The 57,671-nt window shown below is 38.4% G+C and carries 50 protein-coding genes, 2 tRNA genes, 1 other RNA gene, 1 pseudogene and 1 other annotated feature (1 of these 55 running past the window's edge); of the genes and pseudogenes, 40 read left to right on the top strand and 14 right to left on the bottom strand.

The genetic code is table 11. From position 1 onward, the window contains the following. A protein-coding gene (locus SPI61_RS07045; protein WP_321137417.1) for a ZIP family metal transporter crosses the window boundary here: on the bottom strand, positions 1-507 show its 5' portion. It extends 267 nt beyond the left edge of the window; the window shows 507 of its 774 coding nt (coding positions 1-507); its start codon is at positions 505-507; its stop codon lies off the left edge, out of view. Between the two features lie 127 nt (positions 508-634). Between SPI61_RS07045 and SPI61_RS07040 the strand changes: the two genes are divergently transcribed. From SPI61_RS07040 to SPI61_RS07005, 8 genes are all read left to right on the top strand, one after another. Next, positions 635-1,780, top strand: coding sequence for a double-cubane-cluster-containing anaerobic reductase (locus SPI61_RS07040; protein ID WP_321137416.1), 1,146 nt, complete (start codon positions 635-637; stop codon positions 1,778-1,780). 174 nt (positions 1,781-1,954) lie between these two features. Continuing rightward, positions 1,955-2,338 (top strand): helix-turn-helix transcriptional regulator, encoded by a 384-nt coding sequence (locus SPI61_RS07035; protein WP_321137415.1) that lies wholly within the window; start codon positions 1,955-1,957, stop codon positions 2,336-2,338. After that, positions 2,339-2,914, top strand: coding sequence for an ImmA/IrrE family metallo-endopeptidase (locus SPI61_RS07030; RefSeq protein ID WP_321137414.1), 576 nt, complete (start codon positions 2,339-2,341; stop codon positions 2,912-2,914). A gap of 185 nt (positions 2,915-3,099) precedes the next feature. Then, on the top strand, positions 3,100-4,332 hold the full coding sequence (locus SPI61_RS07025; RefSeq protein WP_321137413.1) for a putative DNA modification/repair radical SAM protein: 1,233 nt from the start codon (positions 3,100-3,102) through the stop codon (positions 4,330-4,332). After that, positions 4,310-5,047, top strand: coding sequence for a TIGR03915 family putative DNA repair protein (locus SPI61_RS07020; RefSeq protein WP_321137412.1), 738 nt, complete (start codon positions 4,310-4,312; stop codon positions 5,045-5,047). Before SPI61_RS07025 ends, SPI61_RS07020 begins: the two co-directional genes overlap by 23 nt. 52 nt (positions 5,048-5,099) lie before the next feature. After that, positions 5,100-5,717, top strand: coding sequence for a copper amine oxidase N-terminal domain-containing protein (locus SPI61_RS07015; RefSeq protein WP_321137411.1), 618 nt, complete (start codon positions 5,100-5,102; stop codon positions 5,715-5,717). Between the two features lie 43 nt (positions 5,718-5,760). Then, a complete protein-coding gene (locus tag SPI61_RS07010; protein WP_321137410.1) occupies positions 5,761-6,006 on the top strand; it encodes a hypothetical protein in 246 nt (81 codons plus the stop codon). 76 nt (positions 6,007-6,082) lie between these two features. Then, entirely contained in the window at positions 6,083-6,520 is a 438-nt protein-coding gene (locus SPI61_RS07005) for a hypothetical protein (RefSeq protein WP_321137409.1), read from the top strand. A gap of 1,137 nt (positions 6,521-7,657) precedes the next feature. Here SPI61_RS07005 and SPI61_RS07000 read toward each other — a convergent pair. Beyond that, on the bottom strand, positions 7,658-8,503 hold the full coding sequence (locus tag SPI61_RS07000; protein WP_321137408.1) for a DNA-3-methyladenine glycosylase family protein: 846 nt from the start codon (positions 8,501-8,503) through the stop codon (positions 7,658-7,660). Between the two features lie 6 nt (positions 8,504-8,509). Further along, the gene (locus SPI61_RS06995; protein WP_321137407.1) at positions 8,510-9,181 is read right to left on the bottom strand and encodes a redox-sensing transcriptional repressor Rex; all 672 of its coding nucleotides are present in this window, start codon (positions 9,179-9,181) and stop codon (positions 8,510-8,512) included. A gap of 110 nt (positions 9,182-9,291) precedes the next feature. Here SPI61_RS06995 and abc-f point away from each other — a divergent pair, with 110 nt between their 5' ends. The 6 genes from abc-f (at position 9,292) to SPI61_RS06965 (ending at position 23,617) form a co-directional block, all read left to right on the top strand. Further along, positions 9,292-11,181: a ribosomal protection-like ABC-F family protein gene (gene abc-f / locus SPI61_RS06990; RefSeq protein ID WP_321137406.1), complete on the top strand. Its 1,890-nt coding sequence runs from the start codon at positions 9,292-9,294 to the stop codon at positions 11,179-11,181. Position 11,182: 1 nt separating this feature from the next. Further along, positions 11,183-11,851 carry a cytochrome c biogenesis CcdA family protein gene (locus tag SPI61_RS06985; protein WP_321137405.1) on the top strand — a complete coding sequence of 223 codons (669 nt, stop codon included), beginning with the start codon at positions 11,183-11,185 and terminating at the stop codon, positions 11,849-11,851. A 9-nt stretch (positions 11,852-11,860) separates the two neighbouring features. Then, the gene (locus SPI61_RS06980; protein WP_321137404.1) at positions 11,861-12,469 is read left to right on the top strand and encodes a TlpA disulfide reductase family protein; all 609 of its coding nucleotides are present in this window, start codon (positions 11,861-11,863) and stop codon (positions 12,467-12,469) included. A 622-nt stretch (positions 12,470-13,091) separates the two neighbouring features. Continuing rightward, positions 13,092-14,507: a CAMP factor family pore-forming toxin gene (locus SPI61_RS06975; protein ID WP_321137403.1), complete on the top strand. Its 1,416-nt coding sequence runs from the start codon at positions 13,092-13,094 to the stop codon at positions 14,505-14,507. A 49-nt stretch (positions 14,508-14,556) separates the two neighbouring features. Next, entirely contained in the window at positions 14,557-15,960 is a 1,404-nt protein-coding gene (locus tag SPI61_RS06970; protein ID WP_321137402.1) for a CAMP factor family pore-forming toxin, read from the top strand. Next, entirely contained in the window at positions 15,953-23,617 is a 7,665-nt protein-coding gene (locus SPI61_RS06965; RefSeq protein ID WP_321137401.1) for a lectin like domain-containing protein, read from the top strand. The genes SPI61_RS06970 and SPI61_RS06965 overlap by 8 nt, the downstream gene beginning before the upstream one ends. A gap of 127 nt (positions 23,618-23,744) precedes the next feature. Here the strand turns inward: SPI61_RS06965 and SPI61_RS06960 are convergent. After that, positions 23,745-23,821 (bottom strand) — tRNA-Val (locus tag SPI61_RS06960). A gap of 134 nt (positions 23,822-23,955) precedes the next feature. Between SPI61_RS06960 and SPI61_RS06955 the strand changes: the two genes are divergently transcribed. Both SPI61_RS06955 and SPI61_RS06950 read left to right on the top strand, forming a co-directional pair. Then, positions 23,956-24,363: a hypothetical protein gene (locus tag SPI61_RS06955; RefSeq protein WP_321137400.1), complete on the top strand. Its 408-nt coding sequence runs from the start codon at positions 23,956-23,958 to the stop codon at positions 24,361-24,363. A gap of 12 nt (positions 24,364-24,375) precedes the next feature. Continuing rightward, the gene (locus SPI61_RS06950; RefSeq protein ID WP_321137399.1) at positions 24,376-25,533 is read left to right on the top strand and encodes a C39 family peptidase; all 1,158 of its coding nucleotides are present in this window, start codon (positions 24,376-24,378) and stop codon (positions 25,531-25,533) included. Positions 25,534-25,588: 55 nt separating this feature from the next. Here the strand turns inward: SPI61_RS06950 and SPI61_RS06945 are convergent, their stop codons facing one another. Continuing rightward, positions 25,589-26,494: a DUF4300 family protein gene (locus tag SPI61_RS06945; RefSeq protein WP_321137398.1), complete on the bottom strand. Its 906-nt coding sequence runs from the start codon at positions 26,492-26,494 to the stop codon at positions 25,589-25,591. 224 nt (positions 26,495-26,718) lie between these two features. Between SPI61_RS06945 and yedE the strand changes: the two are divergent. The 9 genes and pseudogenes from yedE to SPI61_RS06900 all read left to right on the top strand — a co-directional run bounded on the left by yedE (position 26,719) and on the right by SPI61_RS06900 (position 33,319). Continuing rightward, positions 26,719-27,770, top strand: a pseudogene (gene yedE / locus SPI61_RS06940) (YedE family putative selenium transporter). Beyond that, complete coding sequence (locus tag SPI61_RS06935) at positions 27,770-27,970, top strand: sulfurtransferase TusA family protein (RefSeq protein ID WP_321137397.1); 201 nt, start codon at positions 27,770-27,772, stop codon at positions 27,968-27,970. Before yedE ends, SPI61_RS06935 begins: the two are co-directional and overlap by 1 nt. Before the next feature lie 113 nt (positions 27,971-28,083). Beyond that, complete coding sequence (locus SPI61_RS06930) at positions 28,084-28,317, top strand: DUF3343 domain-containing protein (protein WP_321137396.1); 234 nt, start codon at positions 28,084-28,086, stop codon at positions 28,315-28,317. 112 nt (positions 28,318-28,429) lie between these two features. Then, positions 28,430-29,251 (top strand): hypothetical protein, encoded by an 822-nt coding sequence (locus tag SPI61_RS06925; protein WP_321137395.1) that lies wholly within the window; start codon positions 28,430-28,432, stop codon positions 29,249-29,251. A gap of 12 nt (positions 29,252-29,263) precedes the next feature. Beyond that, on the top strand, positions 29,264-30,484 hold the full coding sequence (locus SPI61_RS06920; RefSeq protein WP_321137394.1) for an aminopeptidase: 1,221 nt from the start codon (positions 29,264-29,266) through the stop codon (positions 30,482-30,484). 8 nt (positions 30,485-30,492) lie between these two features. Beyond that, entirely contained in the window at positions 30,493-31,479 is a 987-nt protein-coding gene (locus SPI61_RS06915; RefSeq protein WP_321137393.1) for a hypothetical protein, read from the top strand. Next, a complete protein-coding gene (locus SPI61_RS06910) occupies positions 31,479-32,567 on the top strand; it encodes a cation diffusion facilitator family transporter (protein WP_321137392.1) in 1,089 nt (362 codons plus the stop codon). Before SPI61_RS06915 ends, SPI61_RS06910 begins: the two co-directional genes overlap by 1 nt. Continuing rightward, on the top strand, positions 32,534-33,076 hold the full coding sequence (locus SPI61_RS06905; RefSeq protein ID WP_321137391.1) for a dihydrofolate reductase: 543 nt from the start codon (positions 32,534-32,536) through the stop codon (positions 33,074-33,076). The genes SPI61_RS06910 and SPI61_RS06905 overlap by 34 nt, the downstream gene beginning before the upstream one ends. A gap of 18 nt (positions 33,077-33,094) precedes the next feature. Then, complete coding sequence (locus tag SPI61_RS06900) at positions 33,095-33,319, top strand: hypothetical protein (RefSeq protein ID WP_321137390.1); 225 nt, start codon at positions 33,095-33,097, stop codon at positions 33,317-33,319. A 650-nt stretch (positions 33,320-33,969) separates the two neighbouring features. On the opposite strand, the gene SPI61_RS06895 is transcribed toward SPI61_RS06900, so the two are convergent. The 3 genes from SPI61_RS06895 to SPI61_RS06885 are packed head-to-tail and all read right to left on the bottom strand — an operon-like array spanning position 33,970 to position 35,601. Beyond that, the gene (locus SPI61_RS06895; RefSeq protein ID WP_321137389.1) at positions 33,970-34,206 is read right to left on the bottom strand and encodes a glutathione S-transferase N-terminal domain-containing protein; all 237 of its coding nucleotides are present in this window, start codon (positions 34,204-34,206) and stop codon (positions 33,970-33,972) included. Positions 34,207-34,216: 10 nt separating this feature from the next. Then, positions 34,217-35,008, bottom strand: coding sequence for a TPM domain-containing protein (locus SPI61_RS06890; protein WP_321137388.1), 792 nt, complete (start codon positions 35,006-35,008; stop codon positions 34,217-34,219). Positions 35,009-35,043: 35 nt separating this feature from the next. Beyond that, entirely contained in the window at positions 35,044-35,601 is a 558-nt protein-coding gene (locus SPI61_RS06885; RefSeq protein ID WP_321137387.1) for a LemA family protein, read from the bottom strand. 104 nt (positions 35,602-35,705) lie between these two features. On the opposite strand from SPI61_RS06885, the gene ssrS reads away from it, so the two are divergent. From ssrS to SPI61_RS06820, 13 genes are all read left to right on the top strand, one after another. Continuing rightward, positions 35,706-35,885: non-coding RNA, 6S RNA (gene ssrS, locus SPI61_RS06880), on the top strand. Between the two features lie 143 nt (positions 35,886-36,028). Beyond that, positions 36,029-36,105 (top strand) — tRNA-Pro (locus SPI61_RS06875). A 33-nt stretch (positions 36,106-36,138) separates the two neighbouring features. Then, positions 36,139-36,957, top strand: a complete 819-nt coding sequence (locus SPI61_RS06870; protein ID WP_321137386.1) for a GDSL-type esterase/lipase family protein — start codon at positions 36,139-36,141, stop codon at positions 36,955-36,957. 8 nt (positions 36,958-36,965) lie between these two features. After that, entirely contained in the window at positions 36,966-37,448 is a 483-nt protein-coding gene (locus SPI61_RS06865; RefSeq protein ID WP_321137385.1) for a DUF4358 domain-containing protein, read from the top strand. A 55-nt stretch (positions 37,449-37,503) separates the two neighbouring features. Then, positions 37,504-38,865 (top strand): MBOAT family O-acyltransferase, encoded by a 1,362-nt coding sequence (locus SPI61_RS06860; protein WP_321137384.1) that lies wholly within the window; start codon positions 37,504-37,506, stop codon positions 38,863-38,865. Positions 38,866-38,873: 8 nt separating this feature from the next. Further along, positions 38,874-39,860, top strand: a complete 987-nt coding sequence (locus SPI61_RS06855) for a hypothetical protein (protein WP_321137383.1) — start codon at positions 38,874-38,876, stop codon at positions 39,858-39,860. A gap of 69 nt (positions 39,861-39,929) precedes the next feature. Next, positions 39,930-40,064, top strand: a sequence feature (ribosomal protein L10 leader region). Positions 40,065-40,077: 13 nt separating this feature from the next. Then, the gene (gene rplJ, locus SPI61_RS06850; RefSeq protein ID WP_321137382.1) at positions 40,078-40,605 is read left to right on the top strand and encodes a 50S ribosomal protein L10; all 528 of its coding nucleotides are present in this window, start codon (positions 40,078-40,080) and stop codon (positions 40,603-40,605) included. Positions 40,606-40,631: 26 nt separating this feature from the next. Further along, positions 40,632-41,015 carry a 50S ribosomal protein L7/L12 gene (gene rplL / locus SPI61_RS06845; protein WP_321137381.1) on the top strand — a complete coding sequence of 128 codons (384 nt, stop codon included), beginning with the start codon at positions 40,632-40,634 and terminating at the stop codon, positions 41,013-41,015. 1,500 nt (positions 41,016-42,515) lie between these two features. Continuing rightward, positions 42,516-44,078, top strand: coding sequence for an ABC transporter substrate-binding protein (locus SPI61_RS06840; protein WP_321137380.1), 1,563 nt, complete (start codon positions 42,516-42,518; stop codon positions 44,076-44,078). A 67-nt stretch (positions 44,079-44,145) separates the two neighbouring features. Continuing rightward, positions 44,146-45,075: an ABC transporter permease gene (locus tag SPI61_RS06835; RefSeq protein ID WP_249238902.1), complete on the top strand. Its 930-nt coding sequence runs from the start codon at positions 44,146-44,148 to the stop codon at positions 45,073-45,075. Positions 45,076-45,084: 9 nt separating this feature from the next. Beyond that, complete coding sequence (locus SPI61_RS06830; RefSeq protein ID WP_321137379.1) at positions 45,085-45,972, top strand: ABC transporter permease; 888 nt, start codon at positions 45,085-45,087, stop codon at positions 45,970-45,972. A 9-nt stretch (positions 45,973-45,981) separates the two neighbouring features. Further along, positions 45,982-46,983 carry an ABC transporter ATP-binding protein gene (locus SPI61_RS06825; protein ID WP_321137378.1) on the top strand — a complete coding sequence of 334 codons (1,002 nt, stop codon included), beginning with the start codon at positions 45,982-45,984 and terminating at the stop codon, positions 46,981-46,983. A gap of 12 nt (positions 46,984-46,995) precedes the next feature. Next, the gene (locus SPI61_RS06820; protein ID WP_321137377.1) at positions 46,996-47,952 is read left to right on the top strand and encodes an ABC transporter ATP-binding protein; all 957 of its coding nucleotides are present in this window, start codon (positions 46,996-46,998) and stop codon (positions 47,950-47,952) included. A 29-nt stretch (positions 47,953-47,981) separates the two neighbouring features. On the opposite strand, the gene SPI61_RS06815 is transcribed toward SPI61_RS06820, so the two are convergent. From SPI61_RS06815 to SPI61_RS06800, 4 genes are all read right to left on the bottom strand, one after another. Continuing rightward, entirely contained in the window at positions 47,982-48,509 is a 528-nt protein-coding gene (locus SPI61_RS06815) for a hypothetical protein (protein ID WP_321137376.1), read from the bottom strand. Between the two features lie 65 nt (positions 48,510-48,574). Then, positions 48,575-49,330 carry an ABC transporter ATP-binding protein gene (locus SPI61_RS06810; RefSeq protein ID WP_321137375.1) on the bottom strand — a complete coding sequence of 252 codons (756 nt, stop codon included), beginning with the start codon at positions 49,328-49,330 and terminating at the stop codon, positions 48,575-48,577. Continuing rightward, entirely contained in the window at positions 49,327-50,352 is a 1,026-nt protein-coding gene (locus SPI61_RS06805) for an iron ABC transporter permease (RefSeq protein WP_321137374.1), read from the bottom strand. The genes SPI61_RS06810 and SPI61_RS06805 overlap by 4 nt, the downstream gene beginning before the upstream one ends. Then, positions 50,352-51,554, bottom strand: coding sequence for a helical backbone metal receptor (locus tag SPI61_RS06800; RefSeq protein WP_321137373.1), 1,203 nt, complete (start codon positions 51,552-51,554; stop codon positions 50,352-50,354). The genes SPI61_RS06805 and SPI61_RS06800 overlap by 1 nt, the downstream gene beginning before the upstream one ends. Before the next feature lie 283 nt (positions 51,555-51,837). Here SPI61_RS06800 and SPI61_RS06795 point away from each other — a divergent pair, with 283 nt between their 5' ends. After that, a complete protein-coding gene (locus tag SPI61_RS06795) occupies positions 51,838-52,425 on the top strand; it encodes a hypothetical protein (RefSeq protein ID WP_321137372.1) in 588 nt (195 codons plus the stop codon). 266 nt (positions 52,426-52,691) lie between these two features. Continuing rightward, positions 52,692-53,528, top strand: coding sequence for a carboxymuconolactone decarboxylase family protein (locus tag SPI61_RS06790; RefSeq protein WP_321137371.1), 837 nt, complete (start codon positions 52,692-52,694; stop codon positions 53,526-53,528). A 417-nt stretch (positions 53,529-53,945) separates the two neighbouring features. Here the strand turns inward: SPI61_RS06790 and SPI61_RS06785 are convergent, their stop codons facing one another. Further along, complete coding sequence (locus SPI61_RS06785) at positions 53,946-56,987, bottom strand: type I restriction endonuclease subunit R, EcoR124 family (RefSeq protein WP_321137370.1); 3,042 nt, start codon at positions 56,985-56,987, stop codon at positions 53,946-53,948. 9 nt (positions 56,988-56,996) lie between these two features. After that, the coding region (locus SPI61_RS06780; RefSeq protein ID WP_321137369.1) for a restriction endonuclease subunit S at positions 56,997-57,671 on the bottom strand (675 nt) is incomplete at its 5' end.

Genomic DNA, 57,671 nt, shown 5'->3' with positions numbered 1-57,671 from the left:
GCGCGCAAGTGCCAGCGCGACGGCAAGACCTTCCGGCATGTTTTGAATACCGATGCCGAGGGCGAGTGTGAGTCCGTCGGCGATGTTGTTTGTGCCGAAGCCGACACCCGTTGCCATTCCTTCCGGGAAGTTGTGGATGGTTATTGCGATTACGAACAGCCAAATTTGTTTAAGCGATTTAGAGCTTCCGCCTTCGCGCCTCTTGTCGATCAAGTGTTCGTGCGGAGAGAATTTGTCGATAAGGTCAATTAAAATCGCACCGAAAAGTATGCCGCCTGATGTGACCATGACGGCTTTAAAGTCTCCACCGCCGTATTCGATGGACGGCATTATTAATGAAAATGCGGTCGCCGCAAGCATTATGCCCGCTGCAAATCCAAGCATTACGTCAAGCAGTTTTTGCGAAACGTTTTTTGTAAGAAATATCGGAAGCGCACCGATCCCTGTCATAATTCCGGGAAGAATGAGTCCCAATATCAATATAATATCTTTATCTATTCCAAACATAATATACCTCTCTGTCAATTATAATATAGGGAAATCCTATTGTCAAACGATTGTTTGGTTGATATATAAATTGCAAATTGTTATAATATATGTAAATTAATTTATAAAAAATATAAGAGGTGTTTAGATGATAGATTTAAAAAAGAATTTGCCTGAAATTTTTGAAGATTTCAGCGAAAAGAGAAGGGCAGCTTTTTTGGAAGTAAAGAAGATTAAGGACGAAAATATTCCGGTTGTCGGAGTTTTCTGTACATTTTTCCCGCAAGAACTCGCTCTTGCTGTCGGCGGAACATGCGTTTCGCTCTGCTCGACGAGCGACGAAACGATTGGAGACGCGGAAAGAGATTTGCCGAAGAATTTATGTCCATTAATCAAGTCGAGCTACGGCTTTGCTATAACAAACAAATGCCCGTTCTTTTATTTTTCGGACATTGTAATCGGCGAAACCACTTGCGACGGTAAAAAGAAGATGTACGAACTTTTGGGTCGCCACAAACCGGTTCATGTTATGGAACTTCCTAACAGAAATTCCGAAATGGGCATGAAGATGTGGAAAGAAGAAATTCTAAAATGTAAAGAAGTGCTCGAAGAAATGTTTGACCACAAAATTACCGACGAAGAGATCAGACATGCCATCAAGGTTAAAAACGCCGAAAGAAGTGCAGCAAAAGATTTTTATGAAATAATGAAAGCGGATGAGCTTCCTATGATGGGTCTCGACATGTGGCACGTGCTCCACGGACTCACATTCAGCTTCGACAAAGAAGCAATTCCGGGCGAAATAAAAGCTTTGAAGGAAAAAGTTTTGAGCGAAAACAAACACATAACCGGAAGAAAGAGAATTTTGATTACGGGCTGTCCGATTGGCGGCGCAACTGAAAAGGTCATCGAATCCGTTGAAAACAACGGCGGAATTGCGGTTGCATTTGAAAACTGCGGCGGTGCAAAAGCGATTGACGAAAACGTCGACGAAACAAATCCGGACCCATATGATGCGCTCGCAAGAAAATATCTAAACATCGGATGCGCATGCATAACGCCGAACACAAATCGTATAAATCTTTTGGACAGAATGATCGACGAATACAAAGTCGACGGAGTCATCGACATGCATCTTCAAACTTGCACGCCGTACCAAGTCGAAGGCACGACTATCAGAGATTTCTGCAAAGAGCAAAAAAATGTTCCGTACATCGCAGTTGAAACAGATTACGGTCAAAGCGACAAGGGACAACTTAACACAAGAATTGCAGCATTTATCGAAATGCTTTAGAATTTTTAGCCGAAGGGAAACCTTCGGTTTTTTATTTTAAAAATTTATGAACTTTAAAATTTCTTTTTTGCAATATATTGCATTTTTAATTCAACCATGTTATAATATACGTAGTTGAATTGCCGAAAATTATTATATAAATTCATATATAATAAAATCATAAGGAGGAATTTTATGTTTAGCGAAAAAGTAAGAAGACTTAGAGAAGAGTTGGGTTGGACACAACAAAAGCTCGCTGACGAGCTTGGCTGCTCACTGAGAACGATTTCGTCCTACGAAAGAGAAAACAAAAGACCAAGACACAGAAGAACCTATTCAAAGCTCGCCGAAATTTTCGGAGTTGATGTGAACTATCTTTTGACCGACGAAGACGAATTTGTTTTGCGCGCAACCCAAGAGTTCGGCGCTGAAGGAAGACAAGAAGCAAATGCGCTTATAAGAAGCGTTATTGGACTTTTTGCCGGCGGCGCGATGTCTCTTGAAGACAAAAAAGCTGCACTTGATGCGATTGAAGAAGCATATTATATGGCAAAATCTGAAATGGACAAAGAAAAATAGATGCAAAAAAGTAGGATGATTTATGAGGACGTGAATGCTCTCATAGAACAAGAAGGCACCCGCGATCCTCATGACATCTTGATTTCAAGAAAAGTTACAGTGTTGCCGTTTCGAATGGACACAAATATTCTCGGCATGTACACCGACGTGGTCGGGAAGAAATTTGTTTTCTACAACAGACGTCTCGACGAAACGATGAAGCGCATGGTGCTTGCGCACGAGCTCGGGCACAACTTCTACCACTACGACTATGCGGACCTTTCGACCGCCGAGAGCATGTCGAAAAAAAGCAACGAAGAGCTTGAAGCGAACATCTTTGCGGCACATCTTCTGATAAAAACCGAGGACATTTTGTCGCTTTATGAGGAGGGCTACGACGTGAATGAAATCGCAAGCTTTCTTTATGTGAGACCTGAGCTTTGCAATATTAAACTGAATGAACTTCAAAAAATGGGCTACAAAATTGCCGGAAATTTTTCGATTCAATCAGATTTTTTCAAGAACATCAAGGGAATGGACGAAGAGAATTGGGACAGCGAGTTTGTGCATGAGGACCCGGATTTTTTCGATTTCTAAATTAAATATGATATAAAAATAAGCCGCCTGTATACATATTCATTGTGTATGGGCTTTTTGTGGAGGAGAAAATGGAGAGAAAAGTTTTAGGATAGATGAGGAAATTGACATACAAATTTTAGAAAATCGATTTTATAGATTACATATATACAATTGATTTTTAAAATCGAGCAGGAGGTGGTCGTATGGATGTGATGGAGAAGCTGAAGATTTTAACGGATTCGGCGAAGTATGATGTTTCGTGTTCGTCTTCGAATTCGAGGAGAAAAAATACAAAAGACGGTATCGGCAATGCTTCCGTTGCCGGCGTTTGTCACAGCTGGAGCGAGGATGGGAGATGTATTTCGCTTTTGAAGATTCTTCTGTCGAACAAGTGTGTTTACGACTGCGAGTATTGCATCAACAGGCGCACCTCCGATGTGCCGCGTGCGGAGTTTACACCGCAGGAAGTGGCGGATTTAACGATAAATTTTTACAGGCGAAATTATATAGAGGGGCTTTTTCTTTCGTCGGCGGTCACTATTAGTCCCGACCATACGATGGAGATGCTTATTCGAACGGCGGAGATTTTGCGAAATGATTATAAGTTTAACGGCTATATTCACATGAAGGCGATTCCGGGGGCGTCGGACGAGCTTGTAAGACGTCTCGGGCTTTTGATTGACCGTGTGAGCGTTAATATTGAGCTTCCGACGGAGAAAGGACTGAGCGTTTTGGCGCCGTCAAAGACTTATCATTCGATTTATCTTCCGATGAATGATATAAAGACGGGGATTCTTGAAAATCGCGAGGACAGAAAGAAGTTTAAGAAGGCACCGGTGTTTGCACCGGCGGGTCAGACGACCCAGATGATTATCGGGGCGTTAAATGAGTCGGACAGGACGATTATGAAACGCGCGACGGGGCTCTACAAGTCGTTTGGGCTCAAACGTGTGTATTATTCGGGGTATGTGCCGGTTGTAAAGAGCAAGTTCACGGAGGGTATTACGAAGCCGCCGCTTTTGAGAGAGCATCGGCTTTATCAGGCGGATTTTTTGATGCGGTTTTACAAGTTTACCGACGATGAGATTTTGTCCGAAACGAATCCGAATTTAAGTTTGACGATTGATCCGAAGGCGAATTGGGCGATAAATAATATTTCGCTTTTTCCGCTCGAGATAAATCGTGCGAGTTATGAGGAGCTTCTGCGAGTTCCGGGCTTCGGTCCCGTTTATGCAAAGCGAATTATTAACGCAAGGCGTTTTTCGAGACTAACTTTCGACAGTTTGGAGACCATGAAGATTTCCATTAAACGTGCGAAGTATTTTATTACAGCAAACGGCGTTTACAAGGGCGGAAAAATCAGTTCGACGGAGTATTTGAGATATCTTCTCGAGGATAAAAAGGAAGAAAAGTATGAGCAGCTCAGTTTATTTTAAGTATGACGGCACTTTCGAGGGGCTGATGACTGCGATTTTTGAGAGGTACGGTGAGCTCGAGCGTATTCATATTGTGTGCGAAAAAGAGCAGATGAATTTTTTAATGACCGAAAATTTTATAAAGACCGACGAAGAAAAAGCGGAGAGAGTTTTGAGGGGGCTAAAGAATAATTTCGGAGCGGATTTTATAAGGCGTGTTATGTATGTTTTTTCAACGCCTTTTGAGACTAAGGAAGATGTGATTGCGAAAACTGTGAAGGGTATGTTTCTTTACGGCAAGGGTTTTCTTTTCAGCGACAACGAGATACCGACGGAGTTCAGGAGGCTTTCAAAAAGAGTCGGAAGCGAAAATCATTCGTACAAGGGCCTTCTTCGATTTCGTGAGCTTGAGGGCGGAATTTTGTTTTCGGAGTTTAAACCCGAAAATGATATTTTGATGTTTCTTGCGCCGCATTTTATAAGACGCCTTCCGAAAGAAAAGTTTGTCATTGCGGACACTGCACGAAAAAAATGTGTATTTTATTCGGACGGACAGGCGGAACTTATGGAAATCGAGTCGCTTTCTTTGAAAGATTCGGATGCGGAGGAATTTTTCAAAGAGGCATGGAAAAAATTTTATAAATCTGTCGCAATTGATGAGAGAAGAAATGAAAAGCTTATGATTTCAAATATGCCGAAGCGCTATTGGGAGTTTCTTCCGGAGAGGGAAGAGTAATTTGACAGTTTTTTCAAATTTTTATATAATGTAAATGAATAGGAGGGAAAATATGAAATTTTATAGATTATTAACTCTATTTTTGATAGTTATGGCGCCAATCACGGCGTTTGCACACGGCGGAGATGAGCCGATTATAAATGAAGAAAATCATTCCGACCATGACGATGATACTCATTCGGGACATGTGGTGGAGGAAGATTTGAAACCTGAGGAAGGACACGACCCGTTTGCAGATTTTAAAGAACATCAACTTATTCATGTTTTTGCGATTTTTAAAATCGGAGAACCGGGATACAAGATGGTTAGAGCGGGCATGGAATCCGTATATGAATCGGACACCGTTCCATATATAAAAAATGACAGGACAATGCTTCCTCTAAGAACTGTTGCGGAAGTGCTTGATATGGAAGTGACATTCGACAATTCGACAAGGACTGCTAAGTTTGTAAAACCTGAGGAATACGAAATCGACGTAAACATCGACACAGGAGATGTCAAAGTTGACGGGAAAGAAGCCGAAAATATTAAAGATTTCATTGACAACAAAGACGGAAGACTCTACATTTCCATCACAAAAATCAATGATTTTATAAAAGAAACAAGTGAAGAACCGCTCAAGATTGAGTGGGATAATGAAACGAAAGAGGTTTATGTCCATCTTTCATAAAACCGTCGATTGACGGTTTTTATTTTGCGAGAGGAGTGTGACTATGGAAAAACTTGTTAAAGTTTGTGAATTTATGAAGGACGACCCATCGCACTATGACTATGCGGAATATCTGGGAGAATTAGACGGTTATAGTGTTTATATGCCTGTTTTCAACGACAGAGATGCGCACATCGGATTTCCGAGATATATTTTTATGAATGACGATGAAATAAGATGGGCGGAAAATGAAGAAATCGAAGAAGTTATTATTACTTTTATTGACACGGAAGATGAGGATGAAGATTAATGCTTAGAGTTGACAGTTTGTATTATAATTTGCTGTTTTTGAACAGATACTTGTAAAGTTGCCGGGGGAGGTTAGTATGGATTTAGAAGATGTATTAGGTGGTAAAATCGTAATTTTGGACAAAAGCGTGCTCACGGCTCCGGGCATCGATGAATTTATCGACAAAACTAGAGAGGATATGGTCGAGCTCGACCAAAAATATTATATAACTCGTGAAACTTACAAAGAACTCGAAAGTGAGGAACTTTCGGGCGACCCGGATGCGGGAGATGCGATAAACTTGGTTGAAGACCTCTTGAATCAAAATATGATCGAGGTCATAATTCCGAAAAACAAAGAGGGCGTCGTGAAACTCACGGAAATCAGCCAGATACGCCCGGTCCTCTTTGTCTCTCTCGACAAAAAAACCGCACTAAATCTTGAAATGGTGAACCGTATGAAATCCTATACGGGCAAACCGATTCAGGTTATGGGGATTAATAAAAAGGGAGAGTTTTTAAACTACGGAAAATAAAATTAATTTGCGGTTATTTTCGCGATAAACACTTGATTCAATATTTTAGTCGTTGCGACGTATTTATCAATACGCCTCACTCCTAAAATATTTCGCACGGAATTATTCTTGCTAAAATGGCGACTAACTTGCTTTTCAGAAGTTCCCAACCTGCGACGTATTTACCAATACGCCTCGGTTGGTCGCTTCTTCCAAAGCGGCGTTATTCATCCATTTTAGCGAAGAATGTGGTGTGACAAAATACCTTGGGAACAATGCGTCTCCAAGGTATTTTTTTATAGATGTGAGTGCGCTCTGTTGTAACGGCGCATTATATTGCGCCGCCCATTTTTGTGTTTCCGGAATATGTATTATCACCAACAACGCTGTGCAAATGAAATATAAAACCAAAAACCGTTTATAATTTCATCCATTCTTATGTGTTCCAAAAACATCTCCGCTCATTCTCCATCTTGGCGGCGATACACCTTTTTATCTCATCTCACGACGAAATCAAAGATTTCTGTTCGATGGATAAAAAAACCGGTCGCCGCTACGTATTGTGTATACGTATTTCTACAAAGATTATTAAAATTACATTCATAACGATGTTTTTGTTTTCGCAATTGTATATGCATGTGTACGCTTTTGTAGCGGGATGGCATACGTTGTGACGTAAGGAACAACGATGTCCTGCCGCCCATTTTTGTGTTTACGGAATATGTATTATCACCAACAACGTTGTGTTTATAAAATATCGAAACAAAAATTATTATAATTTATAAAATCACATATCAATGTGTGTTTTCAAAATTTTTTCTATACGTCTTCCATCTTGGCGGCGATACACCTTTTTATCTCATCTCACGACGAAATCAAAGATTTCTGTTCGATGGATAAAAAACCGGTCGCCGCTACGTACGGCGCATGCATATTTGCATATTAATTATCACCTTAACATTCATATAATTATTCTATTATACAATTTTATGTGTATATGTGCGTATCTGTAGCACTCAGTTATGCCGTGCGTTGAATTTGGAACCCCACCAACAACGCTGATGATATAAAATATAGAGCCCACACCCCAAATTCAAATCTCCACCTCAATCCCCGCCGCAAATATTCCCACAAAAAAACCACCCTCACGGGGTGGCTCTATTTATCTTTTCGTCTTATATGGTAGAAGTAGAGCTGTTGTGCAAGGCCGGCGAGTTCTCCGAATTCTTCGGCGCCTTTTGTTGCCATGCGCACGCGATTTTTTTCGTTTTTGTCGAATCGTTCGTGAAAAACTTTTTCCATCCATGTGTCGAGCGGAAAAACATCGCGCTTGTTAAAACCGAAGAGGAGTATGCAGTCCGCAACTTTCGGACCCACTCCTTTAAGTGTGAGGAGTTTTTTTCGGGCGAGCGGGGTTTCGAGTTCCGCAACTTCTCTGAGAAAGTTCGGATTTTCACTCAAAAAATTTGACGTGTGGTAGAGATAGCTGTCTCTGTAGCCGGCGCCCATTTCTTTGAAGTCTTCACTCGAAAGCGTGCTTATCGCTTTTGCGTTTGGAAATGCAAAGTATTCTCCATATTCGTCAAGGTGTTTCTCCCCGACGCGTTCGGTCAAGGCTCTTGTAATTTTCTTTATTCGTTTTATGTTGTTGTTTTGGCTTATTATGAATGTGAATATGATTTCTTCGGCATCTTGGTTCAAAATTCTTATGCCATTTGAAAAAGAGAGCACATCTTCAGGAAATCCAAGTTCATAAAGTTTTTTGAAGTCCTCTTCGTAGTTGTGGGAAAGGTCGAAATAATTTTTGAATATTTCGAGGCTCTCCTCGTCGGGGACTCTAAAAAGAATTTTATTTTCACTCGGCAGTTCTTTTACAAATGCTCTCTTTCCTTTTGTGATGATTAAAAAACCATCCTCATATTCACTGTACATAAAAGCCTGACCGCTGTCCAGGATGTCACTCAAGTTGAAGTGTATCGGGCGGTCGACTTTATATTCGTTCATATTCTTTTATTCGTTGTCTTCCGTTTCGTCTTCGCTATATTCCGAGTCGGAGTTCATATCCTTAAGGAAATATCCAAGCGTGTAAAGACTTTCGTTAAGCCACATATTTTCAACTACAACGTTGTTCGGAACTCTCAGCTTTTTCGGTGCAAAGTTCCAGAAGCCGTGTACGCCGTTTTCAACACAGATATTTGTGTATCTTTGTGCGACGTCTTTGTGGATTGTCAAAACTGCAATATCGACTTTATTTTGTGAAAGGAATTCTTCGAGTTCTTGAATATCGCGAACTTCAATTCCTCCTATTTCACGACCGATTTTCGATTCGTCTCTGTCAAATGCAGAGATTATGTGGAATCCTTTTTCACTGAAGTCGGTGTATCTCATAATAGCTTTTCCGAGATTGCCGGCTCCAATAACTATCATTGTTTTTTCTTCGTTTAAACCGAGAATTTTTTCCAAATTTTCCTTTAGATTTTTTACGTTATAACCGTAACCTTGTTGGCCGAAACCTCCGAAACTGTTCAAATCCTGTCTGATTTGACTTGGATTGAAACCTGTGAGCTTACCAAGTTCTTGACTTGAAACACGTGAAATTGTAATTTCAGAGAGTTCGCAGATTGCTCTGTAATATTTAGGTAGTCTTCTAATTATTGCAGGGCTTCTATGTTTCTTTTCCATATAATCACCTCTTAATTAAAGTTTACTACAAAACGAACAATATGTCAAGTCTTTTATCAATATTGCTTGACGAAATCATAAAGAAAGTATAAAATATAATTGGTGATATTATGATTTTAGAGACAAAAAATTTATCCTTTGCATATAATGTTGATGAAGTCTTTAAAGATGTAAATTTTATAGTCAATGAAGGAGACAAAATCGGTCTTATCGGAAACAACGGCTCCGGCAAGTCGACGCTTGTGAAGTGTTTGACGGGGGAGCTCACTCCGAGCGGAAAGGTTATAAAGAAGGATGGAGTTAAAATCTCGATTTTAAAGCAACAGATAACAATCGACAGGAGCATTTCGGTCATGGATATCTGTCTTGAAAAGTACGCCGACGTTATTTCTATGGAGAAGAGGATGCGCGAACTCGAGGGCGATATGACGAAGTATTCGGGCGACGATGAGAAGCTTTCCGAAATTTATAAGGAATACGGCGAGATTCAAGAGAGGTTTGACGAGAAAAACGGCTACGGTTTTATGTCGGAGATAAAGGGTTATCTTTCGATGGTCGGAATCGACGAGGCGTTTTATGATCGCGACGTCATGACTATGAGCGGCGGCGAGAAGGCAAGGCTTGAACTTGCGCTAACTTTTATGGAAAAGGCGGACCTTTTGATTCTCGACGAGCCGACAAACCATATGGACACGCTCATGATTGAGTATCTCGAAAAGTTTATGAAGGATTTCAGGGGTTCAATTATTTTTATTTCGCACGACAGGCTTCTTTTGGAAAATGTTGCGAACAGAATTTTTGAAATTGAAAACGGTGAAGTCCGAGTTTACAATATGCTTTATGACGATTACAGACGCGTTCGAAAGAATGAGCGCGAGGAAGCTATGAGGCATTTTTTGAATTACAAAAAAGAGGAAGAGCGCCAAAAAGAAATTATCAGGCGTTTTAGGAGTTATGCGACAGAAAAGTATCACCGTCTCGCAGACTCGAGAGAGAAGATGTTGAAGCGCTTAAAGGAGGAGAAGGCTCCTATCACCGAGGAAAAGTTTTCTTTCAATTTTAAAGAGCCGTTAAGGACGGGAAACGATGTTTTGACAGTGCTTGATCTCGGAAAGAGTTTCGACGACAGGACTCTTTTTTCAAATTTGAATTTTGAGGTGAAGCTTGGAGACCGCCTTGCGATTATGGGTCCGAACGGAAGCGGAAAGACCACTCTTTTTCGCATGCTTATGGGAAAAGAGGAAGGCGAAGGCGAGTTTCTTTTCGGAACTGGAGTTAAAATCGGCTATTTTAACCAGGAGCTCATTGTAAACGACGAAGAAAACACTCTCGTCGATGAAATTTCCGAGGATTATCCGAAAATGACCATCACGGAGATTCGAACGAAGCTCGGGGCATTTTTGTTTAGAGGCGACGATGTGTTTAAAGAGATGGGCGACCTCTCCGGCGGTGAAAGGGCAAGAGTTTCGCTTTTAAAGCTGATTTTAAGCGGAGCAAATGTGCTTTTCTTGGACGAACCGACAAACCATTTGGACATCGATTCAAAGGAAGTGTTGGAGTCGGCGCTTGACGAGTTTAAGGGCACAATAATTTTTATTTCGCACGACAGATTTTTCATAAGAAAACTTGCGACAAAGGTGCTCGATTTGACACACGGAAAGCAAAAGTTCTTCGACGGGGACTACGACTATTATATTTCACGTGTCACGGATATCGGCGAAAAAAAGCCTGAAGAAGTGAATAAAACGCGCGAGAAAAAAGAGCAAAAGAAGGAAAGGGAAAAAATTCGCGAAAGCCAAAAGCTTAAACGCGATATAAATAATATAGAAAAGAAAATTGACGAGCTCGAACTCGAAATCGAGGAAATCGACAAAATTCTATCCGACCCGAAGATATATGATGAGCCGGACAAGGCGATTTCTCTCGGGCAAAAGAGGACGGACTTGAAGGAAAAGGTCGATCGCTTGATGGAAGAGTGGGAAGAGCTTCACGAGGTGTAGTATGGAAGATGTAAATTTACTCACGGGCTTCACGGCGGGCCTTTTATCTTTTTTGACGCCGTGCGTGTTGCCGATGGTGCCGGTATATCTTATGTATCTTACCGGCTCGTTTAAAATGGACAATCTTAAAGAAGACAGATGGAAAACTTTTTCAAGAAGTCTTTCGTTTGTCTTAGGATTTACGATTGTATTCGTGCTTTTAGGACTTTCGGCGACGGCGCTTGGAAAATTTTTGATAAAGAATAAAGCGCTTTTAAGAAAAATCGGTGCAGTTATGGTTGTGGTCTTCGGACTTATAATGACCAAAATCATAAGTTTTAAAAAATTAAAGAGGAGAAACTATCTGAAGCTCCAAGACGGATTTTTCGGCTTGGTGCTTATGGGAATGGCGTTTTCAATAGGTTGGAGCCCGTGCTTCGGTCCGGTTGTCGGAATGATTCTTTCTATTGCGGCACAAAAGGACACGCTTCTAAAAGGGGCGGCGCTTTTGTTTGCGTATTCGCTCGGACTCGGCATCCCGTTTATCATTTCGGGATTTTTCGCCGGCGCAATCAGAAACTATTTCAACAAACACACGCTTAATATGGATTTGATAAATAAAATCACGGGATATGTGATGATAATTTTCGGAATACTCATGTATTTTGATTTGTTTAGATATTTAAGATAAGGAGAAAGTATGAAAAAAAGATTATTATTAATAGCGCTCATTGCATCTTTTATGCTCGGGTGCAAAAATGACGTTAAAAAAGTTGAGGACAATAAAAATGAAGTCGCGACTGAAGCGGAGTCGGAGGAATTTGATGAGCATATAAAAATGACAGATGCAATTCTTTCGGAAAAACACGAAGAGAGAACATTCGGTGATGAACTCAAAAAAGGTGCGCCGGCAGTCGACATAAAGGTTGTGGACTTAAACGGAAACGAGGCGACACTAAACGATATTTTAAGCGGCGACGAACTAACGCAGATCGATTTTTTTCAAACGACTTGCAAATTTTGCATTCAAGCAATGCCGGACCTTGTCGAACTCGACAAAAGGGACGACGTTCGAGTGGTCCTCGTTGACGTCGGCGAATCGGTTGAAACCGTAAAAGAGTTTATGAAAAAACAAGAAATCGCACTCCCGGTTGTTGTTGACGAGTCGGGCGAAATCGCGCAAAAATATTTTATAAGCGGTTTTCCGACGTCTGTATTTATCGACAAAGACGGCATTTTAAAGGGCGGCGTTGTCGGGTACAGAGCTATGGACGATATGATTGAAGTTATTGAGGATATGAATAAATAGAATTTTCACGCAAATAATTTGATTCTTTTTTAGATTTAAAATTTAATATTGAATCTTATTTATTTTAAAAATTTTATATTTTTTATTTTATAAAAGTATTTTTTGTTGTACAAAAGTTTTTAAATATAAGTTACTGATTATGGTCAAGTTATTATCTCGTTTGTATGTATTGATTAATAATATATAATTCGAGCAAACAGCTTGACTTTTTTTATTGTCTACAATAAATGTTTAGCAAGCTATAAAACTCTTATATAATTGATATTAAAAAAGATTGAAATAAAAATTATTTAATTTTAATGAATTTGAATAATTTTGAAACTTTTAAAAATAATTACATTTTATATCATTTGACAGACAATATATCAAAGATAAAAATATAATAAAAAAATAGTTAAAAAATATTTAAAATATTAAGAAAAAATTTACAAAAAGTGTTGACTTTAGTTTAAAATGATTTTATAATACATAGTAAGGAAATGTATACATTTCCAAAGGAGTATTTGAAATCGTTTAAACTTTAGGCTTAATATATGGATTTCGAATATTTAGAAGGCAACTTAAGATTTACTCGCGCCCCAGGAAAAGATTTTAGGGTTGCCGATTTTTTAGGAGGTATTTTATGAAAATCAAAAAATCAGTTGCTTTGTTGCTAGCTTTTTTGATGGTATTTGCTTATGTACCGTCTTTAGTAAACGTTAAAGCAGCAAGCGAATCAGAACTAATTGAAAGCGATTACAATCCTTACACAAAACTCTCCGAAGCTGAAGCTTTAAAGGGCGGGATTGAAGTAAACAGACCGGGAAAACCGCTCGGAATGAAAAATGTTCCGTTGATGTCAGCAGCTCATTCAGATTTTAAAGAATTGGCTCAACTAAACGAATATGATATGCCGGGTGGAGCACTAAGATTCAACGAACAAACAATTTATGACTTGGATTCAATCGTTCCAAGAATTAAATTGATCGGCGTTGTTATCAACTTCATTCACAGATGCAGCACAGAATTGATTTACAGAAATCAATACACACACCAAACTGCAGCAAGAGAAGCCGGAATGGCAATTTTAGTAGCTTTAAATCCGTTCAACTCAGTTGACGACGTTGAAGTTGCATGCCAAAGAATAATTGATTTGTTCGAACAAATGAAGAACGATTTAGCAACTTATCCTGAATTAACAGCAGACGATAATGCTACAGTTCACATTAAGAGAATTTTCAACAAAGACGTTAGAGAAGCTAGAATTTTACAAAACAATTTCTTGGATGTTACATCAGGAATTTACGGCGTAAAAGGAAAGGCTCAATCAGTACAAAATTCTTACAGAACAGAAATCGATTCTATCCAAAGATCTATCAGAGGAACTGTTACAGTTGGTTTTGTTGTTGAAGCTGACAACAAATTGAAAGCTGCAGCAACATCTGCAATTTTAACACCGGAAGTATCACCGGCTCCAACATGGATCAGAAACACAATCCAACCTGAATACAGAGAATTTGACAGAATGGTAAGAAGCTTAAACAGATATTTACCGAGAACTGAAATTAACAGACTTCAAAACAAAATCAGATCAGCCAAATCAGAAATGAACATGAGAGGCGCTACTTATAAGAGCATCGCTGAAGGTGTTTTCGAAGTAAGAGAACTTTTTGACGAAATGAGAAATAACTATCAAAAAGCTTTTGCTGATGCAGGAATTGTTAGAGAAGACAGACCTACAGATGTTGAACCGATGAGAATTTCATGGTACAATTTTGAAGTTCCGAAGGAAGACGTAGACCCGGCTATTATGGCTAAACTACACTGGATTAACAATCCTACTTTCGATTTCAGTCCTAGCGGATTTGAACCAAGTCCAACACCGGGCGTAATCGTTGGTTATGCTTTGGGAAGACCTGTTTATGGAACTTATGAAGAATGGATGGAAAAACGCAGAGCTCTAAGAGACGTTGAAGATGTAACCGAACCTGATTGGAGCGATGAAGAACCTACAGATCCAATCGATGACGGTGGAATCGAAATAGACTTTGGTTTTTAACTTTTAGGGGGACTGGGGCAATCCCCTTATATTTTTTATGGAGGAAGATATGAAAAAAGATTTTTTTAAGAAAATGATAATATATGTTTTAGTATCTTCTATGATTTTTGCTTATACTCCTACTGTTTTATATTCAAATGATGATTTTGAAATTGATTCAGGTAATGTTTTTATGAATCTAAGCGAAAAGGATATTATAGAGGGTGGCGAAATTGTAGAACGACCGAACAAGCCGCTGGGAATTAAAAATGTAACTCAGTTACAAGCGGCACAATCTGCTTTGAAGGCCGTTTCTGAACAAACTTGTTATGATTTGCCGGCTCAAGCTTTTCAACATAATCCAAACGCAGTATATGAACTTACTTCAATTGCTTCAAGGGTTAAATTAATAGGCGTTGTTATTAAGTTTATTAAGAGAATTACAACTGAAGGAATTTACAAAGTTCAAGAAGTGCACAATATTGCTGCAAGAGAATCTTTTGTCGCAGTTATGACGGCAATTAATATTTTCAGCGGCAGAAAAGCTGTTGACGATTGTATCGAAAAGATGGAAAATTTGGCTGATGAGCTTATGACTTATCCGGATTTGACAGCTAAAGATCAAGCGACAGTTTACATTAAGCGTATTTTTTATCGAGACATGGCAGAAGCCAGAAGATATATTTCAAGATATAATGACGCGGACAACGGAGACTATGGAGTAAGGGGAAAAGAACAATATGTTCAAGATGCATATCGTGAGGAACTTACATCTATCAATCGTTTAGTCTCAGGCCAAGTAAGGGTTGAGCAAGTTGTTGAAGCGGACAATGTTTTAAAATCTCTCGTTGCAAGTTCACTTCTTTCGGAAGAATATGCTCCGTCAAATAAGTGGCTTACAAGAACGGCAGACAGAGAAATAAATGAAATTCAACAAATTAGAAACAAGATGTACAGATATTTTTCTGTAGAAGATAGAAGACTTATAGACGGGAAATTAGCACAAACAAGAAAAATCAGAGCTGATAGAAATAGAACATATGATAAAGTTGCCAATGCGATTTATGATTTGAGAGAAGTTATGGATGATTTGGCAATAAAATATCATGACAATTTTAAAGAAGAATACGAACTTGTAAATGGAAACAGATTGCAATGGTACGCTTTTTATCTTCCAAGTCCTTATATGGACCCGGGAGTTTTAGACGGCATTCCATGGTATCAAAACACAAGTTTCGATTTCGAGCCTAAGGGTTTCGAGCCGGATAACAATGTACCTTTGGTTGTCGGATTTAAAAACGGCAGAGTAATGTATGGAAACTATTCGGACTGGAGAAGCAAAAGAAAGGCTTTGAAAGCATACGAACAAGTTGTAAATCCGGACTTCGAAGATCCGGACAGCGTAGAGCCTGATTTTAATGTTAACGATGACGGTGGAGGAATTGTAATTACCACCGATTTAGGAAATGAGTGATTTTATGAAGAGTTATAAGTATAGTAATTTCAATAAAGTTATAGTCTTTCTACTCGCGGTATTTATGTTACCGCTTAATTACTATAGAGCTTTTGCTGCAGATGATAGCGATGACAATATAATTCTCATTGATACTGACAAATTCGACGAAACTTTTAATGACGATGAAATTTCGGAAGAGATATCGACCGTTGTTATTAATGAAGAAAGACTCGACAACGAAAATGGCGAAGCTCCTGAAGAAGAGCCGCTAAGTCCGGATTTTAACGAATATGAAGACAGAGCACCGTCGACAGAATTCAAGGGACTTAGACCGAGCCCTGTAAAAATTAATACGAATTATGATTTACTCGAAGAAGACAGAACGATTTATCCGATGATGTTTATGGCAAGAAGCGTAAGCCTCGATCAATCGAATTACGATTTGAGAAATTTAGGCAGATTGTCATCTGTTAAGGACCAAGGACCTAACGGTTCATGTTGGGCTTTTGCAACATATTCATCGGCAGAATCCGTTTTACTTCCAAAAGAATCACTCGATTTCTCGGAAAAGAGTTTGAGAAATAATCACGGTTTTGACTGGAGTCCTGACGAAGGCGGAAACCTTTCGATGGCAACTGCTTATTTAGCAAGATGGTCGGGACCTGTTTTGGAAAAGGACGACCCATATGACATCTATGGATATAATTCTCCGAAAAACTTGCCGAGAGCAAAAGATTTAAACAAAGTAATTTATTATCCATCAAAAAAGGATGCGCTCTCAACCCAAAAGATTATTAAAAAGGCAATTATGGACTATGGTGCAGTTTACAGTCCTATAAGCTATGACAATTATTTTTTGAACAAGAGAACTTTTGCTCACTATGACACGAGATCTGCAAACCCGAATCACGCTGTTACAATTGTGGGCTGGGATGATAACTACAGTCGTAGAAATTTTTTGACCCTACCGCCGAGAAACGGAGCATGGCTCGTTAAAAACTCATTTGGAACCAAGTGGGGAATGGGCGGTTTTTATTGGGTATCTTACTACGACAAACAAATTGCGAATGACGCAGCAGTTTTTGTTATGGGAGATATAGTTCCATATCAAAAAATATATCAATACGATGAACTCGGTTTTTCAACCTCGATCGGATATGGTGAAACCGGTTATTTTGCTAACCAATTCGGACCGCTTGAAGAAGATGAATATTTGACAGATGTCGGTTTTTATGCTCCTTCAAACAGCGCTGAATACGATGTGTATTTAGTTGACGACACCGGCGCAAAGGGTCTCACCGACGGAGTTAGAGTTGCATCGGGCATGCTCGATTATGCGGGATACTATAAAATTCCGGTTGAACGCACAAAAATGAAAAAGGATTCTAAATTTGCAGTTGTTGTAAAATTAAAGACTCCTAAACACAATTATCCGATTGCAATTGAAAAAAATATCAGATCTTATTCATCAAAAGCTACCGCAAATGATGGAGAAGGATTTATTTCAAAAGACGGTGTAAACTTTACGGACTTGAACAAGCAAATAAAAAATGCAAGTGTTTGTTTGAAAGCTTTTACAATTCCTAAGGATAAAATCAATATTGATGACAAAGACACTGTAAAAATTAAGAATCTTGAAATAAGCCCTCGTATGGTAAAGATGAACATTGACGAAGAATTTATTCCAAATGTTACCATCATGCCGTCAAACGCAACCAACAAAGATTTGAAATGGCAATCAAGCGACAATACTATTGTAGAGGTAGTTGACGGAAAGCTTCACGCCGTTGGATACGGAGAAGCTACAATCACAGCTACCACAACAGACAACTCGTATATTTCCGATTCAATTCGCGTTTTGGTAAGCGACGAAGGCGTCAAATATAAAGCAAGTATTTTGAGCCAAAGATCAACTTATGTTCAAGGTGAAAATGCGATATTTGATGTTAGGTTGAGAGACCAAAACGAAAGAACTTTGCCTAACAAGGAAATGGAAATTCTTATTTTAACGCCGCACAACACAAAGATTTCGTGCAATGTTACTACAGACGCTTCCGGAACTGCAACTATGAGAACGCAGTTTGACAAGATGGCACCTATCGGTAAATATACAATCAAAGCAATTTACAAAGGCGAGGTTGTCGGGGTCAATCTCATCAGCGTAAAGAGTGCAAAGTTTGAGCCGGACCTTTCAAACCCGGTAATTATTAATCACAATATTTTGAACAACAGAATCAGAACCAATACTGATTTTGAATTTACGGCAAATTTAAAGGATAAACATGAACGAATTATAAGATATGGTACATGTGAAGCCGTTCTTTACGACGGCGATATGGAAATTGCCAAGATGTCGAAATACACAGACAGAAATGGTAATGCAAGCTTTAAATTTAACGGCAATTTGTTCTCACACGAAGGAAATTACAATCTTGTCATAAACGGCTCATACGGTTCGATGGACAGAATCCCTGTTACCGTAGATTTGATTGCCGACGACAACGCTCCGGACATTATGAAACTGAACATCGATGTTAAGAGCGACAAAGAAAGTTATTTTGCAGGAAAAGAAAATGCGAAAATCAGCGTTTCGGTAAAAGATGATGCAAGAAATCCGATTCCTTATGCGGATTTAAAAATTAAAGCAATCGACCCTGAAGGCAGACAATATAATGCAAAATTAAAGACAAATGAAAAGGGATTTGCAAATTTCACAATCAATCTCAGTAAAAATGCAAGACCGGGACAATTTACGATTGAAGTGGACGCTACTAAAAACGGATATTTGGAAGCCGCAGGAAAAGCTAATTTCATAGTTAAAAAAGACGGAAAATATCTTGTGGCAAAACTTTCTTCAAGAAAGAAACAATATTCGATTAACGAACAGGCTTATATCACACTGAATGTTACGGACAATGAGAATTCACCTGTTAGAGTAGCTGATGTTATCTTTACAATTTCAGGACCGGGCGGCACAAAGACAGAGCTAAGAAAGAGAACTGACTACTATGGTCAGGCAACTATGTTTATTACGCCGAATTCATACACTTCCGAAGGTGACTATGTCATCGAAGCATTTGTAAGCTCAGAAGATTTCCCGTCAACGTCGACAACTCTTGCAGTAAGATTTGGGGAAAGTGTGTATGAAGGACAAAGTTTGATTGTAACTGTAAGAAATGAAAAGGATGTTTTCTTCGATACGGAAACTCCGAAAGTAAATTTCTTAATTGAAAATCAAAACAATGTTTCAGTTCCGAACGCAAGCATTAACCTTACAATTGTAAGTCCTGACGGTCAAAAATCAGTTGAGCAGGTTTATGCCGACGATTACGGTAAGGCCACATGGATTATGAAAAAAGCACCGGTTGTGGGTGTATATGAAATAAGAAGCGAAGTTTCAAAGCTTGGATATGAAAACAATATTGCAAGCACAAAATTTGAAGTTATCCCGCTTCCTGTGACACCGGTAATTCACTTGGATGCTAATTTTGATAAAGATGTCTATGAAAAAGGTGACGCAATCGCACTTAAAATAATTGCAGCTGACAACGACAACAATCCTGTCAAAGAAGCAAATGTTTTAATCACAAGCATTGAAAATCCGGATGAAAAATTTGAACTCACAACTGATGAAAAAGGAATTGCTGTATTTGAATACAAAAACACGGACAGAATAGGAAAATACGAATTCAATGTTTCCATTACAAAAGAAAATCATATTTCTACAAACAAGAATTATGCAGTTTTCGTAAAGGAAAAAGAAGCGGATGAACCTGATGAGTCGGTTGTTTTCAAGGAAGTAAATGCAGCTGAAGCTTTTAAACTTACTAATTCGGGCGTTGCAAAAGTTTTAGACTTTAGAAGCAAGTCTGAATATATCGACGAAAAAATAGAAAATTCAGTAAATTACGACAAAAATGATAAATATTTCACTCAATTTATCAAATCACTCAGTAAAAATAACGGCTATGTAGTTATGCTGAGCGACGAAACCGGCGTGGATGAAGTTGTTCAACTATTAAAAGACGAAGAATTTAAAGAAATCTATGTTTTAAGAGGCGGATTCAAGGCTTGGAAAGAAGCGGGAAATCCAACTGTTGAAACAACGGACAAGAGAGAAATTAAGATTAATTTAGTCGGCAATGCAAGCGCTGTTAAAAAAGGCGACAAGTTGATTTTAAATCTTGAAGCTGTTGACCGCTATGGAAATTATCTAAAAGATTTGGATGCAAATATTAAAATTCAAGATAAAATCGGAAACACTTTCATAAATAAGAATATTGTTTTTGATGAGCTCGGAAAATCCGTTTTTGAATTTGAAATCGAGCCGACTCTACGCTTTGGAAGCTACAAGTTTACCGTTGAAGCTAACAAGCCGAATTACGAAAAAGGTGCAAATGCATTTATTTTCGATATAAGTTCGTCGACGAAGTTGATTTCAGATGCAAGTTTTGAAGATGCAGATAAACAAAATAAATTCTCTCACTTGAAAGACAAGACTTTTGCAAAGAAATATTACGGTAAGAATATGCTCGCTGAAAAATTATTTGACGGCGAAAATAAATCGAGCTATATTTATTCGGGTTTAGACATCGACAGTCCGACATTCGTTTTATATTTCAACAACTCTTCAAGTATTGAAAACTTGAAAAAATTTGCAAGCGTCGAGCACATCGGTTACAATTTTATCGCTGTAAGTGCTGATAAAAATATGTTTGAAAACATTAAAAAGACTGAAAAGATGATTGAAGCAGAAAAGATTTCAAGAGTTAAATCAAGTGTATTTTTCAACAAAGACACCGAAAAACTCGGCAAAGTTTTGATGCTCGACAAATTCGGAAATGTCGTAAATATTTTTGAAAATGTTGACTTGCTTGAAATCAAGGGTGTGGCAAAGAGAGATTTGAATCTCGAATTCAGCACAAATTTTGTAGAACCTGATGAAGAAGTCGATGAAAAATTGGAAGCTATTATCACTGCGGAAACTTCAAAGGAAGTATACAATCGCGGAGATATCGTTGATATATTTGTTGAGATGAAAGATGCGGTTACAAAAAAACCTATTTCAAACAGAAATATCAAATACACTTTAAGAGACCCGAAGGGAAGAGTAGCGACATATATGCGTCAAACCAATGACATTGGAAGACACAGACTACGTGTTGCAGTCGGTGAAAAGGGAACTATCGGAGACTACAAAGTCTTTGTTGAACTTTTGGATTCAAGATATCCGAACGCCGGCGCAATGACGGGCTATACTGTCAGTGACGGAACGAGTGTAAATAAAAAGAATATGAAACCGCAACTCAAGATGGAAAAACCGGTCAAGATGCAAGGCGAAGACTATCGCTTCAGACTAAAAACAAAAGATGTTGAAGGAAATATCGTAGCATTTTCCAATTTGACCCTTTCACTTAAAAACCTAAATGGTGACATCGAACGCTCATATCAATTTATGGCAAACGACAACGGACAAATTGAAAGCTCTTTCAAAGTTCCGACGACATTGAAACCGGGAAAATATATTTTGAATATAACTATTGAAGCAAGCGGCTACAAGAAACTGTCGCAAGATATAGATTTTGAAATATTGAAAAATCCTGATATAGTTTCAGAAGACGACAAGCCTATTGAAATCGAAACGGTTCCGATGAGTTTTGAAGAACACGATAACAGAGGAGACTATGTCCACCTCACAGATGCACAAAAGAAACAAATCAAGGCTAAATTCGGCACAAGTTTAGCAGAAAAGACTGTTTCAAGTTATGACAACGAAAATGTTGAGTTCAGCAAGTATTTGGACGGCAATAAGCCGATGCTCGTTCTTTTGGGAGACCATGGAAGAAGCGATTCAAATAAGATGTGGCTTGATTTCATAAGAAACAAATCCGACGACTACAATTTCGTATGCGCATATGTTGCAGGCTCAAATTCGCAATTGCAAACATTTGTTGAAATGTGGAAATTCCAAAATGATTCCGACAAATTCATCACAAGAGGTTCAGTTTTAAATGGAGTTGCTCCAAACACAAGACCGTTTATTATGTATCTTGACAAATATGGAAAGCTTGTAAACATCTATCCATATCAAAGATTTGATGAAGCTGTAAATATATTTGAAAAAACAGTAAAAGGCACTGATGCACTCGTTGGTGAAGATGACGGTAAAGTTGAGACTGTCGAAGTAACATTTGTTGCAGACAGAAAGACTGTCGTCAAAGTGAACGTCGGAGAAAAGGTAATATTACCTGAGGAACCGGTAAAAGAAGGCTATAAATTCGAAGGATGGTTTACGGATTCGGAATTTAAAAATGCATTTGATGTAAATACTCTTGTAAAAGAAGATATGACCCTTTATGCAAAATTCGTGAAGAACCCTGAACCTGAAGTACCGACACCGGATGAACCGGAAGCACCGACACCGGATGAACCTGAAGTACCGACACCGGATGAACCGGAAGCACCGACACCGGATGAACCTGAAGTGCCGACACCTGACGAACCGGAAGTGCCGACACCGGATGAACCGGAAGTACCGACACCGGACGAACCTGAAGTGCCGACACCGGACGAACCTGAAGTACCGACACCGGATGAACCTGAAGACGATTTTGAAATTGTTTTACCGGAACTCGCTTCCGATCCGTTTGAATTAAAGGTTAAAGATTTTGCAGCGATGAAAGCAAATGCTGAAATTTGCGATTTGTCCGACGACGATTTAAGCTTACTTGAAAGAAAATTTGGAATCGACTACGGATATCTTGCACTATACAATGACAAGTTGGCCAGAGTTTCGGATTTTGAAAACAAGGGCAAATCTACAATCATGCTCATCGGAGATTACGACGACAAAGAAACCATAAAGATGTGGAAAGACGGAGTCGAAATCGATAGAGCTAAATTCAATGTCATTCTTGCAAACAACTCGAACAACTACAATGAATACAAAGAAATTGTCGCAGACAGTCAATTCGCTGAGCAAAAAGGCGATCTATACAGAAACGGAATAATCGCAAGAAATCAAGTTACACGCTCAAAAGAACCGTATATCATTGCTCTTGACAGAAATGGAAATATGCTCAATGCGGCTCCTTATACACGTGACAATTTGAAATTGATTTTAAATTCGGCAATCAACAGTTTAGCTACAAGGGAAACTTTGGATGCGACAGGCAAACCTATTATGCTAAGCATGCTCACAGAAGCTCATTTGCTCGATGGAATGGATGACAGAATGAAGAATATTTTTGGCTCCAGATTCGGAACAGATTGGGGCAACTATGTACTCTTTAACATCGACAACAAATCGACAAGACTGAAAGACTTGACGGAAAATGATGGACAAAAGATTATTGTTTTCGCTGAAGGAAAAGTTTTGAATGCGCGCGAATTTAAGGAAGCAGAAAATGAATTGAGAGGTTTTAATTCGTTCTATGCTATTTCAACCGGCGGACAAAGAGAATTAAGTCTAATATCCATGCTTGGTGGAAACCTTGCAATTAGAGACAGATTATACAGAAACGGAGTTGCTCCTATGGTTAAGAATCTGTTCTCGGCAAAATCATTTATTATATTGGATAAAAACAATAAATTGATTTATGCAAGCCCTTATCGCGATGTAAAAGAAATCTCTGAAATCGCAAACAAATTGCAAAATGCTTATGTAATAAAATAAGATTTTAAAATATCTATGGGGGAAACCTCATAGATATTTTTTTGGTTAAAAAAGCGGCGCACAACTAAAACTATACCGCAAATTTATTTAGGCAAAAAAATAAGTGCTCCCGCGGGAACACTTTCTTTGGTGGACTGTACAAGATTCGAACTTGTGACCTCTACGATGTCAACGTAGCGCTCTAACCAACTGAGCTAACAGTCCATATTTAATACATTTAAAAGTATATCATAAAAACTTTTATATGTCAATGATTTTTTAAAAAATGATTAAATTTAAGTGGAGCATAAAAAAGATTTGTGGTATAATTAAGTCAGTACAATAAAAAGGAGAATATTATGGTAAATTATGAAGACAAAATGCAATTGTTCTTTTCGTGTTTGCTGAAGAGTAAAATGAATTTATTTTCTATTGCAAATATGGTGAAGGACAAAAGAATCACGAATTTGATTGACGGAATTAATGAAACTGAAAATCTTATCTATCTCATTTGTATGGAGCGCGGCGTGAACATAAGTTTTGATTTAAACACTTGCGAGTCGCTTGCGGACTACAGTTACAGATTGATGGAAATTACGACCGCTGAGGAATACAAAGAGGAAGTTAGAAAGATTTCAACTCATATCTGTCAACATTTCGGAGAAATAATAAGAGCACATTCCGAAACCAACGAATTTCATATTGTGTATGAATTTTCGAAGGCTTCAAACGCATTCTACAAGGCTGCGAGAGAAATTTATTTATAAGAGGTAATGTTTATGAAAAGGTTATTGGTTATTTTAGCAATTGTGTTTGCCGGTTTTTCAATCTTCGGATGCAAAAAAGCGGACGCACCAAAAGATGAAACAAAGAATGTCGAAACTGAAGAAGTGAAAACTGACGACAAAAACGAAACTGAAGAAAACAAGACGGACGAAAGTAAAACTGAAGAAACATCGGACATCGATTTTGACGGAGTTACAAGTGTAAAGCTTCCGATGAGCGATGTCTCGTATGAAACGGTTGACGTTGATGGAAAGAAATATGTTGATTTGGCGGAGTTCGGACAATATATGGAGCTTTCAAAAAACAGATACACATATAAAATTGACAAAGAAAAGAAGACCATCAGATTCAAACTTGAAATCGTTTCAAAGGACAAGTGGAGTGACCCTGTCGATGCAACCGGACTTCAACCTGAAAAATATACGCTCAAAGTTAAAAATGAAAAAGTTGAAGATGCTAATGTAATTTTAAAGGACGATAAAAATGCACTCGTCGATTTGATGAGCATGGCACATCTTTTGAAATTCTCATACAAAGACGGCGAAATGATTTTTGACGACGCCGACGATTTGAAGGCCGAAGTCGCACATAACAGAGACTATGAATGGTATATGGACCAAGGGCACACCGGAAAATACAGCGACGGCAACTGCGGACCGACGTCAATGGCGATGATTTTAAAATGGCTCGACCCGAACAGCACCGCAACCGGCGAATCGCTCAGGGATGAAATTCCAAACGACGGCGATTGGTGGACCACAAATATTTTCGACAGCTATTTTGAATCGAACAATATGAACATCGAAGATGCGCTCTACAAGAGTCCGGAAACGATTACGGACCTTTTAAACAACGGTGACATCGTACTTGTATGTATAAAGATGGGAGAAATTTCACCGAACAGAAATCCGAATTCGTCAAATATCGGAAGATTTTACGGTTTTGACGGCGGACATTTCCTTTTGATTAAGGGCTACAGAATTGTCGACGGCAAACTCTACTACGAAGTTTACGACCCGAACAACTGGGATATGAAATACGATAACGGCGAGCCGATGGGCAAGGACCGTTTGTATCTTGCAACTGAAATGGACAAGGCAATCACGACTTGGTGGTCCGGAATTTACGGCATCAAGCCGCTCGGAAAATAAAAATAAGGCTTTAGAATATCTACGGAGAGTTTAAATCCATAGATATTCTAGAGCCTTATTTATTTTGGATTTTATCGTATTCCGGATTTTGACGGAAATTTTTCATGAGCGAGCCGTTTTCAAAGATAAACGGGCGCGTGGTTTTTTGGTTGTATTCAATGTCATATTTTTCCATAAGATAGTCAGAGAGCTCGGTGCGGCTGTTTACGATGACTGCTTGATATGGCTCATTGAATGAAAGTTTTTCAATGAACATGAGCTTGTCATCAAACGGAACCAGGACTCCGGTGTGACCGATGAATAATATATTTCCGTCTATTTCGTCGTCGTTGTGGAACCATACTGAAATAATTTTTGCGTCAATTTTGTCGTTCCATTTTATTCCGCGCGAGTTTACGGCTTTTTTGATTTCGGCAATCTGGTCTTTTTTGTCGGTGCTGATTTTTGCTTTGACCGGCGCAAAATATGTTTCGAATTTCGTTGTTTCATCTTTTGTAAAGAGCTCCGGAAATTCGTTTTCGAGTGAATTTTTGTCGAAGTCGAGAGTGCTTGTGTTGTCGCTTTTTACTCTTTTGATTTCGATGTTTCCGAGGAGCAGCTCGAATGTGTTTATTCTGCAGTTTGAGCCGATTTTATTTTCGGTTTTGTAAAATTCATCGACGGTTTTTGTGTAGTCGGTTTTTATATTTTCAGTTTCCACGAATCCATTTTTGTATGGAAGTTCTCCGTTCACGTCTTCATTGTACGATTTTACCATTTCCATAAATTTGTCGACTCTTTTCTCTTCGAGTCCGCTTTCGATGAGTTTGTCGCGACAAATTGTTCGGTCTTCTTCGGATGAGATGTTTGAAACTTTTATTTTTTCAATAGGTTGTGCGCTTTCGTCTTTGCAACCGGTGATTAGATAGACAAGGCTTGCGAATATTGTAAATATTATTAATATGTTTTTTGTTGTTTTCATATTTCCTCCTTCGCATTATTTGTGTTTCATTAATTGCGGCATTGTCGCCACTGATAAATATTACAATATAATCATATAAAAATCAAGTGTAGCAAATCACATTTAACCATTTGTAATCTTTAGTATAGATTTATGTTATAGGTTTTTATAAATTTATTATGTTTATCTATTGGTAATTATTGTTATGTTGTATTATAATATATGTTATAAGGAGGTTTTATACTATGAAGAAGAGAAATCTTTCGCTTTTAATAGGCGGACTTATCATTGGTGCAATCGGAGCACTTTTGGTATACTTCGGAAATCCTGGAAATATGGGAATATGTGTCGCATGTTTCTGGAGAGACGTTGCCGGCGCTGTCGGACTTCACAAGGCACCGGTCGTTCAATATTTGAGACCTGAAATTTTAGGTTTCGTAATCGGAGCATTAATTGCTTCAACACTCAGCAAGGATTTTAAATCCCGCGGCGGTTCAAGCCCTGCATTAAGATTCATTTTAGGATTCTTTTTAATGATCGGAGCTTTAATTTTCCTCGGATGTCCTTTGAGAATGTTACTTAGAATCGGCGGAGGCGATATGAATGCAGTAGTTGGTCTACTCGGTTATGTTGCAGGTATTTTGGTCGGAATTGTTTTCCTTAAAAAAGGATTCAGTCTCGGACGTGCTCACAAACAATCAAAGCTCGGCGGATATGTTATGCCGGCAATTTCAATTGCACTTTTAATTTTATTATTAGTACGTCCTGATTTCATCGCATTCAGCGAAGAAGGACCTGGTTCAAAACACGCCCCGATTATCATTTCACTCGCAGCAGGTCTTATTGTCGGAGTTATTTTACAAAGAACAAGATTATGTACAGCTGCAGGTTTCAGAGATGCTGTTTTAATCAAAGATTATTCACCACTTCTAGGTCTTTGCGGCGTTATTGTGGGTGCACTTGTTTTAAATCTAATTCTCGGACAATTCCATTTTGGATTTGAAAATCAACCTGTTGCACACACAAATCATTTGTGGAATTTCCTCGGTATGGACTTGTAGGTATTTGTTCATGTCTATTGGGCGGATGTCCTATCAGACAAACTATCCTTTCCGGTGAAGGCGACCAAGACGCAGCAGTTGTTGTTTTAGGTCTTATCGTGGGTGCTGCATTTGCACACAATTTCGGACTTGCTTCAAGCGGTAAAGGTGTTACACCGAACGGTATCATTGCAGGAATTATCGGTCTTGTAGTTGTCGTACTCATCGGTCTTTTATGTAGAAGGGAGAAAGCATAATGCTTGATACTAGAGGATATGCATGCCCGGAACCTGTCATTATGACAAAAGATTTGGTTGACAAGGGCGAAAAGAAAATCGAAGTTATGGTTGACACAACCGTTGCGAAGGAAAATGTTTCGAGATTTTTAATTTCGAACGGCTACAAAGTTACGGTAAGTGAAAATAATGATGAATTCACAATTTCAGCAATGAAATAGTTTTTAAAGTTCGCCCTTTATGGGCGAATTTACATATTGACGAATATATTATACACATGCGGTGTTGCAATTCACCACCGATTCCTTGTATAATATAGTAAAGGAGATTTAAGATGATTGTTGTAACATTTCACCAATTGACAGACGCGCTTATGTTTGAAGAAAGCGCAAAGAAAAACGAACCGGAGTTCAGGTTGATTCCGGTTCCGAGAAAGATTTCAAGCTCGTGCGGTCTTGCGGCAAGAACGGCGATGAGTGTTGAAGATGTTCAAAAGATTTTGGATGCGGAGGGCATTGAGTCCGACGGAATTTATAAAGAAGATAATAATGAATATTTAAAACTCTAGTTTTGGCAGGCGACGACCTGCTTTTTTTGTTTGGAAAAACCGTCGATTTAAGTTATTTCTATTGCTTTATCGGGTATATAATTAAGTAGATTTAAAGTAAGGAGGGGTGTTTGTGGATTTAATTAAACTTACTTGTGATTTTGAAGTTTGGAAGATTGCCAACAGTCTTGCCGAAGAGTTTTATCCTGTCAATTATCCTGAGGAAAGAAAGGCCGACAGAGAAAGGCTCATAGATTTTAAGGACGGACTTCGAAATATTAAAAAGTCGAAACATACGCTTGAAAGAAACTTAGAGGAGCTTGAGAAGCTTTTGTCATACTTAAACCCGAAGAGAAGATGGGAGTATTCGGATTTGTCGATGATTGATTCGATTTATAGGATTGAACTCAGAGCGGACGATCTCTTCGACATGATGGAAAGAGGAGATATAAGATTTAAAAAGACTGACGTCTACGATATTTATAGATTTTTATTTGAACATGAAATTTATGACAGAGAAGCGCTTGTATTTTTGGCGAAGGTTTATGAAATAGAGCTGCCGAAAAAAATTGAGTGGTATGAAGCGAGCGACGATTATGAATTTGATGCGTCGGAAATTTCACGTGCGAGAAAGATTTTAAAGGTTGATGTAAAAGATGTAAAGAAAGTTGTGAACGATTCGAGCAAAAAGCCGAAGGCGACCGTAAATAAAGACACGCCGGAAGTAAAGGTCACAACTGTAAAAAAGAAGTCTACAAAGACGACTGCAAATACGGGTAAACCGGCGACTGCGAAAAAGGCTGAGCCGAAGATAAAAAACAAATCAAAATCTGAATCGGCGAGCACAAAAACGTCTCAGAAAAAGTCTGCAGTGAAAACAAAGACAAAAACGGCGGATAAAAAGACGACGACAAAAACAAAAGCTAAAACTAAAACAAATAAAACTGATAAGTAATCTGGAGGAAATATGAACGATAAATTATATGCGGAATTAATAGTAAACAAAGCACTCAATATAAAGGACGGCTCAATTTTAAGAATCAAGGCAAACACCGAAAATTTGCCGTTTGCAAGAGAAGTTGCAAAGATGGCATATGAAAAAGGAGCGGCTGAGGTCAAGGTTAATATAAGAGATGAAGCTCTCGAAAGGCTCAATATGGAGCATATGAGCGAAGAAAGGCTCGAACATTTCGGAGAATACAATCTTGACGAAGCTGTCGACTATGCGGAAGACGGTTGCTTTTATCTCTCTATAACCGGAGGAGATCCGGATTTATTTAAGGGTATCGACCCGAAGAGAATCGCAAAGAGGTCAAAAGCGGTCGGAAAGGTTATGAAGCCTTCAATGAAATACACTATGAACGATATGAACAGCTGGTGCGTTGTCGGATATCCGACAGTCAAATGGGCAAAAAAAGTTTTCCCGGATTTGAGCGACGAAGAAGCTGTGGAAAAATTAAAAGAAGCAATTTTTAAAACTGTCCGCTTGGACAGGGAAGACCCGATGGCTGCATGGGATGAACATTTGAAAAAGCTCGAAGCCCGCGGAAAGAAACTAAACGAGTTACAACTCGATAGACTTCACTACAAAACCGCAAAAGGAACGGACCTCACAATCGGTCTTCCGGAAGGTCACGTTTGGATGGGAGCGGTTTCAGAAGATGACAGAAAGAATATTTTCCTTCCGAATCTGCCGACAGAAGAAATATTTACGGCGCCTGACAAAAACAGAATTGACGGCGTTGTTTATTCAACAAAGCCTCTAAATTTGAGCGGCACAATTGTGGACGAATTCAAAGTTGTGTTTGAAAAAGGCAAGGCGGTTGAAGTGAGCGCAAAGCACGGCGAACAAAATCTTAAGGATTTGATTAAGACCGACGAAGGTTCGTCAAGCCTCGGCGAAGTTGCACTCGTTTCGGTCGAAAGTCCGATAAATCGCTCTGGACTCATTTTTATGAACACACTTTTTGATGAAAATGCAAGCTGCCACTTGGCATTCGGCGCAGCATATCCGACATGTTTAAAGGGCGGCGACAAGATGACGGAAGAAGAACTTGAAAAGCACGGCATAAATGATTCACAAGAACATGTGGACTTTATGGTGGGCGATGAAACACTTGAAATTGTCGGATACGACAAGGAAGGAAAAGAATATAAAATCTTTGAAAATGGAGATTTTGTGATTTAGGTGAGATTATGACTTTTGATAAAAAAATTAGAGATAAATACGCAGCCGGTGGCTACGGAATAGGAAGTATTTTTAAGGACACGATAAAATTTGTAAATAAAAATGCGTTACTTGTTGTGATTATTTTTTCGATTATCGTTTCGATAATCCCGGCAATAACGGGCGACGGATTTTTGATTGAAAGGGAAAATGCGATTGAGGGCGAGGTCGAAGGACTTAAATCTGAAATTGAAACCACAAGTCCGACGGCGGCGGTTCAAAGAATTCTGGAAAGCATTGCAACCATAACATTTTTGGTATATTTTTTCAGAAAAGCAAAGGGAATCGAAGATAGCGAACCGGGAGTTTATGGCAAAGCGGTTGGAAAATCGATTTTGATGTCGATGTTTTTGGCGCTGATTGCGATCTTCCCGCTTATGCTCTTCGTGATTATTACTATGTATATGCCGATATTTATGGCGGTAGTTGCATTTCTAGGAATTGTTTTTGCATATTTCATTTCAACTGCGGAAATTGCAGTTGTAAACAATCCGGAAAGAAAGATTATGGAATCGCTTAGAATCGCTTTCGACACATTCAAGAAGCCGGGATATATAAAGAGCGTGCTTTTAATTGCACTCATAACTTTTGTTCTCACATTCGGAATGATTTCAGTGCTCAATTTTGCAGTATTCGGCAATTTTGAATTCGGAAAAACCTTGGACATGATATCAAAGATTTTCGAATCCGGAGCGGGCGGTCATATACTCATTTTCTTTATATCTTTTGTATTCAACTTTATCGGATACTATTTCAATGCATTTGTTGCATCCGCTTATCTCATTTACTCGGAAATCAATGACGATTTTGAGGAAGGTATTGAAAGTTTCGAGGAATACAAGGAAGAAGTTTTGAGGAATTTCGACGAAAGTGAATCCGAAAACAAAAGCAGTTTCTTTGAGGAATACGAAAAGAATTTTTACAGTGGAAAAAATGAAGAGGACGACAATAAATAATGTGGAAAAAACTTATAACAAGTAAAAAAGGCTCCGAGAAAATCGGTGAAATCGGACTTGTTGTTGCACTGGTGCTTGCGATACCGAAAATGATTTTGGGAATCGCGACGGGTTCGATTTCCGTCCTTGCCGACGGGGTAAACAATCTCATGGACAGTTTCGTTTCAATTCTTACCATGGTCGGCATGCGCATGAGCAGAAAACCGATGGACAAGGACCACCCGTACGGACACGATAGAATCGAATATATCACCGGGTTTATTATCTCGGTTGTGACCGCGATTATCGGACTACAGTTTCTTGTAAAGAGTGCGGGCGGCATAATCGATCCACAAAAAACTGAAATCGACACAATCACAAGGGTGTTTATGATTGTGTCAATCGTTTTAAAATCCGTATTTTCGCTTTTAAATCACGAATACTATCTAAATTTTAAAAGCACGATTTTTAAAGCAAATAGACAGGATGCACTTTTTGACGTTGTAATTTCCGCAACTGTTCTCTTTACAAGCTTTTTCTTTGGAAACTATCCGGTCTTGGACTCAGTTGTTGCACTCATAATTTCGCTCATACTTCTTTACTCGGCATACGAAACTTTAAAGGACACAATCTCACCTTTGATTGGTGAAAAGCCGAGCGATAGGGATTTGAAAGCTATTGAAGAAGCGCTAAACAGCTCCGACATGATAAACTCGATTCACAATATTTATGTAGACAGAAAATCAATGGACCACGTTTTTGCGACAGCAGACGTCGAAGTCGACCCGGATTTAACGGTTCGCGAGGCGCATGATGTGATTGAAAGACTCACTGTTGAACTAAAAGAAAAGACAAACATTGACCTTGTTGTTCATATAGAGCCGAAAATCACTGACGAAAAAAGTCTTGAAATAAAACATCGAATCGAAGAAATTTCGGGAGTCAAAGGCGTCCACGATATTATATTGGGCGAAAGCAACATTATAACTGTTGCGATTGATGAAAACAAACTCGATAATCTCGAAGAGATAAAAGAAAATGTTTTGAAAAAATTAAAGGAAAAGGACGACAAAAGATGGATACTAGAGACAGTGGTCGACTTCAAGTAGACCTTGAAACCATAAACAAAAGAATAGAGGACGGTGGCGTTTCAATCATATTGGCGTGCGATTTGAATTATGGAATCGGCATTGACGGCGAAATGCTTTTTTGGATTGACGACGATTTGAAGCGTTTTAAGGAAATAACAATGGGGAAAAATCTCTATATGGGTCGCTCGACTTTTGAATCGACGGGTCCTCTCGAAGGTAGAAAAATGATTGTGCTTTCTTCGAAAAATCCGGAAGGTGCGGACGAAGTCATTCACGACTTCGATGAATTTAGAGAAAGACTTAAAAACGATAAAAACGGTATGCTTATAGGCGGAGCAAACACGGTAAATTCGCTTATTCACGATATTCGATATATGTATCTAACAATCGTTTTGAAAACTTTAAAAGCCGACTCGACACTCTTGGACCCGATAAAAAACGGATTTGTTCTTGAGAGTGAGAGCGAAATAATGATAGATGAAAAAACCGGTTTGAACTATAAATATGTAGTTTTTAAACGGAAATAAAAATTCAAGGAGGTAACTATGAATATTTTAGAAAAATTGGGAATTGGAAACGACACAGGAGAAATCGCTAACAAAGTGAGCGAACTCATTGGCAACGAAAACTTTGGCACGGTCAAATCTTTAGCCGACAACTTGGATGCAACCACACTCACATCAATTTTAAACAAACTCGAACCGACAATCTCGAAAGCACTCTATGTACTTTTGCCTGATGATATGGCAAAAAGCATAATCGACAAATGAACCAAGTGTAAAGAGCGAAATCGATAAAATCGACAAGACCTATGTTGATGATATCAAGAAAAAAGCTGAAAGTTCAGATATCGTGGGGGATGTTGTAGATAAGATTGGTGGACTTTTTAAATAGAGGGATTATTTTCGGTCTTACAGTCGACGTCTACGACTCATTTCTCCTGTTCGTCGAAATGTCGTCGGACGTCTTTGCGGAAGACCTACCATCGTGTTTTTGATTTTTCAAATCAAAAAGCACGGGTTAGGGCTATCATTTTGCGATAAACGATTGATTACGTGTTTTCGACGTTGCAATACGCCTCGCGAAAAAACACTTTAAATGATCGTTTCTCATCGATAATCTCTTGAAAATTGAGATATTTATGAAAGAGCCGGGTGCGTGACATGCGCCGGTTCTTTTTTTTATTGACATATAAATGCATATTCGTTTCGGGCGTTTTCTGTGACTTAACGGCGCACGTACCGTCGACGTCAGTACTCTTTTATCCTATTCATAGAAATGTTTTCGGAGATATCTTCCGTAGAGATTTTTTATAAAAATCGTTAATAATTATTCTTGAAAAATAAAAGGCCGTTTTTTACAAAGGCTCTACAATAGTCGGCAAAGAAAAAACCGGAGATTCTCTCTCCGGTTTTTATGTCTACATATTTTCTTTTAAATATTCAATGATGTCGTCCGATTCATACATAGGTTTGTCGCCGATCATAAGCATTGGAACTTGTTTTTTGCCGCCCTTTTCGATGAGCTCTTTTTCGTTTTCTTCATTTCCAATGATGTCTTTCACTTCAATTCCTTCGATGGAATTTTTTTCGATGAATCTTAAAACCTTTTTACAAAATGGACATGTGTTCATTATATATAGTGTTAAATTTTGCATATTGCCTCCTTTACCAACTTCCGCTTGAGCCGCCGCCGCCGGATCTTCCGCCACCGCCGGAGAAGCCGCCTCCACCGGAGAAACCTCCGCCGAATCCACCGCTTCTTCCGCTTCCACCTGACATATTACTTAGCCAGAACAGTGTGTTTAATCCGCCGCGACCGCCGCCTCTTATGAGCATCATAAATAATATAAAGATTATTAGACCCATGAGCGGACTTATTCTTCCTTCTCTTTCGTCACCGTAGTTTCCGAAAGCGTCGATTCCTTCGATTTCAACTCCGAGATAGTCTGCAATAAGCCCAAGAGTGATTTCGTAGCCGTCCATTATGCCGGCTTCCATATTTTCCTCTTTGAATCTCGGAATCATAACATTTCGAATTATCTGGTCAGCTCTTTGCGCCGGTATGACTTTCATCAAGCCGTATCCGACTTCAATTCTGACTTGACCTTTTTCGGTCGCCGTTTTCGGTTTTACAACAATCAAAAGACCTTGGTCATTTTTGTCGCCGATTTCCCATTTTTCAAATAGACGAGTCGAATAATTTTCAATAGTCATTTCGTTTAAATCATTCACAACTGCAACGACTATTTGAACGCCCGTCTTTTCATATAGTTCATTTGAATGGTCAATAATAAACTTTTTGCTGCTCTCTCTCAATGTGTTTGTTTCGTCGTATGCGTAAAAGTAGTAGTCCGCATCCGGAAGAGTGCTGTAGTCAAAGTCGCTGATTCTGTCAGCACTAACCGTAAAACTGAATAAAAGTAAAAGCGAAGTCAATATAGTTATTATTTTTTTCATTCTAAATGACTCCTTTCTCGAGTTATGCTGATTTTTTATTTGTTGAAATCAACTTTAGGTGTTTCCTTGTCAGCTTCGCTGATTTGGAAGTATTCCTTAGGTGAGAATCCGAACATTCCTGCGATGAATTTTTTCGGGAATCTCTTTACATCTTGGTTGTAAACTTTAACCTTGTCATTGTAGCGCATTCTTTCTGTTGAAAGTTCGTTTTCAATGCTTGAGAGTTCGGCTTGAAGAGCCATAAAGTTTTCGTTTGCTTTTAGTTCCGGATAGTTTTCGACAACTACGTTGATGTCGCCGATTGCCTTTGTGAGTTCTGCGTTTGCTTCAGCAGCTTCTTCAGGCGTCTTTGCGTCCAAAACTTTGCTTCTTGCTTCTGTAACTTTTACGAAGATGTCTTCTTCGTGTTTTGCATATCCTTTTACCGTTTCAACGAGATTCGGAATAAGGTCTGCACGTTTTTTGAGTACGTTTTCGACTTGTGCCCATGCACTGTCTACTTCTTCGTTTTGTTGTACAAGTCCGTTGTACATTCCACCGAAAATGATGGCGAGCACAACGACTACGATAATAATAGGTAAGAATCTTTTCATAATCATTTTCCTTTCTATAATTCTATATTCTACTTATACCCAAAAATTTGTTTTTTAATAAACGATTATTTCTTGATTAATGAAATTTAGTGTGTTATAATAAAAGTAACCTGATCGGTGCGTAACGTATTTTAATTCAACCGACAAATTTTATACGGGAAATAACCGTTTTTCCTTGCCGAGACAATGCCTCCTTTGAGTGGACTGTCGGAGCGGGAAATAGTTTACCCACCTGAACATGGCGGGTGTGAATTATGATACACGGACGGCCGATCGGGGCCCAAACGGGTTTAATTTAAATAATTTTAAAATATTATAAAAAAAGTGTTGACAAGGTTATTTTTATATGTTAGAATATCATTGTTCGGTAATCGAGCAGGATAAATTTAATATTTGTGAGTGAGATTCTCACTAATCTTTATTACGTCGGGGTGTAGCGCAGTTTGGTAGCGCACGTGCTTTGGGAGCATGGGGCCGGGAGTTCAAATCTTCTCACCCCGACCATTTTCTTATATTGCATAGGAAGGAGGTTTATCAGTGAAAAAGAAAATATCACTTGTCTCTTTACTATGTATATTTTTATTTGTGGGTGTTTTTCTCTATATCGATAACGCAAACTTCAACAAAAGAGCTCTTGCGAGAGCTGAAGAATTGGACGGTGTTGTCTCGGGGGATGACTATTTGGAGGGACTTCTTATTGCAAAGGGGCAATCTTCATTAAAAGAACAAAAACAAGCTCTTTTAAATAAGAAAAAGAACGACCTTGTAAAGGCAAATGAAAAAGACAAAAAGCCGAAATACGACGTGAATCCGAACGATGGAACAAACTTTAAAGAAGTTTTCAAAAACACAGTCTTTATCGGCGATTCGATTTCAAACGCTCTTTCGTACTATAAACACCTGGAAACAAAAAACGTAGTAGCAAAATTGGGACAAAATATAAGAACTACTAAAAAACAAATAAAAAATATCAAGGCGAAAAATCCGACGCATATTTATATTATGCTTGGAATGAACGACTCTATGTATGTAAAGGATGCGGCGACTTTCAAGAAAAGTTATAAGGAGCTCGTTACGGAGCTTCAAAAGAGTTTGCCGAATGCGAAAATTTATTTCCAAAGTATTTTGCCCGTCGATGTAAAAAACAAAAAAGCTATGGCTCGTGTTTCCAACGACAAGATCAAATCTTTCAACGATGCTCTTGTGGAACTTGCGGGAGAAATGAATGTTGAGTTTATCGACCTTAGACCGTTTATAAATTCGCATCCGGAATTTTATGAGCCGGACGGAATTCATTTAAATAAAAAATTCCACAGATATTGGTTGAAATTTATACAGGTAAATTATTTTAATTAGGGGGAAATATGAGAAAGGCAATTCTCTTTTTGAGCGCATTTTTGCTTCTCTTCGCTTGCGGTTGCACAAAAAACGACAATGCGAGTGACGACAAGGGTTCGAATGACCCGGGCATAGAAAAGCTATACGAAGCGGCAAAACAAAATATGGACACGGAAATCATGACCGATGAAAGTGATCCTGAAATGATAAATACATTTTTTGAAATCACAAAAGACAACTACGAAGAATTTAAATTTGCTATGCCGAACACAAATATTCAAGTGTCGCAAATTGTAATTGTTAAGGCAAAGGACGGCAATTTGGATGCAGTCAAAAAAGGCATAAAGTCATATCTTGACAACAACCTTGAAATTTTCAGCTCCTATTTACCGGATCAATATGAACTTCTCAAAAAAGCGGAGTTCTTTGAAAAAGACAACTACTCGATTCTTCTTGTAGGCGAAGGTGCCGACAAAGCAAAAGACGCTATTTTAAACGAATTTAAATAAACTTCAGGGTGTATCGTTTTCGAGCACCCTTATTTTTTTATCACGAGGAGACAAAATGGTTTTTTCATCCATACTTTTTTTATTCTACTTCTTTCCTATAGTATTTATAGTAAATAAACTTTTGCCGAAGAAATATAAAAATCTGTGGCTGTTTTTTGCGAGCTTGTTTTTTTACGCATGGGGCGAGCCGATTTACATATTGATAATGCTCTTTTCAACATTCTTCGACTACACAAACGGTCGACTCATGGTTGGAGCGAGCGACAAAAAGAAAAAACTGATTTTAATAAACTCGATTGTAGTAAATCTTGGAATATTATTCTTCTTTAAATACTCCGATTTCTTTATAAAAGTCGTAAACGAATTCGGATTTAACATAAAGCCGTTAAATCTCGCTCTTCCTCTCGGTATCTCGTTCTACACATTTCAAACGCTCTCATACACAATCGACTGCTACAGAGGTCGTGTAAACATCGCGGACAATATTGTGGATTTCGGACTTTTCGTCACGAGCTTTCCACAGCTGATTGCGGGCCCTATTGTAAAATATATAGACGTTGAAAATGAATTGAAAGAGCGCGACGACAGTCTTAACTCGTACAATGTGGGAATGAGAATATTTATCGAAGGGCTATTTTTAAAAGTGCTTCTTGCAAACAAATTCGGAGAAATTTTTAACAGCTTTACATTTGCCGACGCAAGCTCAAAGACGCTCATATTTTTAAAACTCGTCGCGTACAGCCTTCAAATCTACTTCGACTTTGCGGGCTACTCGAAAATGGCAATCGGGATGGGAAGAATGCTCGGATTTCACTTTCCGGAAAACTTCAACTATCCGTATATTTCAAAAAGCATAACCGAATTTTGGTCGAGATGGCACATGACACTGAGTTCGTGGTTCAAAGAATATGTCTACATTCCGCTCGGCGGCAATCGAGTAGGAAGAGCAAGACGCATCTTTAACATTTTTGTCGTTTGGTTTTTGACCGGATTTTGGCACGGCGCCGACTACAACTTCATACTTTGGGGAATGTACTTCTTCGTCGTTTTGATTTTGGAAAAATATTTCTTCTTGAAAATTCTCGAGAAAGCGCCGAAATTCGTTTCACGAATCTACACGCTGATAATAATTATGTTCAGCTGGGTGCTCTTCACGTCGACCAACTTGAAAGACATCGGAGCATTTTTCACGTCTCTCGGCTCGAAACCGTTTTTCTCGGGCGAGGTCACAAGCTTTTTGCTGCAATATGGAATCCTATTTGTAATAGGAATACTATTTTCGACACCGAAACCGAAAGAAATGTTTGAAAAACAAAAAGAAGCCGTACAGATTGTCGTGCTTACAATAGTATTTATACTTTCGATTGCAGCACTCGTGGCCGGAAACTACAACCCGTTTTTGTACTTTAGATTTTAGGTGATATAATGAAGAAAAATTATTCTACAATTGTATTAATATTTTTGATGCTCATGGGTACCTTGATTCTTTTTAACAAAAAAGAGGCAAGCGAGTTTGAAATGAGAAAACTCAAAAAATATCCGGAGCTCACAAAAGAAAACATTTTTGACGGCTCATTCGGAAAAGAATTTGAAGAAGCTTTGACGGACCGCGTGCCGGCGAAAGTGGGCTTTACAACTGTGAACTCATACAAGGACTTCTTTTTGGGAGAAAGGGAGAAAAACGGAGTCTATCTTTCTCTTTCAAGGCTCACGCAAAAACCGATAAAAAATGTTTTGATTGAAAAACTTTTGATGGAAAAGGAAAAACATCCGAATCTAAAAGCGTATTTAATTCCGTACAAACTCTATTTCGAGGACAACTTACCGCTTGCGCTGAAAAAAATGGAAATCTCGGAGAATTACCGAAAGAAATTCGATAAAAGAAAAAACAAATCGGAAATCGACTTTACAAACATCTTGACACTTGAGGACTACTATAGAGGCGACCACCACTTGAACTCCGAAGGTGTGAAAAAAGTGCTCCATGCGCTCGGATTTAAAAATGAAAAAGAAACGGAAAGCTTTGGAAGATTTATCGGAGGAGAAGCGAGAAAATCCGGAATAATTATTAAGGATGACTTCTCAATTGTGTACAACGAAAAAACGAAGGACTTGAAATTTAAAAGAGCGATTGACGGAAAAGACGAAGAGGCGCTTGTGGTTGATGAAACTCGCGCGGGCGGAGTCGACAAATATCTCGCATATATGGGTGGAAACTTCGGCGAGGTGACTGTTAAAGGACTCGGAGAAAAATCTCTTCTATTATTAAAGGATTCGTTTGCAAATCCGTTCATCGGATTTTTTGCGGAGCAATATGGAGAAATAAAAATTGTGGACCCGAGATTTTACGACGGAGATATTTTTGAAGAGCTAGATAAATATGATGAAATCGCAATATTCTGCGGAATATAGAAAGTAAAAAATAATTTAAAATATTTTTTAAAAATGCTTGACAAATGAAAAAATGTCTGATATAATAATTAATGTTGAATAAGAAAACCGAAGAAAGCCGGTTGTGAAATAGCGTTTCACGTAAATCCTGCCGAGGTGTATGAAAAAGTTTTTATTTTAGTGATTTTTTTAGACCTCGTTTTCGAGGTCTTTTCTAATATAAATGGGGAGGTGTCTAATGAGAGAGGCAGTTTTAAAACAAAAAGAATCAACCGTTGCGGAAATTAAAGAAAAAATTGAAAAAGCTTCCTCCATGGTTCTAGTTGAATATCGTGGACTTAATGTTGAAGATGTTACCGAACTTCGTAAGAATTTCAGAGAAGCCGGCGTCGACTACAAAGTTTACAAGAACACTCTTATGGCAAGAGCATTCACAGAACTTGGATATGAAGATTTTACAAAGAATTTCCACGGACCAAATGCTATAGCATTTGCATACGACGACATTGCCGCTGCAGCTAGAGTTTCTAACAAATTTGCAAAAGATAATGATAAACTCGTTATCAAATCGGGAATGGTTGACGGAAAAGAAATTGATTTAGACGGAATTAAAGCATTAGCAGAACTTCCAACAAAAGAAGTTCTCCTTTCACAAGTACTTGGTGGCTTGAACGGCCCAATCCAAGGCTTCGCAAATGTACTATCTGGAACAATGCGTTCCTTAGTAATTGCTCTTGACCAAATCAGAGCAGGTAAGACAGAATAAAATTAAAATTATCGGAGGTATTTAAAATGAGTGAAAAAGTAACTAAACTTATTGAAGATGTAAAAGAATTAACAGTATTGGAATTAAGTGAACTTGTAAAAGCACTTGAAGAAGAATTTGGCGTATCAGCAGCAGCTCCGGCAGCAGTTGCAGTAGCAGGTCCTGCAGCAGCAGGCGCAGCAGCAGGTGCTGAAGAAAAAACAGAATTCGACGTAATTCTTAAATCAGCAGGCGGAGAAAAAATCAAAGTTATCAAGGTTGTAAGAGAAGTTACAGGTCTTGGACTTAAAGAAGCTAAGGATCTCGTAGATGGAGCTCCAAAGGCACTTAAAGAAGGCGCTGCAAAAGAAGAAGCAGAAGACATCAAGAAGAAACTTGAAGAAGTTGGCGCTGAAGTAGAAGTAAAATAAGAAATTAAGCACCCTATTGAGGGGGTGCTTTTTTTATTTGTAAAGGGTTTATTTGCGGTTTGCAGTCGACGTCAACGACTCATTTCTCCTATTCGTCGAAATGTCGTCGGACGTCTTTGCGGAAGACCTACCATCGTGTTTTTGATTTTTCAAATCAAAAAGCACGGGTTAGGTCTATCTTTTCGCGATAATGATTTATGCTTGTATAATTTTTTGTACGCCGCCGTAGCGGGATGGTTCAGTGAATCCTCCCGCAAAAAGCCTCACTCCTAAAATATTTCACACGGAATTATTCTTGCTAAAATGGCGACTATCTTGCTTTTCATAAGTTCCCAACCTGCGACGTATTTAACAATACGCCTCGGTTGCTCGCTTCTTCCAAAGAGAGTCTATTCTTGCTAAAATTGCGAAAAACGGTTGTTCGACTTTTTAGTCGCTGCGACATACTTGCCAGTATGCCTCGCTCCTAAAAATTCTCGCACTAACCGTTTTTCATCAATTTTATCTGCGAATTAGGGTGAGATATAATACGTCGTTTATTGCAAAGCGGCGTTATTCATCCATTTTAGCGAAGAATGTGGTGTGACAAAATACCTCGGGAACACTGCGTCTCCAAGGTGTTTTTTTATAGAGGTGTGCGCGCTGTTGTAACGGCGGGTTTTGGGGTGAAAATTGAATGGGGCTTGGGTTTGATATTTTATTTACACAGCGTTATTGGTAGGGTTGTAAATTTTGTGGATGTGATATATGGCGTGAGGACATCGTTGTTCCTTACGTCACAACGTATGCCGTCACGCTACGGATGCGATTGCAAAGCCATACAATTAATGATTTTATCGGCGCAGAAAATATCTATTGGTGATATTTTTTGTGAGATATTTTATAATCACACCTATGGTTGCATGTTGTTATAACAACGAAAATCAAATATGGCGGTACAATGCGATTGAGAATGTATGCAATTAGTGATTTTATCAGCGCAGAAAGTATCTATTGGTAATATTTTTGGAGAGATATTTTATGAACACACCTATGGTTGTATGTTGTTATAACAACGAAAATCAAATTTGGCGATATGAGACTTACATATACATAGACAATTGCAAAGAATAAATGCATCCAAAATCACACGATTTTAAGATTCACTATTATGCCAAAAAAATATCTCCAAATTTCTTCTCGAAAATTTTTTCTTTATTTTTTTCAAAAAAGTTATTACAAAATGATTAAAACGGTTCTTCAAGTGGTATAATATATCTATAGACAGGCATTAGATTAAAGTGGATGTCTATTAAATGGTAGATGGATTTTTTGAGAGGTTCAGTTATGTTTTTTATAACGTTTGAAAAGGTTTATAGTTGCGAGATTAACGAAAGTTCATTACATACTGTTTTTATGCAAAGGGCCGGGTTCTTTTAGAGCGGTCTTTTTTTGTAGATATTTTTCTTGCGATATGCAAGTTTAATATAAAATGGGTTTACCCACATTAAGGAGGTTTATATGAAAAAGTTATTTTCAATTGTGTTGTCATTACTTATGGTTATGACACTACTCGCCGGATGCGGTAATGGCAACAAATCATCAGGTACAAGGAAAGGCGACGCAGATACACTTTATGTAGCTAACGACGCAGATGCTATTTCACTTGACCCAATGGGCACAAATGACAACTCGTCATCAAAGGTATTGGTTCAAATTTATGAAGGATTATTTGAATTAAATGACAAAGCTGAAGAAGTACCACTACTTGCTGAAAGATATGATAAGATTTCTGATACTGAATATGTTTTCCATTTAAGAAAGGGAGTTAAGTTCCACAATGGAGAAGAAATGAAAGCATCAGACGTTGTTTTCTCTTTGAAACGTGCATGCGAAGCACCTAACGTAAAGCACTTATTCAATACTATCGATGAAGATTCTATAAAGGCTGACGACGATTATACTGTAAGATTTAATCTTAAGTTTGCTTATCCTGGAATTATTGCATCTCTTATGCACCCGGGTGGATCAATTCTTTGCCAAAAATTTGTAGAAGCAGCAGGCGACAGCTATGGTACATCTACAGATAAGGTTTGCGGAACAGGTCCGTTTAAACTTGACGAATGGTCTAAAGCTAACGCTATCAAGCTAAGCAGAAATGAAGACTACTATGGTGAAAAGGCTAAGATGGCTAAGGTTGAATACAAGATTATCCCTGAACCTACAAACAGACTCGTTGAACTTCAAACAGGCGGAGCAGACATCGTTTATGAACTTCAACCTATGGACGTTGAAAAGATTGAAAAAGATGAAAATTTAGTTATGCTTAAATCTGATGACTATGGTACAACATATCTTGGATTTAACACTCAAAAGGCACCGTTTGACAATCCAAAGGTTCGTCAAGCTATTGCATACGCAATCGATATTCCTGATTTGATTCCGAAGGTATGGCTCGGTCTTGGAAAGGCAGCTTCAAACTCAATGCCTCCAACACTTGTATACTCAATCGGTGGCGAAACAAAACCTAAGGAAAGAGACGTTGAAAAAGCTAAGGCATTACTTGCTGAAGCTGGTTATCCTAATGGTTTTGACACATCTATCTCTACAAACGAAAGAAAACAACGTGTCGATATGGCTACTATTATTAAGGAACAATTAAAAGATGTTGGTATCAACGTAACTATCAATGTTATGGAATGGTCTGCATTCAACGACGTACTAAAGAATGCTAAACAAGATATGTTTGAAATCGCTTGGATTTCAGATACTCCGGACCCGGATACATTCTTATTCCCTTGCTTCCACTCAAGTGCAAAGGGTGAAGGCGGTAACTACTGTTGGCTAGAAGACCCTCAAATGGACAAATTACTAGATGACGCTAGACAAGAACTTGATCAAACAAAGAGAGCTGAAATCTATAAAAAAGCTCAAGAATACATTCTTGACAATCAAATTTGGATTCCTGAATACTGGTCAGAACTTACAGCTGCAACTTCAAAGAATGTTGAAGGATTCGAAATGAACCACTTCGGTTTCTACAAACTTTCAAAAGTTTCTGTAAAAGCAGCTGAAAATAAATAAGAATTTAAGGTGAGGGGAGAGAATTCTCCCCTTACACCTATATTAAACTTTTAAGATCGGAGGCAATATGCTTAAATATATTTTAAAAAGAATCCTCTATTTAATTCCGGTTATTTTGTTAGTAAGCCTTTTTGTTTTCTGGTTATTATACATAACCCCGGGAGATCCTGCTCGTAATATTCTGGGACCATCGGCTCCGGAAAAGCAAGTAGCGGAACTTAGAGAAGAACTCGGTCTTAATGATCCGTTTTTTGTTCAATATGGAAGATATGTTTCCAATTTGGTATTAAAGGGAGATTTGGGACGCAGTTATAGAACTAGAATGCCGGTAGTTCAAGAAATTGGAAATAGAGCCGGCGCAACAATAAGATTGGCGTTTTTAGCAATCACATTCGCAGTTTTACTCGGAATTCCAATCGGAATTATTTCAGCGGTAAAACAATACAGTATATTTGATAACTTGACCATGATTTTTGCCCTTATCGGTATTTCTATGCCGGTTTTCTGGTTGGGACTACTTTTAATTATGCTATTCAGCGTTCGTCTCGGTTGGCTTCCGGCTTCCGGTTTTGACCGTCCGAATCAATGGGTACTTCCGGCTGTTGCACTTGGTGCACAATCAGTTTCTGTTATTACAAGACAAACCAGAAGCTCCATGCTTGAAGTTATAAGACAAGACTACATCAGAACCGCAAAAGCAAAAGGTCAAGAAGAAAGAGTTATAACAAGAAAACACGCCCTTGCAAATGCACTTATTCCAATTACAACCGTTATCGGAACGCAATTTGGACAACTTATGGGCGGCGCTCTTATGACTGAAGTTATTTTCTCAATACCGGGAATCGGAAGACTTATGGTTGATTCCATTAAGATGAGAGATATTCCTCTTGTTATGGGGTGCGTATTGTTTGTTGCAGTCACATTTGCGCTTGTAAACTTGATTGTAGACATTCTTTATACTTTCATCGACCCGCGTGTAAAGAGTCAATATGTGTAGGTGAGCGATATGAAAGACAATAATTTAAAAAACGAAATCAAACAAAGAAGGTCTAAAAGACAAACCGGCTTGAGCGAAGTTATGAAGAGGATGAAGAGAAATAAGCTCTCGATGGTTGGACTTATTATACTTGTCATTCTCGTGCTCGTCGCAATTTTTGCCGACATTATCGCACCGTATGAATTCAACGAAATGGTTGGACCGACGTATCAAACGCCGAACAGTCAATTTATTTTCGGAACGGACCACCTCGGTCGTGATATTTTCTCACGTGTTGTTTATGGCTCTAGAATCAGTTTGAAAGTCGGATTTATTTCCGTTTCAATCGCACTTATTTTCGGAGTTACACTCGGAGCTATCACGGGATATTACGGCGGCAAGGTCGACACACTCGTCATGAGATTTATCGACGTTCTCCAAGCAATTCCTGATATTCTTCTTGCAATTGCAATTATGAGTGCGCTCGGAAGCGGACTTGGAAACTTGATGATTGCGGTCGGTATTGCGTCTGTCCCTGCATATGCGAGAATTGTAAGAAGTTCCGTTTTGACAATCAAGGACAACGAATTTGTCGAAGCCGCAAAAGCTAACGGATCAAACGATTTAAGAATCATTTTTAAACACATTATTCCAAACTGTATGGCGCCGATTATCGTTCAAGCAACTCTCGGTGTTGCATATGCAATCATTAATGCGGCAGGTCTTTCCTTTATCGGACTCGGACTTGAACCGCCGACACCTGAATGGGGAGCAATGCTTTCGGACGGACGTTCATATATTATGGATTTTCCACATATAACACTTTTCCCGGGACTTGCAATTGTTGTTACGATTTTTGCACTTAATGTTATGGGAGACGGTTTAAGAGACGCTCTTGACCCGAAACTTAAGAGATAGGAGGGCAATATGAAAAAAGGAAATTTGTTGAATGTAAGAGGCCTATCCGTTGAGTTTCACACAGATTCAGGGGTTGTAAAGGCCGTAAACGGAATGGATTTGTCTTTAAATAAAAAGGAAACATTGGGACTTGTCGGAGAAACGGGGGCAGGTAAAACTACAACCGCTCTTGCAATCTTAAACCTCGTTCCGGATCCGCCGGGAATAATAAACGCCGGAGAAATCGAATTTGAAGGCGAAAATATTTTAACGAAAAAAGAAAAAGAAATGAGAAAGATTAGAGGTGGAAAAATCTCTATGATTTTCCAAGACCCGATGACCAGTTTGAACCCGGTTATGACGATTGGAAAACAAATCGAAGAAGTTTTCACGCTCCACACCGATCTCGATAAAAAGGCAATAAAAGAAAAGACACTCGAGATGCTCGACGTCGTCGGAATCAGACGTGAAAGGGTAAACGATTATCCGCACCAACTTTCCGGCGGTATGAAACAAAGAATTGTCATCGCTATGGCGCTTGCATGTAATCCGGAAATAATTATTGCGGACGAACCGACAACTGCGCTCGACGTTACAATTCAAGCACAAGTTATGGAACTTATGAAGGAATTGAAGAGAAAATACGACACTTCGATTATCATGATCACCCACGACTTGGGAGTTATCGCTGAAATTGCGGACAAGGTTTCGGTCGTATATGCAGGAGAGGTTGTTGAAACAGGCTCCACAAAAGACATCTACACCGACAAAAAACACCCGTACACAATCGGACTTTTCTCATCAATTCCGAAACTGACGGGCGATGTTGACAGACTTCAAGTAATTCCGGGAGCCACACCGGACCCGACAAACTTGCCGACGGGATGCAAATTCCATCCGAGATGTACAGAATGTATGGAAATTTGTAAAACGGAAAAACCGCCGGTCTATGAAGTTACACCTGAACACTATGTAAAATGTTTTCTATACAAAGACTCGAAAAAAGTCGATGAAAACGGAGAAGAGAAGTAGAGGAGGAAAGCTATGACAAATAATTTCATTGAAGTAAAACATCTGTGCAAATACTTTCCGACAAAGAAAGGTCTGCTTCACGCGGTTGAGGATTTAAACTTCGAAATCAAAAAAGGGGAAACCCTTGGACTCGTTGGAGAGTCCGGATGCGGTAAATCGACGGCGGGTCGTGCGATAATCAGACTTCACGAACCGACAAGCGGGGAAATTTGGTTTAATGGCGAAAATATAATGAATCGCAAAACCAGAAAAGAAATGAATCAATTGAGACGCGAAATGCAAATCGTATTTCAAGACCCGTATTCATCTTTAAACCCGAGACTTAACACCTTTGATTTGATAGCCGATGCACTCTATGTAAATAAAATATATGAAAACAAAAAAGAGATTGAGAAAGTCGTTCTTGAAATGATGGAAACAGTAGGTCTCGAAAAAAGACTTATAAACTCATATCCGCACGAACTCGACGGCGGCAGAAGACAAAGAATCGGAATCGCAAGAGCACTTGTAATGAGACCTGAATTCATCGTTCTCGACGAACCGGTTTCAGCACTTGACGTATCGATTCAAGCTCAAGTTTTGAACCTGTTACAAGACATTCAAAGGGATAAAGAACTAACATATCTATTTATTTCGCATGACCTCTCGGTTGTACGACATCTTTCGGACAGAGTTGCCGTAATGTACTTGGGAAGAATGGTTGAACTTGCGGACTATGTAAAAATCTTTGAAAATCCGCTTCATCCATACACAAAAGCGCTTCTTTCCGCAATACCTGTTCCGGAATACAACTACAACCAAGAAAGAATAATCTTAAAAGGCGACGTGCCAAGTCCGATTGACCCGCCCGACAGATGTGTATTCTACGGAAGATGTCCGAGAAGAGACGAAAAATTATGTACGGGACCACATCCGGGACTTCGAGAAGTCGAACCCGGACATTTCGTGGCTTGCCACTTGGTCAAATAAAAATAAAACTGACGGAAGAAAAACTTCTGTCAGTTTTTTTGATGTTTATTTTTTGGATTGTATTTTTCGATGATTTCCAAAATCTTTTCGTTTTCCGAAAAAACTTGTTCCTTCATTTCGCTCATCGCATCTGCCAAATCGAGAATTGCAACATTTGAAGCTCTTAAATCATCCTCGTTCAAATTTTCCTTGTCGATATTTTTCTTTTGCGTATATTCTCTCAAATCTGAAAAGAGACATTCGAAAGCATCTTCAGGCGCATACCTCACTTCGTCTCTAAGAGTTGCAAAATTTCCGACCGAAACACTCCTTAGAGCAAACTGCACTTCGCTGTCGATCAATGCGTCCTTTTCATACTTGATCATACTCTTTAGAAAGTCTGCATAATCGTTCATAGTCGTCGCATAAAAACCGCTTTCATTTTTTCCGAGAATTAAAATTCTCTCCATCAGCTCCGACTCGATTGAATAAATTAAATTTAAACTGTAATCGTTCATCTCTCTTATGCATTCTTCAGTATTTTCCACCGATTCAAATCTCTCTAAAAAGTTGCTCATAAAAATCTCCTTTAAATATTATGAGTATATAATAACACAAAAATGAAAAACTCTCAAGCTAAAATCTATACATATGGAATGATAAATGGTCGATTATTCACATAAATAATTTTTGAGTCAATTTTATAAACTGCACTTATATTTTCGGCAGTAATAACTTTTTCGGGGGAGCCCTGTGAAACTATTTCTCCGTCACACATAAGAATTAGTTTTTCCGCATATTGACTTGCAAGATTTAAATCATGTAAAACGATTAAAAAAGCTCGGTCTTCGTCGGATTTAACCAAATTCATAAGATGCAGAGTTTGGTTGATATCAAGAGCACTCACCGGTTCGTCCATAAGCATTAATTCGGGATTTTGGGCAAATGCGCGCGCTGCCATTGTCCTTGCACATTCTCCTCCGCTGATGTTTAAAATGGAATGCTCTTTTAAATGATTTATATTCATTAAATCAATGGATTTATTTACAATGGCTTTGTCGTCATTTGAAAAACCACCGTACCACGAGATAAAAGGATACCTCCCCATTTTAACGGTTTCTTCGACGCTGAAATTAAATGGTGTTTTTCCTGATTGATTCATCATGGCGATGATTTTTGCGCGTTCTTTTATTTTATATTCTTTTATACTCTTACCTTTTAACAAAATCTCGCCTTTGGAAGGAGAGAGATAACCTGAAATCAGCCTCAAAAGTGTCGTTTTCCCACAACCGTTCGGACCGATTATAATAACTTTCTCACCTGCGGTTAATTTCAAATTAATGTTTTTAAGAATTTGTTTTTTTCCGAAACTGAAATATAAATCTTTAACTTCTATCATATTTTTCGACTCCTTTTGTGTTTTATAAGGAGCACCAGAAATAGAGGGCCGCCTATTAAAGACGTTATGATTCCGACGGGTATTTCAAATGTGCCCAAAATCGACCTTGCAATGGTGTCGCAAAATAACATAAACATTCCACCGAAAATCATAGACGCCGGAAGCATAAATCTATGATCAGAACCAAAGATAAGCCTAATAAAGTGAGGAACAATGAGTCCGACAAAACCTATAATGCCGCTTACAGAAACGGCGACAGAAGTTAATAGAGCACAAATGAGAAGCAAATTTCTCTTTAACTTTTTAACATCAAGCCCCATACCGATTGCTTCCTCTTCACCCATAACAAGAACGTTCAAATCCTTTCCGTGGTAAAGAGTGAGTACAAAACCGATTACGGTAGGCACCAAAATCGTCAGAACATGATCCCAACTTTTCGCATTAAAAGAACCCATAGTCCAAGTTATTATCTTCATGGCTTCGTCGTTGTGGATAAACATTATAAGAGAAATAAAACTTGACAAAACCGAGCTGATTACAATTCCCGAAAGCAATACCGAGAAAGTATCTACACCGTTTTTTGTTCGAGATAATAAAAAAACAATGGCGGTTATAAGTATTGCGAAAAGAAAAGCTATAATATTTACAGCCGCATATCCTCCGAACATTGCGGTGGGTAAAAATACAATTGCCAAAGTTGCACCGAAAGCAGCGCCTGATGAAACTCCCATCACATACGGATCTGCCATAGGATTTTGAAAAATTGCCTGATATGTTGCGCCCGCCATCGAAAGAAGTCCGCCGGTTAAAACCGAAAGAATTATTCTTGGCATTCGCACATTAAAAATAATAAAACGGATGGAGTCATCAGCACTGACCCCATCCATTCTCTTCTTTATCCATTCAATTATAGAGTTTACAATAATGGAAAATTCAATTTCAACCGAACCTTTGCTAATTGCAAAAATCATCAGCAAAAGTAAACAGATTGATGAAATGGCTAAAAATGTTTTCCTTTTCATTAAAATTCCAAAGTTTTCAAAACTTCAGGGTGAGCAATTTTTAATAGTACCTTTAAACCATCATCAACAACTCTTCTTGAAGGTCTTGAGAAAATATCGGCGTCAATTTCAAAAACGCGACCGTTTTTAACAGCACTTAAACCCTTGTATGCTTTTTCTGTCTTAACAGCTTCTGTTGCAAAGCTCGGAGTTAAAATATAATACGGATCCTTTTGAATCAACTTTTCAAGAGTATAGCTGAAACCTTCGGCATCTGTCGGAGCGTTTGTGTATCCTGCAACTGTTAAAATTCCGTTCATGAACGAATCTTTGCCGTGAGTATATTCACCGTATTGTCCCGTGCCGACAACAATATAAACTGACGGTTTTGAAAGCTTCTTTGTTTTCATTGCAACAGTTTCAAGTTTTGCATTCATTGTTGAACAAAGAGCGCGGGCTTCGTAATTTTTGTCTAAAATTAAACCGATCTTCTTAATTATCTCGTATGTTTCTTCCATAGTTTTCGGAGTATCCATAGCGATAACTTCGATATTTGCTTTTTTTAGTTCATTTAAAACTTCCTCTTTATAGTGAGTTTGTGCAATTACAGCTGTAGGTTTAAGGCTTACAATCTTTTCAAGGCTCGGCTCTTTAAGAGAACCCACGGATGGAAGACTTAGAGCAGCTTTAGGATAATTGCAATATTCACTTCTTCCAAGAAGCATCTTTTCAGCGCCTAGATCGAAAAATGTTTCTGTGACAGACGGAGCAAGTGAAACAACCTTGTTGTGATGCTTTGTGATCGTGTAATCATTTGCTTTTACAGGAAGCTTGTTTTCAGCAAGCTTTTCAACGGCGATCGACTTTGTATTTTTATTCCAACCGACCTTATAGTTAAGCGTTTCAAATAAAATTCTTAATGGAATTAAAAGCTCATTCTTTTTTTCAATCGTCTTTGTGTCCATTGTAAATGGAGTATTGTTGACAGTGAAAACACTTGAATTTTCTTTGAAAACAAGTGTTGCATTTCCGTCGGAAATTGTGTAAGATGTTCCCTTTTTTTCAGTTTTAAGACCATAATCGGAAAGTTTCGAAAATTCAATATATGATCTTGAGTTTTGATTAATTACATCGCCCTTTTTGAAAGAAAAATCTGCTGCATTAACACAGATTGAAAAAACAAACATAAGCGAAAGTAATAGTGCTAAAAATTTCTTCTTCATAAATAACCTCCTCCGGACTTTAAAAATCCGATTTCATCATTATAATATCATATGAAAATCTAATATTCAACAAATATTTTACATATTTATATAAAATTAAATATTAGTTACAAATCTGTAATTAAAAAATAGAGTTTATGATTTTAAACACTGTAAAAAAATAAAATAATATACATATGTAAATAAATAATCACTAAAATGTAATAAAAATGTAAATATTGATTTTTTTGAAATATGAAAAATATATGATATAATAAAATGGAAAGAATAGAGGTAATTAATTATGGAAAAAATTGATGAAATGAAAAACTCTCTCATGGCAATAAACTCGAAATTTGACGGATTGCGCGACGAACTGTTCAACATAATAATGGACGACCTTGAAAAACTTTTGGAAAAAAATGCGAGCGCCGAATTTAAAAAAGGAGTCGAAGAGGGAATAAATCTTATTGAATATATGTATGAAACGGACGAAGAGGATCGCGGACTTTTCAGATTTATCGGAGAAATTCCGGAAGAAATGAAGATTGTGCCGCTGAATGATGAAAATTTCCTCGAAATGATATTGAAAGAAGTTGTAACTCCAATAATAACTATAAACGGCGACGAAGAAACGAGAAAAAACATCGAGTACTTGAACCGAAGAGAGGAAAAAAACACCGTCGACTTTATTAAGCGCGCGAATGTAGACTCGATTTTCAATTCGATTGACAGACTTCTTGACTACATCTACGAAGAATCGACCGAACTTCAGGAAATGCTGGAAAACGCAAATGACGAATTCCACCTCGGCATAAACTATGTCTACGAATACGTCTACGCTGTCTATAAAGAACTCGAAAAAATAAGGGACAAATACATTTTAAACTAAGCTCTAGATGAGCTTTTTTTATTACATAAATTATATAAAACAAAACGAAATACTTTTCGAAATGTAAATCATTGTTATGGAACTATTGAAAAAACAAATACAACTTGTGACTGCTATTGATTAAAATAATAGCACGCATTTAACCCTTTAAAAATGCACATTTAAAAAAATAAAAACTCTGAAAATGTGAGAAAATCGCCCTTGACTAAAAAAATAGGTAGCGGTATCATATGATATGTAATTTATTAAATATCAAGGAGGTCATTATGACTAAAAGAATTTTATCATTAGCATTGGCAGTAGTTATGGCTGCAACAACTTTCTCATTCAGTGCATTTGCTGCTGACAAGAAAGAAGAAAAGAAAGCTGAAACAAAAAAAGTAAGTTTATTTGAAAAATACAACAAAAACGTTTCAGATGCTTTCTCAAATGCTGCAAAAGCAAACAAAGGCGACTCAGCTTTGACACAAAAACAAAAAGAATTCATCAGCCTTTCAGTCGGAATCGCTGTAAAATGTGAAGCTTGCACAAAGACACACTCAAAATACGCTGTAGAAGCAGGTGCTACAATGGAAGAACTTGCTGAAATGGTTGGCGTTTGTGTAATGATGGGTGGCGGACCTTCAACAGCATTCGGAAGACTTGCTCTAGAAACTGCAAAAGAAGCAGGCGCAAAAGAAGCTGAAAAGAAAATCGAATTAAAACCGATTACAGAATTTAAAGGCGAACTTGGCGACGACATCGTTAGCGTTAATAAACCTGAATTTGCTAAAAAATATTCATTAATCGGCAAAAATGTTATGAGAGACGGATATCTCACAGTTAAAGAAAAAGAACTTATCTCTTTAGCAATCGCTATCGCTGTAAGATGTGACGGATGCATGAAATACCACGGAGCACAATGTGCAAGAGTGGGTGTTACAGAAGCTGAACTCGCTGACCTCGTAGCATGCTGCAAAATCATGGGTGGCGGACCTGCATCACCTGCATCAAGAACAGCTATTCAAGTTTACCAAGACGAAAAAGCTGTAATGGAAAAAGAAGCAAAAGAAGCTAAAACAGAAAAGAAAGCTGAAACAAAAACAGAAAAGAAAACAAAATAAGAATTTGTTTTGAAAGGTGCTTGATTAGGCACCTTTTTTTATTTGGTATGACGGGCATGTTCTAATGCTGGGGTGAAATTCCCTAAGGAGCGTAGTTGTCAACGAATCCCATAGCAACTTGCAAGTTTCACATGGTGACATGTGGGAGAGAAGAACGGGTAGCGAAATCGTGGCTTGACGAACAGGAACATAATATAAGGCGTAACAGGTAGGCGAGCTAGCCTAAGATAGCAAAGTCCCAAAAGGTAACCGTAAACCCAAGGCGTAGATTCTGCAAGTAAACGATGAAAGTATTATAACTTATCCCGCGAGGTCTCATAGACGATACAGTTACTATACTACTAAAATACAAAGCTAATAGCCAATAAAAATCCTCACAATAGGTGGGAAAGGGTTTAGTTAATATTTCTCATACTACTATGTCCTGTAGGGTTCTATATCTTCTTTCATAATGGTAGATATCTTGCCCCTTACATATTTCTTGGCCTTGAGGGGGTTCAGGTCTTGCTCTTTTTTGACCTGGTCTATATCTGAATACTGTAGGAGGTAGTTGCCATTGTCGTTTTCTCTCTTATAAATTTTGGCATAGTAGTCAGCCTTATCGTATGGGACTTTGACTTCACCAGCAAGCTTTGTAATGCCTTCTTGGTACATATCAGAAATCTTATTTTCCATATAGGTCTCCATATCGATCTCCTTGTACTTGTTTGGATTGGTTAGGATATCTTCTGCCACTTCCCTATAGAGGTTGATTTTCTTAGGGTTTGACTTACTAGCCTTCTCTAAACTCTCCCTTAGCTCGATAAATTCCTTAGACTGCTCCCTTTTTTCTCTAGGGAGGTCTATGCCCTTTTTGCTGGCTATATCCATAAGCCTATTAAGATAGGAGGAGTCGATCTCATCCACCCCTACAGTTAGGGTTTCATAGCCTATATCAAGGAGCTGATCTTGATCCGGGTCATCTCCATTATCCAATTCTTCTTTAATCTCTTCTATTATATTGACATACTTGCCATTATATTCTTCTAGGTCCTTGTAGGAGAGGTCATATTTCTTAAAGAATTCTTCCTCATCATACTGACCATAGACCCTGATATTGGCGAGGGCCTTATCTAGTCCTTGAAAGGCCTTGGCAAAAGCCATTTTTTCATCTAGGGTCTTTAAATTGTCCACATCAGAAGGACTACTTACACAGGAAGTAAAGCTTGTTAGGGCCTTCTCAAAAATCTCTAAACTTTCATCAAAGCTAGGGGCCTTGATATAGTCTTCTCCACCGTTAGAATAGAGGGAGAAGGCCTCTTCAACACTTTTTTCATAGAGGTCAGGACTTTGGAAAGTTACGATTTGCCCGTAGGTCTTGTAGGAATTATAGATCCTATTAGTCCTAGAGAAGGCTTGGATTAGGTTTTGAGGTCTCATAGGGGCTCTGTCTATAAACAAGAGAGCAGTAGTAGGAGAATCAAAACCTGTAAGGAGTCTATCAACTACTATAACTAGGTCTACTTGCTCAGACCTTGTTTCATAGAGGACCTTCTTCCTAGCTAGCCTCTCATTTAGGTTAGAGTTATAGGCCTTGATCTCATCAAGGGTAAAACTTGTCCCAAAAGTTTCGTTATAATCTCCAAGGGCCTTCTTCATCTTTTCCTTATTGAGCCCAGTTTCCTCTTGGTTTTGAGCTATGGAATAGGTAATAGCGACCTTTGGGAAATCTGGCATAAGCTTTCTAACCCTATCGGATATTTTTAAATCAAGCCTACCTTCCTTCAAGTCGCAAAATAGCTCATAATACCTCTGGGCCTTCTCTATAGAAGATGTCGTAAGGATTGCAGAGAAGGTCTTGCCAGCTCCCCTATCAAGGCCGAACTTGAGGCGAGACTTGTTGACTATAGTGTCAATTACCTCGATCATATGGGCATCTTTTTCATAATATCCACTGTCAATTAGACCTTCAAGATAGGCCTTGTCAGAATTTTCAAAATCCACATCCTTATTTTTATCCTTTACAATATCATAAAAATCATCCTCAGAAATTGTAGATTTATACTCTACTTGGAAGCCCAAAACAGCCTTATCCTCAATAGCATGCCTTACAGTATATTGATGGAGACATGATCCATATTGCTCCTTGGTAGTACGCGCCAAATCCCCATTAGCTTGCTTTTGATTTTCAGCAAAAATCGGTGTTCCTGTAAAACCGAACCGGCGGGGATTATTGAAAAATTTATTAATCGTAAGCTGCTTCTCACTGGAAACGGCCCTGTGGCATTCATCTACAACAAAAACCAGATTAAGTTTCCTAAGCTTCTTATAAGTTGGACTATCCTTCTTATCCTCATATCTTTTGATAAGATAATTTAGTTTTTGAATGGTAGTAACAATAACTGATTTCCTATCTTCAACTAATTTGCTGACCAAGCCTCTTACATTATCGGTTTCGTCAATATCGACAAAATCTCCCTTGGCATAAGAAGTAAAGGCTCCACTTGTCTGATTATCTAGATCAACCCTGTCTACTATAAAAACCGACTTGTCGATCATAGGGACTTCTAGAAGATTATTGGCAACCTTGTAAGAAGTGAGAGTCTTACCCGAGCCAGTCGTGTGCCGGACATAGCCGCCCCTTCCCTCCTTGAAGGCATCCATCACGGCACGGATAGCGTGAATTTGATAGGGTCTTAGGATAAGCAAAGACTCATTATCGTAGTCCAAAACCGTATACTTGGAAACCATCCTATGAGCCTGAGGAATGGTAAGGACAGCCTTGGCAAAATCAAACAAATCCTCAACAGGTCTGTTGTCCTTATCAACCCGACGCGATAAAAACTTAGCATTAAGCCTATCATGACTTGCCGGTGCAAGATACCTGGTATTGGCACCGTTAGATACTACAAACATTTGGCAGGCGGAATAAATTCCCCTAAACTTTCCTTCTCGTACATATTCTTTAATTTGATTAAAAGCCTCCATGAAGCCTACAGCCCTTGACTTTAACTCGATATGGATTAGGGGGAGACCATTGATAAGAAGGCTCACATCAAACCTGGAATCACTATCCATAGGTCTAAGCCTAGGTGCCTGGTATTGGTTAATAATCTGATAAACGGAAGTGCCTCCTGCTATGTCCCTATTATCAAGGACTAGAAGCATTACTCTCCCCAAGGACTGATCTTCCCTTTGGACACTAACCTTGACTTTACCATTTTCCCCACGAAGGGCCTTGGCAGCCTCAAAAAAGGAAGGGAAGGTTAGCTGATTCTTAACTTGGGCAAATTCCGCATCCGTTAGCCTCTGATCCTTGAGGGCAGCCTTATTATTTTTCTCTATAATAACCCTAAGGTTGGCCCGGAGTTTCTCCTCATTATTAAGCTCAGGATGGTAGGTCCAATGTCCGGATTGAACAAGGCTTTCTATTAAATTATCTTCCAAAACTTTTTCTTGACTTATATCTACAATAGACATACATACTCCTTAAACAAACATCTTCTGTAACAAGGACTTCTTTAAGACCTTCAAGTCCTCCAAATACTTCTCCTCGCCCTCGATTAGCTCGTCAAGCTTCTTAAAAAAATCTCCGATCTTTTTTTGTTCTGGGAGGGATGGGACTAAGGTAGTTACATTAGAAAAATCTGTTTTATTTATTATTTGCATCATTCCAGAAGAAGCGAAGCTTTTTATTTTATGTGATATCTTTATAGAAGATGTTAAAAAAAAGTAAGGATCGTTATTTTTATTTAATTCAATAGAATTAATTTGTTGATTGAATCCTACATCTTCGTAAGTAATTGCATTTTTTCCTATACTAGCTATACAAGTAATTAAAATAGAATTTTTCTTAGCTATTTTAGTTTTTAAAATGCCTTTATTAGATAATTTTCTTTCAGAATCTTTAACAATTAATCCGTTAATATCTGTAGGGGTTACAAATAAAATCCCATCATCAGAATAATTATCTTTATCTGAAGTTTTAGGTGTCTTTCCAGTTTGAATTTTTCCTAATTGACTTAGTTGTACTTCTTCCCACTCCCCATCAAAACCAGGGAATCTTATTTGGGGGATTTTTTCTCCTTCCTTAGGGAACATTTTTTGAAGGAGGGATTTCTTTAACCCTTTATAAGAGTCGACAGCCCTTTCTTGCCCCTCAAT

Source organism: Ezakiella sp. (assembly GCF_034180565.1).
Taxonomy (GTDB): domain Bacteria; phylum Bacillota; class Clostridia; order Tissierellales; family Peptoniphilaceae; genus Ezakiella.
The sequence above is the reverse complement of the archived record's forward strand: the minus strand, read 5'-3'. Positions and strand labels throughout refer to the sequence as shown.

Coding starts and splice junctions, on each gene's coding strand:
- SPI61_RS07040 (WP_321137416.1), top strand. CDS start 635: ATGATAGATTTAAAAAAGAATTTGCCTGAAATTTTTGAAGATTTCAGC.
- SPI61_RS07035 (WP_321137415.1), top strand. CDS start 1,955: ATGTTTAGCGAAAAAGTAAGAAGACTTAGAGAAGAGTTGGGTTGGACA.
- SPI61_RS07030 (WP_321137414.1), top strand. CDS start 2,339: ATGCAAAAAAGTAGGATGATTTATGAGGACGTGAATGCTCTCATAGAA.
- SPI61_RS07025 (WP_321137413.1), top strand. CDS start 3,100: ATGGATGTGATGGAGAAGCTGAAGATTTTAACGGATTCGGCGAAGTAT.
- SPI61_RS07020 (WP_321137412.1), top strand. CDS start 4,310: ATGAGCAGCTCAGTTTATTTTAAGTATGACGGCACTTTCGAGGGGCTG.
- SPI61_RS07015 (WP_321137411.1), top strand. CDS start 5,100: ATGAAATTTTATAGATTATTAACTCTATTTTTGATAGTTATGGCGCCA.
- SPI61_RS07010 (WP_321137410.1), top strand. CDS start 5,761: ATGGAAAAACTTGTTAAAGTTTGTGAATTTATGAAGGACGACCCATCG.
- SPI61_RS07005 (WP_321137409.1), top strand. CDS start 6,083: ATGGATTTAGAAGATGTATTAGGTGGTAAAATCGTAATTTTGGACAAA.
- SPI61_RS07000 (WP_321137408.1), bottom strand. CDS start 8,503: ATGAACGAATATAAAGTCGACCGCCCGATACACTTCAACTTGAGTGAC.
- SPI61_RS06995 (WP_321137407.1), bottom strand. CDS start 9,181: ATGGAAAAGAAACATAGAAGCCCTGCAATAATTAGAAGACTACCTAAA.
- abc-f (WP_321137406.1), top strand. CDS start 9,292: ATGATTTTAGAGACAAAAAATTTATCCTTTGCATATAATGTTGATGAA.
- SPI61_RS06985 (WP_321137405.1), top strand. CDS start 11,183: ATGGAAGATGTAAATTTACTCACGGGCTTCACGGCGGGCCTTTTATCT.
- SPI61_RS06980 (WP_321137404.1), top strand. CDS start 11,861: ATGAAAAAAAGATTATTATTAATAGCGCTCATTGCATCTTTTATGCTC.
- SPI61_RS06975 (WP_321137403.1), top strand. CDS start 13,092: ATGAAAATCAAAAAATCAGTTGCTTTGTTGCTAGCTTTTTTGATGGTA.
- SPI61_RS06970 (WP_321137402.1), top strand. CDS start 14,557: ATGAAAAAAGATTTTTTTAAGAAAATGATAATATATGTTTTAGTATCT.
- SPI61_RS06965 (WP_321137401.1), top strand. CDS start 15,953: ATGAGTGATTTTATGAAGAGTTATAAGTATAGTAATTTCAATAAAGTT.
- SPI61_RS06955 (WP_321137400.1), top strand. CDS start 23,956: ATGGTAAATTATGAAGACAAAATGCAATTGTTCTTTTCGTGTTTGCTG.
- SPI61_RS06950 (WP_321137399.1), top strand. CDS start 24,376: ATGAAAAGGTTATTGGTTATTTTAGCAATTGTGTTTGCCGGTTTTTCA.
- SPI61_RS06945 (WP_321137398.1), bottom strand. CDS start 26,494: ATGAAAACAACAAAAAACATATTAATAATATTTACAATATTCGCAAGC.
- SPI61_RS06935 (WP_321137397.1), top strand. CDS start 27,770: ATGCTTGATACTAGAGGATATGCATGCCCGGAACCTGTCATTATGACA.
- SPI61_RS06930 (WP_321137396.1), top strand. CDS start 28,084: ATGATTGTTGTAACATTTCACCAATTGACAGACGCGCTTATGTTTGAA.
- SPI61_RS06920 (WP_321137394.1), top strand. CDS start 29,264: ATGAACGATAAATTATATGCGGAATTAATAGTAAACAAAGCACTCAAT.
- SPI61_RS06915 (WP_321137393.1), top strand. CDS start 30,493: ATGACTTTTGATAAAAAAATTAGAGATAAATACGCAGCCGGTGGCTAC.
- SPI61_RS06910 (WP_321137392.1), top strand. CDS start 31,479: ATGTGGAAAAAACTTATAACAAGTAAAAAAGGCTCCGAGAAAATCGGT.
- SPI61_RS06905 (WP_321137391.1), top strand. CDS start 32,534: ATGGATACTAGAGACAGTGGTCGACTTCAAGTAGACCTTGAAACCATA.
- SPI61_RS06900 (WP_321137390.1), top strand. CDS start 33,095: ATGAATATTTTAGAAAAATTGGGAATTGGAAACGACACAGGAGAAATC.
- SPI61_RS06895 (WP_321137389.1), bottom strand. CDS start 34,206: ATGCAAAATTTAACACTATATATAATGAACACATGTCCATTTTGTAAA.
- SPI61_RS06890 (WP_321137388.1), bottom strand. CDS start 35,008: ATGAAAAAAATAATAACTATATTGACTTCGCTTTTACTTTTATTCAGT.
- SPI61_RS06885 (WP_321137387.1), bottom strand. CDS start 35,601: ATGAAAAGATTCTTACCTATTATTATCGTAGTCGTTGTGCTCGCCATC.
- SPI61_RS06865 (WP_321137385.1), top strand. CDS start 36,966: ATGAGAAAGGCAATTCTCTTTTTGAGCGCATTTTTGCTTCTCTTCGCT.
- SPI61_RS06860 (WP_321137384.1), top strand. CDS start 37,504: ATGGTTTTTTCATCCATACTTTTTTTATTCTACTTCTTTCCTATAGTA.
- SPI61_RS06855 (WP_321137383.1), top strand. CDS start 38,874: ATGAAGAAAAATTATTCTACAATTGTATTAATATTTTTGATGCTCATG.
- rplJ (WP_321137382.1), top strand. CDS start 40,078: ATGAGAGAGGCAGTTTTAAAACAAAAAGAATCAACCGTTGCGGAAATT.
- rplL (WP_321137381.1), top strand. CDS start 40,632: ATGAGTGAAAAAGTAACTAAACTTATTGAAGATGTAAAAGAATTAACA.
- SPI61_RS06840 (WP_321137380.1), top strand. CDS start 42,516: ATGAAAAAGTTATTTTCAATTGTGTTGTCATTACTTATGGTTATGACA.
- SPI61_RS06835 (WP_249238902.1), top strand. CDS start 44,146: ATGCTTAAATATATTTTAAAAAGAATCCTCTATTTAATTCCGGTTATT.
- SPI61_RS06830 (WP_321137379.1), top strand. CDS start 45,085: ATGAAAGACAATAATTTAAAAAACGAAATCAAACAAAGAAGGTCTAAA.
- SPI61_RS06825 (WP_321137378.1), top strand. CDS start 45,982: ATGAAAAAAGGAAATTTGTTGAATGTAAGAGGCCTATCCGTTGAGTTT.
- SPI61_RS06820 (WP_321137377.1), top strand. CDS start 46,996: ATGACAAATAATTTCATTGAAGTAAAACATCTGTGCAAATACTTTCCG.
- SPI61_RS06815 (WP_321137376.1), bottom strand. CDS start 48,509: ATGAGCAACTTTTTAGAGAGATTTGAATCGGTGGAAAATACTGAAGAA.
- SPI61_RS06810 (WP_321137375.1), bottom strand. CDS start 49,330: ATGATAGAAGTTAAAGATTTATATTTCAGTTTCGGAAAAAAACAAATT.
- SPI61_RS06805 (WP_321137374.1), bottom strand. CDS start 50,352: ATGAAAAGGAAAACATTTTTAGCCATTTCATCAATCTGTTTACTTTTG.
- SPI61_RS06800 (WP_321137373.1), bottom strand. CDS start 51,554: ATGAAGAAGAAATTTTTAGCACTATTACTTTCGCTTATGTTTGTTTTT.
- SPI61_RS06795 (WP_321137372.1), top strand. CDS start 51,838: ATGGAAAAAATTGATGAAATGAAAAACTCTCTCATGGCAATAAACTCG.
- SPI61_RS06790 (WP_321137371.1), top strand. CDS start 52,692: ATGACTAAAAGAATTTTATCATTAGCATTGGCAGTAGTTATGGCTGCA.
- SPI61_RS06785 (WP_321137370.1), bottom strand. CDS start 56,987: ATGTCTATTGTAGATATAAGTCAAGAAAAAGTTTTGGAAGATAATTTA.